The organism is Taibaiella helva (genome assembly GCF_003545695.1).
GTDB classification, from domain to species: Bacteria; Bacteroidota; Bacteroidia; order Chitinophagales; family Chitinophagaceae; genus Taibaiella; species Taibaiella helva.
This window is the reverse complement of sequence record NZ_QUZZ01000019.1, coordinates 1-56,680: the sequence shown is the minus strand read 5'-3', so window position 1 is coordinate 56,680 and position 56,680 is coordinate 1. Positions and strand designations below refer to the sequence as shown.

Sequence of the window (56,680 nt, the reverse complement as noted above, 5' to 3'; positions counted from 1 at the left end):
GGGAAATAAATCAGGCGCAATCCTCTGTTAAGCTGTTCCTCGATGGCTTAAGCGAAGGTCTGTACCATGTTTCTATTACCGGTATGAGCGGGAATACCGTTTCAGGAAAAATGATGAAAACAAAGTAAGATGGTTCATTGGTTAGTTAGAGTAAGCAGTCCTCAGCAATGGGGGCTGTTTTTATATCTCCCGGGAAACATCGGCCTGGGCTGCTGTATCAATCCTGTACTCAAATGCGGTACGACGCTGACTCAGCGCTTATGTCACTGTCGATGGCCTGAACGGCGGTGAATCAATAAGGATGTATGACGCAACCGGCCGGATGATCAAAGAGATAAAGGCAGTGCAGGCGTCTGTTACGATTGACCCGGAGGGATTGAACAACGGCGCCTACCATATTCACATTAGCGGAGCCAATGGTACGGTCATTTCCCGGAAGGTAGCGAAAGTGAACTAAGGCCAACGTTCATACAGGGTTTAATGGCTGAAAGCTGCAATGGCTTCAGCAAGATCAAAACGGGAGTGAGGAGGAGGTCGTCTCTAACAGGAGGCGACCTCTTTCTTTTGCTTTTCAGCACACAGGAAGGCTTGCAGGGAAAACAGGAATATTGCTCATAGCAGGTTACAGGCAGGTTCCGGAAACGATAAGTAATCCGGCCATAAGGTGGGCATCCAGACGCTCGTTATTTCATGTGTATATCATCTTCCGGAAAACTCTTTTTACATGAAAGGAGCAATGCGGGCCTGTTCATTGCCATGTGGGACTTTCCGCTTCCTGGTTTTAAGAAATGCCGTCGGGTATGTGCCCCCCGCTCGCTATATTTGTATTACAGCTCCAATCCCCGGCCATGAATAAGGTTCTTCTTCCCGTCCTTTTACTTTTATGGTTAATAGCACCTGCCCATAGCCGGCAGGTGCAAGACAGTCTGCGGCAGTTGCTGAGCACTAACAAAACGGATACAGGTCGCACCTCCCTGCTCATTCAGCTGGCGGAAGCCAGCTTCCGGGCAGGCGCCGCAGATAGCGCTATGTATTATGCACAGGCAGCCCTGGCGGTCAGTCGACGCAGCAGTAACCGCCTGTACCTGGCCAAAGCCTTCGGAATGCAGGGTATTTTACAGGTACGCTCCAATCACCTGGATGATGCCATCCGGCATTTCGAGGAAGCGCTGCAAGCATTGGAAAAGGATACCAGCACCCCTGCCCGCCAGATGAGAGCCAAAGCGTCTGGCAACCTGTCTGTCGCGCTGGGCAGGAAGGGATTGGCCGACCGTGAGCTGGCGATCCTGATCTCGCTGGTCCCCGAATTCGAAGCCTTGCACGATACCGCCTCGCTGGCCGTATGCCTGCACAACATTTCCTTTAAGCTGATTAACATTGGTCGCTATGAGCAGGGCTACCAGTACCTGCGGCGCAATATTGCCATGGCGGAACGGGGTGGTGAAAAAGAAAACACCGCCGGATCTTACACCGATATGGCATCCTTGTTGTACAAGATGGACAGTATTGCAGCCATGCCCGCCTACCTTCATAAGGCGCGAAAGCTGCTCGATCAGCTTCCCGGGTCACGGCAATGGGGTATTTACTATATCTATTCCGCTATGTATGCCAGCGCCAACGGGCAGTACAGCACAGCAGACTCTTTGCTGGAACGGGCACGCATCGTTATTGATAAGTTTAAAGACCGGCCCAACCTGTTCAACTATTATACCGCATTAATGGATCATCATAGCGCCCGGCGCCGGTGGAAAGACGCGCTGGCGGCCGCTGCCACCCTACGGCGCATGGGAGAGGAGGATAAGCTGCCGTACTATCAGCTCAATGCGCTGAAAGATATGGCCGGGCTGGAAGAAAAGCTGGGTCACCCTTTGCAGGCATTGGCCCTGTACAAGCAATACCAGCCCTTGAAGGACAGCCTGGGGTTGCAGGAAATGAATCTGCGGGTCAATGACCTGGAAATACGGTACCGTACGCTGGAGCAGGAAAAGAAGATCCTGGCCCTTCAGGCAGCCGGGGAAGCCCGGGAAAAAATACTCCAGCAGGCCCGCAACAAACAGCTACTGCTGGGCAGCTTGACGGGCTTGGTTTTACTCGGCGTTCTTTTCTCTGTGCTCTATTACCGTAACAAAAGAAAAATCATACGACAGGAGCTGGAACAGGTAAAGCAGCAGCAGCGCCTCACCTCCTACACTGCTATGCTGGAAGGCCAGGAACAGGAAAGGCTTCGTCTGGCACGCGATCTGCACGACGGCCTGGGCGGTACCCTTGCCGCATTGAAGCTCCAGCTCGACGAGGTCGCCAGGCACCCTTCGGCAGCAGCAGCGGCCGCTTCCGCACAACGGCTCGAAACGGCTATTTCCGATCTGCGGCATATCTCCCGGAATATGATGCCGGAAGTATTGCTGCGATATGGCCTCACAGAAGCGCTGAAAGACTTCACCGGTACCATCAGCCGCTCCGGCCTGCAGGTGCTGTTTCATCATAATGGCCTGGAAGCGATTACCAGCAACACAACGCAGCTGATGATCTACCGGATCGTCCAGGAGCTGGCAACCAATGTGATGCGACATGCCCGGGCCACGGAAATGCTGGTACAGGCTACATTGCAGGAAAACCTTCTGCTGATAACCATAGAAGACAATGGCACAGGCTTCGATGCTACCGCCGGACATGCAGGCGCCGGACTTAAGAATGTAACGGCCCGCGTGGAATATTTAAATGGTACCATTGAGATCACCGCCCGGAAAAACGGCGGCACGGTGATCAACATCGAATGCAGGTTAGCATAACCAGGCGCTCCTGGCTTTATATGCTCAACGGAAGATCAGGCTGGCCTGTGCACTTTATATCCTGAGTAAATTATTATCGTTTATGGGTACTTCATACCTGGTTACAATACAGCATCACCGGGTGGTAGCTGACAGCCTGGCCCAGGCTTTATTCCCTTAGATGATCGCTGTTCAGCTTTAACAATTATAAATTATAAAAAGCAGGAATCTTCTATTTACCCATAGTCGCCGTAAGTGCGGGATTGCCGGTATTATCGGTGCTGTGCTGACCCTTGCAGCTATTGGCTTTGCTGTGTTTAACTGTCTTTGACGCGTGTTCAATACAGGCGCCGCCGGTAATCCAACGAAAGCCGGCGGCGTATTTTGCTGCCGGGGTGCTTGGCTGTTTATTGAGATTACGTTTAGGAAATCCTAATTACGGGTTTTACGTACAGGGGGTTAATACAAAAAAGTAAATTTGAAGCTAACCATTAACCAACACAACTATGAACAGCCTGGCGAAAAGGATCTTATTTGATCCAATGGCCGGTAAGGTTGCCACCTTATTGGGAATTGAACTTGAAGAATATCTTCAGCTTCATCATTCAGAAATAACTCCTGTAAAAGACACATCCGGTGAGATCGTAAAATATTTTATGGTGATCAGAGCGCTCAATCCTGCCGACATCCTACGCAAATTAAAGCTGAACAGATTTGGCATGGTCTATTTTTCACCGGATGCATTTGATCCCGGTGAAAGCGCAAAAGCCTCCAATTAGGGAGCTTGTAGCCGATTCCGATTGGACAAGCAATGTATTAAGCATTGACGCCGGGGATGCGAAGCCAGTTATTTAGTAAGCGGGAAGGGAAAGAAGGCTGCCCTATCCTATCTCGGTTTATACGGCTACAATGTGCAGCGCCTTAAGCAGATACTTTGCCGGCTGACAGGATTTCGGCCGGGCAAAAGCAAATGCGCCCCGGAAAGGGAAAGATAAATGCGGGATACACAAAACATATTTCAAGCAGGAGTGTTATTAAACAAAGGGCGCTATATGGGTGATCTTGCAGTAATATAACAAGAAACGCTAACCGGATAACAAATGAACCATTTTGCAACACTGATAAACGGCAGCAAACCTGTGCTCGTAGATTTTTTTGCGACCTGGTGCGGCCCATGCAAAATGATGTCGCCCATATTGGAACAGGTAAAAAAAACCTTAGGAGACAGCATATCCATTATCAAAGTAGATGTAGACCGCAATACGGCTGCGGCAGCACAGTTCCAGGTGCAGGGAGTGCCCACGCTCATTCTTTTTAAGGAAGGCAAGATACTCTGGCGCCAGTCAGGTGTCGTGCAGGCCAGTCAGCTTATTGCAACGCTCAATCATTTGAATCTGTCCTAGGGATATCAACGGGATATGTCAATGTACCGGGATAGCATCGCAGGAACTTCTTTACCCACACCAAAAGAATGAAAAGGATAACGGCATTGCGTTGATCGTAAAAAGGCTGGCCATTAGGTCAGCCTTTACAGATCCACCTGTTTCAAATTAAATACCTTTGTTGTTATAATCTTCATCTTATGAAAATAGCATTGGCATCGCCTCTCCCTCCTGTATCCGTTGCGGATGGCTTATTACAGGCAGCGCAACTGGTGGAAAAAGCTGCAAAACAGCAGGCGGAAATTATCTGTTTCCCTGAATCGTATATACCGGGCTATCCCGGGATGGGGTTGCCTGGCGATCGGTCGCCGGAAAGAATGCAGCAGGCATTGGAACAGGTAAAGGGAATCGCCGCCAAAAATGCTATTGCCATTATTATGCCTATGGATTGGTACGAAGGGGCTTCCGTTTTAAACGTGGCCTTTGTTATTTCCGCAACCGGCGAGGTGCTTGGTTACCAGGCCAAGAACCAGCTGGACCCTACGGAAGATACTTTCTGGACTCCCGGTACAGAGCGCAATATTTTTGAAGTGAATGGCGTAAAGTTCGGTATCACCATTTGCCACGAAGGATTCCGTTACCCCGAATCAGTGCGGTGGGCCGCCCGGCACGGCGCACAAATCGTGTTTCATCCGCACTGTACCGGCAGCGATACTACCGGCGTATTGCTTACAGAATGGGGAGATAAAAATAACCCGTACTACGAGAAAGCGATGATGATGCGCGCGCTGGAAAATACGATCTACTTTGCCAGCGCCAATTACGCATTTAAATATCCTGATTCCGCCAGTTCTATCATAGCCCCTGATGGCGCATGCATTGCGCATGGGGAATATGGTAAGCCCGGTGTAACGCTGGCGGAGATCGATCCTGCACTGGCTACGGGACTGCTGGCTAAAAGGTACCGTTCAGCATTGATGTAAAATCGTATTATTCCGGGAACCGGTAGTCTGCCGTGTATGTTAGCTTTGAGGTCGTCCTTTTATTTATGTTCTCATCTCTTTAATATAGGATGCCGCTTATAATCAGCGACAATGCTATTAGGGATACAGATTATTGAAATAGATTTTTTTTAATCTCTTTTATGGACGCCTCTGCACCGATTTCCTGGCGCCTGTCGTATATAGCCTGCGCACTTTTACCGGCAAAATAACGCAGCTGGTCTTTTCCGTCAGTTGATGCCTCAAAAATTACCCGGGCAATGTCTTCAGGCGCAGAGGCGGGTTTAATCATGCCAACCATTTTCTTTTCGGTCGCCTCGTAAAACGGCAAAGCAGTTACAGCGGCATTGTGACTGAATAGCTCTGTATGGGTGCTGCTTGGAGCTACGGTCTTCACGCCAACATTGAACATCGAAAGCTCGATCGACAGACACTCACTCCAACCTTCGACCGCCCATTTGGTACCGTTGTAAATACTTGTAAACGGGAAGCCGGTATGGCCGCCAATAGAGGTCACGTTCACAAACAAACCCTTTTGAGATTTACGAAAAAAGGGAATGAATGCCTGGGTAACTCTTACAGTACCTAAAAAATTGGTTTCTACCTGCCGAACAATGTTTTCATTAGTAAATTCCTCCAAAGCGCCCAACAGGCCATAGCCTGCATTATTGACCACAACGCCAACGTCAAAAGTTGACATAACGTTTGCTACCGTATCCTTTATTTGTGCCAGATCGGTCACGTCAAGCGGAAGAATGGTAACATTTTCCAATTTCCTCAGTTCGGTTTCCTTTTCAGGTGTACGCATGGTTGCTATTACATGCCAGCCTTTAGCCTGAAATAACTTCGCGGTTGCTTTCCCGATGCCTGTTGACGTACCGGTGATAAAAACTGTTTTCATACCAAATATCTTTTGTTGAAAGCAAAATTAACCGGAACAAAGTATATCTTTGATACCTGTATCCTAAAGTATACCTGGTGCGATAATGAAAGACAAAAGAAACATTAAAGAGAACGAGCGTTTCCGTGTCAAGATCAGGGCGATCCAGGACACAATGTTCGTGCTGGGCGGCAAGTGGAGGTTGCCTGTTATTTTATCGATCTATAGTGGTAACAAGCGTTTTAATGATATTGCAGCCTCCATCCCAGAAATGACAAACAGGGTACTATCAAAAGAACTCAAGCACCTGGAAGAAAACCGGTTGATCAACAGGACGATCATCCCGGATTATCCGGTGCGCATTGAGTACACAATAACTCCTTATTGCCTGAGCACACAATCAGTAGCTGAACCTATGGAAAAATGGGGCAAGAACCATATCAAAATGCTTAAGTCTCAATAGCAGGCAGCCGGGACGAGTGTAAAGCGCTGCCCTAAGGCTGGTTTTATAAGCTTACCTCTTGAATTACCATGAGTCTGTAACAGCATTGCTGAAAATCAGCTATAGCAGGCTGCCGTGAAAAAGATGTTCGCCATTAAATTGAGTCGATAAAAAAAATGAAACCAGAAGAGCCAAATATCGCCTCCAGCTGAGAAGCCTATGCGACTATGCTGGCGTATGTGTACTTATAACAAAGCGACAGCGATGTTTTACTGGCTCTATTCCAATATCACTCTGATATGCTCTCCATTTTCCAGGTTCAAAAAATATACTCCCGGAGTATCGTTTTCCAGATAAATGACCTGTTCGGGATCGGTAACACGGATCATCTGGCATAGCCGCCCTACAGCATCCGTTAATGTAGCCTTTGTCCCGAGTAGCTTATTATCGCCTATGATCAGGGTAACCTGGCCTTTTGATGGATTGGGATAGACGGTAGTTGACTGATTATCCCAACCTTTTTTCAGGTGGATGGTATTGCTGTATGTAGTTGCGCCATCGGCGTCTATCATTTGCAAACGATAGTAGTTGCTAAGCTGTGGATGCCCATCGGTAAATGCGTATTGGTTATTGCCTGTTTTACGAGCCTGGACCTCGCCTATGGCTTCAAACCTGCTGCCATCATTGCTACGTAATATTTTGAAACGGTCTGTGTTTTGCTCATCGGCCGTTTCCCAATCCAGTAAAATATTGCCGTTGCCCTGTATGCTTCCGGTAAAGCTTAACAGGTGAAGTGGTAAAGGTATATCATTATCTGCTATATTTATTGTATCTGCTGCAAATCCGGGATTAGGAATGTAAGCAAAGCCATTGCCGTCAGTACTGCCATTAAGCATAGTAAAAATAACAGTCTCAGTTGATTCAACAACCCCATTATCAACCACTGCAACCGGCACTTGAATAATATTTCGATAGGCGGGTAAATTAATTGTCCCCATTGTATAATCGGCGCCCTGCGTTGCGGTGCCGGTAACAGAATACGATAAAGTAATATTACCGGACGATCTATAATCTGAAGGAAGCTTTACTGAAAAAAGACCATTAGTAGCCGGTTCTGCAGCATCCGTTATTTTTGTTACTGTCAAAACTTTATTGGCAGTAACATTATCATTATCAGTAAGGCTTACGGTAATATCACTATTCGCGGGATCAGGAGGAAATATAAAGGCATTGCCGCCACCGTCAGTTGCCGAACCAGAAAGGATATTTATTGTAAATGTTTCCGTTTGCTCGATGATATGATCGTCAATTACAGTAAACGGTATTTGTACGCTGTTCGTATTGGCTGGTATTGTAATCTGCCCTATTGATTGGCAGTCTATACCTGCAGACGCTGTTCCGGAAAGAGAAACGGCTACTTTTACTGGCCACGCTGAGGTAGCAACGCCCGCAAGCTTTATCGTGAAGCTGCCAGAAGAAGAGGGTTCCGCTCCATTGGCGCCTGTTATTATCTGCAACGGTGTACTGGAAACAGCATTACCATCTACAATCAATACGGTTGCTGAATCACTGGCAGAATCTATAGAATAGGTTTGACTTATTGAAGTAGCCGTATTAAGCTTTATACCTACACTTTCAGGTCCTTCAATAACACCATCATTTCCCGCATCTGCATCAAGAAAAATCTCGGTAGCACCGGCAGGGATAGTCAGCATATTGGCTCCGCTAAGACCCAATAGCGTAAAATCTGTGCCAGGCGTTGCATTCGGCGGTGTGTTTGTATAGGAAAAATGAATAACAATATTTTCAGCAACTGGAACAGGATAGTTCAACGCAATTCTGAATACGCCGTTAGTTCCTCCTTCAATGGCATCGGATATCTTTTGAATGGTAATTTTTGGAGGAATGGATTGTCCTTTGACTGTAGTAAAAAAAGCAATGAAAAGACCCGCCAGCAATAATACTTTCCTGGCCAGTGGAAGCAGCTTGGATGTAAACATTCTCATTTGAAATATTGAGTTTGGTTTCGGGCAGCAATTTAAATCGCCATTTTATAGAATCAGGCAAAAGCGGGGTATAGATTATGCAAAAAGAAGGTAACACAATCTACATACCAAGTTCTATGCGTAACAATAAGGGCAGGCTACAGGGTGGCTTTAAGAAGCTGATATCGGCCTCATATTGTTATCGGCAAAGCTTTATCTTCGAAGCAAATGACTTGGCTTAATGCTACTTCAAATCATCTGCAGTTCTCAGCAATGCATTTGTGCATCTATGTTTGTATCCATGAAAAAATCGGCTATGAGGTTTAATTCATAATTACAACTGCTAAGTCAGTCGGCGCATTTATAAATTACTTTAACACACCTGTCAATTGAAACTTTCTGCTTTAAAGTGAACCATTTCTTTGTTCTACAAAATTGTTTAAAACCGACTATTATTTCCTGGAACAGCAATGCTTCACTGTTTTTCCATTCCATTCAGGACTTATATAAGGTATGCCCAGGTTCAAACCTCTCAGGATAAGCAGAAGTCCGATGCCTACAGACAGGATCACTGAAGCCGGCCTGAGTCGCCGACGCAGCTTTATACTTATTTTCTGGTGGAACAAGACTAGCAAAACCAAGGCAGGTACCGTACCCAAACCGAAGAGGAACATGGCCGTAAAGCCGCCGGCCCATCCTCCCGCCAGCAACGCTGCTGCAAGTGCAGTATAGACCAGTCCGCAGGGCAGCATTCCGTTGAGGAAGCCGAGTAGCCCGTAATCGCTTAACCGGGCTTTGTGCTGCAACCGGTTGTAGAGTATCGAGAATTGCCGGCGGAAAAGGAAATTACCACCGGGAGCTTTCAACGCGGGTATACAAACCATCAATATAATCGCCAGGCCGGCTGCTATAGAGAGTCCCTGCTGCCAGCTCATCAGCATAATGCCTTTGCCCAGCAAACCTGATAATGCCCCCAGGCATCCGTAAGCAAAGGCTTTGCCCAGGTAATAAACAACAATCCGAAGCCCTCTGATTTTTCCTTCCCGGGCAAAAGGCACGGACAGCGCCAGGGGGCCGCACATGCCCAGGCAATGAAGGCTTCCGCCAAGGCCGAGCATAAAGGATGATATGAGTATTACCACATTCATTGCTGCAGTGTCATTTCTTTATAATAGTCTTTCCCATCGGCGCTAAACGACAACCTGACTTTGTATGTCTTACCTGACAACAGGCTGCGCCTGAAGGTATAGATGCCCGCTCCACTGGCATCCAGCCGCACTTCGCGATCCAGGGATTTATCGGCCGGGCAGTAAAAACGTATGGTGCCCTTCTGCAAAGAGCGGCTCAGCACCGCAGGTAATGTTACAATAATAAGGTCTTTTTCATAACGGGCAGAAAACCGGCTGTCGTAGGTATTGGCATTATTCATAGCATCCAGCTTATGCTGGTAACTCAGCTCCTGCTCATAATAATCAGCGCTCACCAGCGGAATCTCCTGCTTTACTGACATATAAACCAGGAAGCTCATCATCAGCAGGAAAAAGCCGAAGCCTGCCAGCACTATATTTCCCGGGTGGGTCAATTTACCTGTTGCCATTGTGATCGGTATTTTATTAGTAAGTACCAATGAAAGTTACTTTCCTGGTCTGCACCACCTGGTCGCCCGACAGGATCAGTAATCTGTATTGCTCTTTGCGCCGTCGGATCTTAGGGGCGGGCACTTTAATGAAGAAAGTCTCTTCCGCTGTCTTGCCGGTATAGAGCGAATCAAGATGCCTGCCGACGTATTCGATGCGGGCGTCCTTATCATCCAGCGCGAGGCGGTAGGGTTCAGGATGCATACTCTTGTTCACGATCTTGATGCGGTACAGGTTGGAAATGGTCCCGTCGTTGTTCTCCTGTAATATTTGACCCGGTACACGAAGGACGGTAGCATCAAATTTGGCGCGGGTTATAATGAGACCGGCCAATATCACAAGCAGTGCTGCCAATACGATTCCGTAAGCCCGGGTGCGGTAATTGATCCTGGTCTTTCTTCCTTCTGCGATCGAGGCTTCGCTCGCAATACGGATCAGCTGTCTTGGCCGCCCCGTTTTATCCATCATCAGGTTACAGGCATCGATGCAGGCTGTACAATTGATGCACTCCATCTGCAGGCCATCCCGGATATCAATACCGGTAGGACATACATGCACGCACATACCACAATCGATACAGTCCCCGGTCGGGCCGTTGCCTGCCTTCTTTCGCTTGCTCCTGGGCTCTCCCCGCACATGATCGTAGGCAACGACCAGCGAGTTTTTATCCAGCAATACACTCTGCAGTCTTCCGTAAGGACAGATGACCGTACAAACAATCTCCCGTACAAAAGCATAAACGGCATAAAAGGCCGCGGTAAAACCCAAGATGGCAATAAAACCGCCGATGTGCTCAGCTACAGGCTCCGTAATGATATGGAATAATGCATCGGTGCCGATGATATAAGCCAGGAAAGTATTGGCTATAAGAAAGGATAAGGCAAAGAAAACAAGATGTTTTATTGTTTTACGTACATAAAGATCCACGCTCCATTCTTTCCTGTCGGCCACCATCTGCTTTTGCGCCGGGCCCTCGATCCAGTACTCTATCCGGCGGAATACCATTTCCATAAAAATGGTTTGCGGGCAGGCCCAGCCGCAGAAGATCCTGCCGAATACCAGGGTGAAGACAATAATGAACAGCAGCGAGGTGAGCATCCCGACGCCCAGTAAAATAAAGTCCTGCGGCAGGAATACCTTTCCAAAGAAAATAAAAGTAGCCTGGGGAAAATCGAACAGGAAAAGCGGCACCCCTTTTACCCTGACGAATGGAAGAGAAAAGAACAGCGCCAGGTAAACCAGGCTCAGCACAGTACGGTAACGGTATAATCCGCCCCGGGGCTGGAAAGCATATATCCACCTTCGTCCCCCTTTGCTATCTACCGTCGATATCTTGTCTCCATAATAATAAGGTTCGGTATCCATGTCAGTTAAGGTTTGTAGTCGCAGCAGCGCCTGCCGCGGGCGTAACGGGCACAACAGCATCATCTTTATACAGCTCACCCTGCGGTTCTTTACCTCCGGCCGGTGATGTGCCCTGAATCGATCTTACGAAGCTTGCCAATTGGGCAATCTGGACCGGTGAAAAATCTTCCTTCCAGGATTTCATGCCTTTTTCCGGCCATCCATACTTAATGCTGTAAAAAATATTTTTCAGACCGCCCTTATGCAACCAGTAATCGTCGGTAAGATTGGGGCCTACACCCCCTTGCCCCTTATCGCCATGACAAGCCAGGCAGTTCCTGACAAACAAGGACTGCCCCTCTGCTATAGCTGAAGCGCCCATCATGACCACATTATTCTCATCCACATTATTGGCAGCATTTTTCAGGTATTCCGCTTTTTGTATTGCGGCTTCTTTATTGGCTACAGCCAGCTCCTGCAGCTGGTCAGGTAAGGCCTCGCTGACGAACATACGGTACAGGTACACGGCACTGAACAGGATCGTACCATAGAAAGCATAGCGCCACCAGGCCGGTATTTTATTATCCAGCTCTCGGATACCGTCATAATCATGATGCAGATCAAGGATATGCTCTTCCTCTACCGGAACAGTCTGATTCAGCTTCTGGAACAGCCGTTTGAAACGCAGCTTCTTCACTGTTCTGACCTCCTGCTCCCGGGTATTGAGAAACTGCAAAAGCATTTTTGCCAATACAAGGATCACTGCAAATTCAAGGCTCACGATGATCAGCAAAACTGTAATGTCAACCGGCAATGAGCTACCCGGCACTTTCACTGCTTCTTTTGCCTCCTGGGCATGGGCTGGTAATACAATACCCGATAACAGGATGAGCACCAACAGAGCAGTCGTCGTTGCAGAAGGAGGACGTTGTCGCTCCTTTTCTTTACGTTCCCAGTAGAGCTTTGCGGCGCTGCTTACTGCATTGCCCAGTATAGCAATGACACACAACATTAATACCAGCATGCCGGCGAGGGTATAACGTACCATATCATATCCGTCTCCTACCGGAACGGAACTCGCAGCAGCATTTTTTTCTCCGGCTACGCTTATTAGCGGCATGCCTGTAGCCAACAGGCTGAACAATAAGACCGGCATAGCTTTCAAAGAGGTGTTCTCAAAAAACATCATAGCATTAAAAGTTATTTTATGGGAATATTGGCATGTTCCTGCATCTTTTTCCGGTTGGTGCCGAAGGTGTATAGCACAACCCCCGCAAATACCGCAGCAAAAAGGATTAGTGAGAAGACCGGGTATATACTGACATTATGAATGTCTTTTAAATAGTTGGTGAATTTCATAAGACTATTTTTGTGTTATTTTATCTTTCTTTATGTCGACGCCCAATCGCTGGAGATATGCGATCACAGCTATGATCTCCTTCCGGCTGTCGGCATGTATTTTGTCTTTTTGCAGATTTACCGCGATCTCTTCCGCCTGCCTGCGCAAGGCGCTGTTGGCCACCCGGTCATATCCTTTCGGATAGGGCACGCCTAATCGTTGCATCGCCCTGATCTTGGCCGGTGTATTGCTGGTATCGAGGTCTTTATCCAGGAGCCAGGGATATGGAGGCATAATACTTCCGCTACTGATCTCCTCCGGATCGTTCATATGCCGGTAGTGCCAGCTGTCGGGATATTTTCCACCTACACGTTGCAGGTCAGGACCGGTACGCTTGCTACCCCACTGAAAAGGGTGATCGTAGACAAATTCTCCGGCCTTGGAATATTCACCGTAACGAGCTTCTTCATCCCGGAAAGGGCGTACCATCTGGGAGTGGCAGGTATAGCAGCCTTCCCTTACATAGATATCACGGCCCTGTAGCTCCAGCGGCGTATAAGGTCTTACAGCAGCAATTGTCGGCACGTTATTATCGATCAGGAAAGTAGGCATCATCTCTACCAGTCCGCCTATAGCGACAACGATAAGGCTAAAGATCAGCAGCCGTACGGGCTTACGTTCGATAACGCTGTGCCAGTGCATGCCGGCTTTAGGTAATGGCTGATCCTTGAGGGCCATGGCCTCTGCCGGCTCATTGGCAACAAAGGTCCCGGCCTTCATCGTCTTGCGGAGATTGTACACGGCCAGCAATACACCGCCCAGATAAAGAGTACCGCCGAGCGCCCGCATGAAATACATCGGCACAATATGTGTAACCGTTTCCAGGAATTGATATTGCAGTTGCCCGCTTTCCGTGAACTTCTTCCACATCAGGCTTTGCGAAAAGCCGGCCCAGTATAGCGGAATGGCATAGAGCAGGATACCTATGGTCCCGATCAGGAAGTGGGTATTGGCCAATTTTCGGGAATAGAGTGTGGTGTTCCACATACGCGGGATAAGCCAGTACAGCATACCGAAGATCAGGAAGCCGTTGAATCCCAGCGCACCTACATGCACATGCGCAATGGTCCAGTCGGTATAATGACTGATGGCGTTGACATTTTTAAGCGATAACATAGGACCCTCGAAAGTTGCCATGCCATATGCCGTAAGCGCAACAACAAACATTTTCAGGATAGGATCTTCCCGCACTTTATCCCAGGCGCCTCTCAAAGTAAAGAGGCCGTTAAGCATTCCGCCCCAGCTGGGCAGGATCAGCATGACGCTGAAGACCGTACCCAGGGCCTGGGCCCAGCCCGGCAATGCGGTATACAATAAATGGTGCGGCCCGGCCCATATGTAGATAAAGATCAGTGCCCAGAAGTGAATAATGCTCCAGCGGTAGGAATAAATAGGCCTCTCTGCGGCTTTGGGCACGAAATAATACATCAGTCCCAGGAACGGAGTTGTAAGAAAGAAGGCTACTGCGTTATGTCCGTACCACCATTGCACCAGCGCATCCTGGACACCTGCATACAGGCTGTAGCTCTTCAGCCAGGTATAAGGCAATTCGAAAGAGTTGACGATATGCAGCATGGCTACCGTTACCCAGGTCCCGATGAAAAACCAGATCGCTACATAAAGATGGCGTTCTCTGCGTTTCAGTATCGTACCGAACATATTGACACCGAAAACAAGCCATATAATGGTGATCAGTATATCGAGCGGCCATTCGAGCTCGGCATATTCCTTACCTGTGGTATATCCTAGAGCAAGAGTGACGGCCCCGAATACGATGATCAGCTGCCAGCCCCAGAAGTGGATACGGCTCAGCAGATCGCTGTACATGCGCGTTTTCAATACCCGTTGAAGTATATAGTAAGCTCCTCCGAAAACGGCATTGCCTACAAAAGCAAAGATCACGGCATTGGTATGAATGGGGCGCAGCCGGCCGAAAGAGGTGTAGGGAATGCCCAAATTCAATGCCGGGTAAGCCAGCTGAAAGGCGATAAGCACCCCTACCAGCATACCCACTATGCCCCAGAAAAGCGTGGCTATGCCAAACATCCTGACACTCTTGTTGTCATAATAGAATTTTTCCAATACTACCATTTTATTTTTTGGATTTGAAAGGTTTGGACAGATCATCGAAGAAGATGCGATGTGCAGGCGAGTAGTCGTCGTCAAACTGACCCGACCTGACGCTCCATATATAGGCTCCGAGGAAAATCAGTCCTACCAGGAGGCTTACAGATAACAGAAAGACGGTTACGATCATTACGGTGGCTTTTGATATCACAAAATTGCATTGGCAGGGCCGCATGGGAAATGCCGCTGCTTAAGCTAAAAGATGATCTTCGTCAGCTTTCAGCATGCCGGAATATTTAGCGAACCGTCTTCCCGTTATCCACCGGGTACCCGCATAAGCGATCAGCATAATACCCAGGGAAGAGGATGGCATCAGAATAGCTGCCAGCAAGGAGGACAGGTGGCCGCTTACCGCATAGCCGATACCTATGATGTTGAACACTATGGAATAGGCAAATCCATAGAGAATAAGCTTCTGCGAGGCTTTTGCCATCTTCAGGAATGCAGGCAGATCACTGAGCCTGCTTCCTTCAAGTATAGCATCGCAGGCCGGTGAAAAAGAAAAAGAATGCTGCACTACGGATACACCGACATTACTTTGCTTCAGGGCCCCTGCATCATTGAGCCCGTCACCGATCATCATTGCCTTCTTCCCGCTTGCCTGCAGGGACTGTATGTGCTCCAGCTTTTGCTGTGGTGTTTGCCGGAATAAAAGCTGTGTATCTTCCGGGAACAGGGAACGCATCTGCGCCTTGCTGCTGCTATTGTCGCCGCTGACCATGGATAGGCTATAGCCTGCCAGGCGCCGGAGCAGCTCCGGCACGCCCTGCTTAAGATGATGTTCAAAAAGAAAATGTGCTTTTACAATCCCATCCACCGCTACATATACTTCGGTTTGCTCCTGTCCCCTTCCGCTGTCCTCTCCATATACAAATGATCTGCTCCCGATCCTGAAATAGCGGTCATCCAGCCAGGCCTCCATACCCTTACCGGGTATTTCTTTTATATGCTCCGGTATAAGAGCGCCTGTATACCGGTAATGGGCTGTAATGATCCTTGCCAGCGGGTGGATCGACTGAGACATTACAGATAGGAACGATTCCTTTTCTGCCACGTCCAGCAACATCCTGGATACCAGAAGCGCGCTGTCCTCCGCTTCTGTTATGGTTCCTGTTTTATCAAAAGCTATATGGTCCGCCTTTGCCATATCCCCGATCACTTGGGCGTTACGGAGGAAAAGGCCGTGAGCAGCAAAAAACGCCACCATGTGGCCGTTGGTAAAGGTTGTGGTGAGCAAGAGCGCACAGGGACAGGCGACGATCAACACCGCAGTAAGCGCGTTCCAGGATCGTTCCGGTATGTGCCACTGCCAGTAGGCAAAAGCGGCCAGGGCGATAAGAATCACCGCCAGTGAAAAATATTTGCTGATAACGGTGGTCATTGTTTCTTTATCGGATTGCTGCCGATCAAATGCCTTATTATTCCAGAGCCGGGTAAAGCTGTTCTGCCGGAAATCCCTGAGCGCAACTATTTCCACCGCATTCCCAATTATTCTGCCACCAGCATAGACCAGGTCGCCGGCCGACAGGTACTCCGGCTGGCTTTCACCGGTAATAAAGCTGTAATCGACAGAAGCTTTACCTTTTGATACCATACCGTCTGCAGGTATGATCTCCTGGTGCCGGAGCAGCAATACATCCTTTTCCTGTATATCCTGTATTTTAATGGTCTCCTCCATTGCCTCTTTTATCCTGCTTACTGCCACCGGGAAATAAGACTTGTAATCCCTGTTAAATTTCAAAGTACTATAGGTACGGTTCTGAAGGGTTCGTCCGAGCAGCATGAAGAAAACAATGCCGCTCATACTGTCGAGATAACCGGCCCCGGTCCCGCCCGCAATCTCATAGACGCTGCGCAGGAAGGTGATGGAAATGGCCAGGGCAATGGGCGCATCGATATTGATATATCTCTGCCTGAAGCTTAAGAAAGCGTTCCTGAAGAACTCCCCGGCCCCATAAAAAACAACAGGCAGCGATAACCCGAGACTGACCAGGCGAAAGAAAGTTACCAGTGCAACGCTTTCATTCCTGTGTAGTCCAAGATATTCAGGAAAGCTGATCAGCATAATATTGGCAAAGCAGAAGCCGGTAATGCCCAGCTTATAGGCTGCATTTCTGGAAGAATATCCTTTCCTTTCCTGTGGCTCCACCTGGCCGGGAGTTATATGCGGCTCATAGCCTATACGGGTCAGCAGCTCTGCCAGCTGCCGCAGGGAAAGCTCATCCGGCTTAAAGGTTACGGACAGCTCTTTGTCCGAAAAAAGTACACGGGAAGAAATAATCCCGGGGTGTAGCTGCGCCAGGTGCTCCAGGAGCCAAAGACAGGAGCTGCAATGGATCTGGGGCAGGTAAAAGGTGACCTGCGCCTGTTTCCCATTGGAAAATTCAAGAAGCCCGGCCGTTATGGACGCATCGTCGAGAAATCGGAATTTTTCAGGTTGGACGGTTTTCATTGTCGCACCGGGCCGTTCATTCAGACAATAGTAATCATTCAGCTCATGTTCATTAAGCAGCAGGTACACACTGCGACATCCGTTACAGCAAAAGGATTTAGCTCCGATGTCCCGCTTGTGGCTATCGCAGATTTCACCGCAATGATAACAGCGTGCCTGTTGCTCCGTTCTACTGTTGCTCATATACTTTACAGCTGCTTTTGCAGCTTTTGAACCTGCTGAATAAATATTTTTCCTTTGCCTTCTGCAATTGAATAAAGTCCGTTTCCATTTCCTTTATCCTGATCATAAGATGCAAAACATGTTCCTGCTTATAAGCCGACAACAGCTCTTTCAACTGCTGAATAGCTGAAAGTGCAATAGTATAGTTCAGCTTCGTCAACTTGAACAATTTGCAATCTGTCGTTTTGCTTTCCTGCTCCAGGATCTTCAATACAGGAAATACCAATACCTCTTCTTTTTGCAGAATGCACTCGAACTCCTGCTTTACTTTTTGCATCAATGTCATCCCGGTTTCGGCGCCGGCAATCCTGGTTTCCTCCAGCATTTTCGTCAGAAAACGGAATTTGGTCAACATACAGGGATAATAGACATCGCTTAATTGGTCCATGAAACGGTCCACTGTGAAAGATTGTAATTGCTCCATATCGCTGTATAGTTTCTGGGGGGCCATAAGTTTGACGTTTATGTAAAATGAGTCGTTCAGCTGATCCATGATGGATTGTAGCTGCTCGGTATTCCTGTATAATTGCGGGCTAGCCATCGGCTTTATTTTATGTAAAATTGCTTCAGCCATCCGAGGTAAAAAATGAGCTACGCGAAGCAGAAAGCTGATAAAGATCATTCCCGGATCGTGTATATTTCTCTTACAGGCCGGGCCGGCATCCCGTGCTATGGCCGCAGATCAGCAAGGAGCCTGATCCGGATCATTGCATTGGGAAAAAGGGGACAATACTTTTGGCAAAAAATGTAGATATGAAAAAGATACTGGTCGCATTTGACGGAGCGCATTTTCCCAGCTCCACCCTGGATTTTGCCCTTGAAATGAACAGCGAGGAGCCCATCGTCTTAACAGGCATATTCCTGCCTTCTACCGATTATGCCGAAGCAATGAGTTACTATTATTATGGCAATGCGATTGCTTCGCTTTATCGCGAAGAATATGAAGAAGACGCTGCAACTATAGCAACAAACATTGCCCTTTTCGAAAATTTCTGCAAGGAGCATCATATCCGTTACAAGGTGCATAAGGACATTCAAAAGGAAGTGGTTAAGGAACTATTTAAAGAAACGCGCTATGCAGACCTGTTTATTCTGAGCAGCGCACATTTTTATGAGAACCTGGGTGAAATGATACAGGAAGACTATCTTGATAAAACCCTCCATAAAGCAGAGTGTCCTGTCATCCTGCTTCCCGGTTCTTTTAGCAGGCCAGACAGTATTATTCTTGCCTACGACGGAAGCACCTCGTCTATGCATGCCATTAAGCAATTCATCTACCTGTTCCCGCAATGGACCGATCTCAATACCCTGGTTGTATATGCAGACGACGGCAAAGGCGAAATCCCCTTCTATCCGCTGATCAGGGAATATTGCGCACAACATTTCAGCAAGCTGGCTTATTATAAGCTCAGCCTTGATCCCAAAAAATACTTCACTACTTGGATCAGTGAAAAGGGCCCCGCACTATTGATAAGCGGCGCTTACGGACGCTCCGCCTTCTCTGAACTCTTTCATAAGAGCTTTCTCAGAGATGTGGTAAGCGCCCAGCAGGTACCTGTGTTTATTGCCCATCTTTAAATCCTCATGATATGCAAAAGATATTACTGGCTTTAAGTCCGTCCAATATGAACCGGGAGGTGATCGACTTCTCCTGCTACCTCAGCAAACTGGCCCATACCCGTATAACCGGTGTGTTCCTGGGAGCACCGCATACCGCCGAAACCGTAAAAAGATCCTTGCAGATGGAACATCAAAGGTCCGTTGCCCATCTGGCGCCCGACAACAACTCCCTGCTGGCCTATGCTATGGTCCATTTCAAGGAGGCCTGCATATGCCGTGACACAGATTACCTGCTGCACGGGGACCGGTGCGTTACTGCCGAGGAGCTTGTAGAAGAAAGCCGGTTTTCGGATCTCATGATCCTGCCCCCGGGGCTTTCCTATAATCAGGATATCGAAACAGCTCCGTCGGCCCTGGCGAGAGCGATACTGACCCGCGCCGAATGTCCTGTCATATTGGCTCCGGAGGCTTTCGACGGCATTCATGAAGTCGTATATACCTACAATGGCAACAGCGCATCCGTTTATGCCATCAAGCAGTTTACCTATCTGTTCCCGGAATTCACGAAAAGTAATATTACCATACTGGCAGTCAATAGCGGTCATACCGGATTCCCTGACGAACCTGCATTGATGGAGTGGATAGAGAGCCACTATACCAGGGTAACTTATAAATCTTTATCAGGAGATCCTGTCGACCAGCTTATCCTCTACCTGCTATCGCGCCGGAATGCCTTGGTGGTCATGGGCGCTTATGGCCGCAGCGCTTTCTCCCGGTTAATCAGGAAAAGTACCGCAGATCCGCTTTCCGGCACACTGCTTCACCCCATCTTTATTGCCCATTGAATGCTTCTTACTGACCGGCTACAGCAAATATGAAAACGGTTGGCGGCATCAGTAACTGATCCTGGCGGCTGTTTCGGTTTTATTCCTGTCGGGGAATGAAGACCTGATTAAGGCTAACCAGCCTGTTCCTGCAATACCGGTATAGAAATGACCACCCCGTTAAGTGGCGCTACAGGCATTATGATCTTAATACCGTATTTGCGGCAGAAAGCAACCACTTTATCCTGCTGAACATTGGCCGGCAGCACAAAGCAGGCCAGCAATACATCCTTTTCGGAAGATGCACTGCGGCTCTGGTAAACATAGAGCAGCCCTTCGGAGATAGACAAGAAATGATCATGCTGCTCCGATCCGGGTATCCATACCCGTAATTCATACCGGTCCTTCAACTCTTTTAAGGTTGCAGTTACCGCTCCGGACTTGAGGGGAGCCGGGCAGGCTGCAGGATTGGCCTTATTGCAAATACGGTAAGGTTTTCTGAATGTCATGGCCCTTCTGTTTGTAGTTATCTAATTGAAGTCCTGCAGATCAAAATCCGCAGGCTTTTCGCTTTCCAGGGGTATGCTGTGGACGCGGCCTTCCTCATTCTGCTGCTGCAATGTCCAATGATCGGTATCGGTCGTTTGTAGCCACAATCCGCCCGATTGCCGCATGACCTGGACACATAAGCTGAATTGATGTAAGAAGTCGGCCTCGACCTGGGCTACGGTCCTTTCAGGATCTATATTGATCTTTCCGCCGGTATGAAACATGGTTACCTCGGAGAGAGGCAGTTCAGAACTGATCCTGTCCGCTTTGCCCGATGATTCCCCTTCCCTGTGGCTGGTCTTATAGAACTGGAGCTTCAGATAAGGATACCACTTTCTGAATTCCCGTTGAATATTGCTGACCAGGTCATCTTCGATAATATAAATTTCCATCGTGCTATAAGAATTAATACTCGAAATTATAGCAGCACGGTATTTCAGTCAATGACATCAATCAGCAAAAGCATTCATCGTCATCAACTGCAGCGAGCGATGGTCTCCTGATCTTTATCGAAAATTTGTACTCATGCTTAAAGGCCGGAACAGGAAAGGCAGCAGCAGTGAAAGAATATTTCTTGAAGGGCCGCGGTCGCGCATTTTGGAGCTTTGGTTTTCGGTGAAAGTCTTATGGCAGTTTATCCGGGGATTCAGGGTATTACATTTCGTAGGACCATGTGTGGCTATATTCGGGTCTGCGCGCGTAAAGGAAGATTCCGAATATTACAAAGATGCCCGTAAAATGGGAAGAGGATTGGCGGGATTGGGCTTTACCGTGATCACCGGAGGCGGCCCGGGTATTATGGAAGCCGCTAACCGGGGCGCGATGGAAGCCGGGGGATACTCGGTAGGTTGTAATATTCGATTGCCAAAGGAGCAGCATCCCAATCCTTACATGAACAAATGGTTCGTTTGCCATTATTTTTTCGTCAGGAAAGTGCTTATGTTCAAATATTCAAACGCCTTCGTCATCATGCCCGGCGGGATTGGCACCCTGGATGAATTTTTTGAAGCGCTTACCCTTATACAAACGCATAAGATAATCGATTTCCCCGTCATTATCTTCGGAAAAGAGTATTGGGAGCCCTTAATGCCTTTGTTCCACCAATTGCTTGCCGAACATATGATCGGGGCGGAGGATATGAAATATGTATTGTTCACAGATTCGATCGAAGAAGCCCTGGATCATATTAAACATTTGGCCCTTGAAAAATATGCCGAAGGAAGGAAAAAAGCATTTCATAAACTTGCGCTCCTGGGTGAATAGCCATAACCTGCCGAATTATGGTATATTTGTGACACCCAATATACACTTCATGAACAGAGATACCGGCATTGGATTTGATGCCCTATTTATCAATGCCTCGATGGGCATTCTGGTAGCAGATGAGCAGGGGAAAATTGTGCTGGTCAATCCTTTCCTTTTGGAACAATTCGGTTATGCGGAAGGGGAGCTGCTGCATCAGCGTATTGAAAAGCTGATCCCTCAGCGGTTCCACAACCGGCATGTAAAGCATGTGGAGCATTATAACGAACATCCCAAAAGCCGTCCTATGGGGCTGGGCATGGATCTCTACGCAGCACGCAAAGACGGCACGGAATTCCCTGTAGAAGTAAGCCTGGGTAACTATGAGACGGAACAGGGCAAATATGTTATTGCTTTTCTGAGCGATATTTCCAAGCGCAAGGAAGCCGAACAAGCCTTACAGAAGCTTAACGAGGAGCTTGAACATAAGATCGACGAACGAACGTTGACGCTCACCAGCACTGTAAAACAACTGGCTGCGCTTATTGCGGAAACGGAAGCCAAGGATGTTGAGCTGAACCGCATCAATACCTTTCTCAATAATATATGGGATCATGCCGAAGCGATCATATTCGTAACGGATAGCGATGGCGTGATTAAAATGTTCAATCCCGCAGCCGAGAAAATGCTGGGCTATACAGCATCTGAACTGATCAGTGTAAAGACCCCTTCGGTCTTTTTTGCCAATGAAGAAATCACACTTGATTACCTTATTGAAAAAGCGGGCAACAGTCAATCCAACGAGCATGAGCTAACTTATATAGACAGCAGGCAAAACCGGTTTCCCGTATCGCAGACTTTTACGGCCATGCGCAACACACAGGGCGATATAGAAGGCTACCTGGGCATAGCTATGGATGTATCCAAACGGAAAAAAGCAGAGACCGATCTACGGATCGCGCTTGAAAAGGAGAAAGAGCTGAGCGAGCTTAAATCCAGGTTTGTCTCTATGGCTTCACATGAATTCCGTACACCACTCAGCACCGTACTTTCTTCGGCCTACCTGGTATCTCAGTATAAAGAAAAAGAGGACCATCCCAAAAGAGAAAAGCATGTGCAACGTATCGTCTCGTCTGTGAACATGCTTACCGATATCCTGAACGATTTCCTTTCGGTAGGTAAGATCGAAGAAGGAAAGATACAGGTCCGCACTACTACTTTCGATATCAGGCAGCACCTGGAGCAGATCATCAGCGAGCTGGCGGGTTTATTTAAAAAAGGACAGCATATACATTACAGGCACACAGGCCAGAGTCTGGTCGCACTTGACTCTTCCCTGATGAAGCATATTGTTATGAATTTACTGTCCAATGCCATTAAGTTCTCCCCCGAAAGCGCAAGGATTGAGCTACAAAGCAGATTGGACCATCGCTCCCTGGCATTGACCATAACCGATAAAGGTATCGGCATCTCCGAAGGAGACCAGCAGCACCTGTTCCAACGTTTCTTTCGCGGAACGAACGCGACCAATATACAGGGCACCGGCCTGGGCTTACATATCGTAAGCAAATACACCGAATTGATGAACGGTACCATTACCTGCAAAAGCCTGCTGGAGCAAGGCACTACGTTTGAACTCCATTTTCCCGTTACGAATTATGAAGAAGAAAATATTACTCATTGAGGACAATACCGACATAAAAGAGAATATGGCGGAGATCCTGGATCTTGCAGGCTATGAAGTACATACTGCCGAAAACGGCAAGGAAGGCGTATCTGCGGCCTCCCGAGAAAAACCGGACCTCATTATATGCGACATCATGATGCCCGTGCTGGATGGCTACGGGGTGTTGCATATGATCCAGAAGAATCCCGAACTGCAGGGTATTCCCTTTATTTTCCTGACGGCAAAATCTGAAAGAAGCGAGATCAGGAAGGGAATGGAAATGGGTGCAGACGATTATATCACCAAGCCTTTCGATGGTACGGAGCTGCTGAATGCAATAGAGATACGGCTAAAAAAAGCAGAGCAGCTCAGGCAGCCCCTACCGCAAAACTTGCAAGGGATCAACGAGCTCATCGGCATCAACTCCGGCAAAGATCATCTGGATGAGCTAAAAGAAGGCAGAAATATCAATCGCTATAAGAAGAAGCAGGTAATTTATTCAGAAGGCAATCACCCCTCCCGTCTGTTCTATATTCAAAAGGGCAAGGTAAAGACCTACAAGCGGAATGAGGACGGGAAAGAGCTTATCATCGGTTTATATAACGAGGGTGATTTTCTAGGGTATATTCCGCTGATGGAAGGTAAGACCTATCGCGAAACGGCGGAGGCGCTGGAAGATACGGATCTTGCGATCATTCCCCGCGCCGAATTCGAGGAGCTGCTGGGCAGTAATCCGGTTGTGATGAAAAAATTTATCGGGATACTGGCGCGTAATATCGATGACAAAGAAGATCAGTTGCTGGCTATTGCCTATAATTCTTTACGAAAAAAAGTAGCCGACACCCTGGTGCTGCTATACAGAAAATACAATACGCAGAACGATCCGGAATTCCAGATCGATCTTTCACGCGAAAACCTGGCATCGATAGCCGGTGTGGCCAAAGAGTCCCTGATACGGATGCTGAGCGAGCTGAAAGATGAGAAACTGATAAGCCTGGAAGGAAGCAGGATACGGATCCTTAATTTTAAGAAGCTGGAGCAGATGTTCAACTAACCGGTTTTACGTTTTATAAGAAAGTCGGCAAATGACAGCTTCATTTGATGAAACTCGTGGATCAGGTGTTCCATATCTTTTTCCAGCAATTGATACTGCCGTTCATCGGCGGGAACTATTTCCCGCCCGGCGATTTGGGCTAGCACGATATTTATTTCATGGCGGAGCAGGTCCAGCACCTGGTCCTTTTCCACAAAACGCTGCTGGAACCGATCTGCCTGCTCTACAAAATCAAGGCTGACCTCCCGGCTGATCGCTTCCGAAAGCTGATCCTTAAGGCGGATATTCTCTGCTCGCAGATCATTTAAAGCGTTTAGCCATTTCCTGCCCTCTTTTATATAATACGAGCTGTTCAACTTATATTCCTTTTGCATATCTCTTCATTCTTCAAAAGTAAAGCAAGACAACTATGAGATTAATAATAAGAATGATTCCATCTGATGATCGAGATCATTGCCTGTTTCCTTTGCGCCGGGTAAGTCGCCTTACTTCAAATTATATACATCATCATAATAAGTTACATTACCCCCCGGATCATCGGCAACAGCCCTGATATAGACAACAAATACAGGTACCGGAGCAGACAGCTGCAAGGTTTGCGGTTGCTCCTGTTTCAGGCAGGTTTCAAGAAATTCATGATCAAGCTTCCGGCCGAGCAGCTGATCCGCCAGTTCCATAGGTTTTTCCAAACGGATACACCCATGGCTGAAATAGCGTTTCTTTGCTGCAAACGACAATTTGTTGTTGGTATCATGCAGGTAGACGCCATAGGGGCTATCCAGGTTGAATTTGATCACACCCAGCGCATTGTCGCAGCCCGTAGCCTGCCGGAACCGGTAAGGAAAATTATTCCTGTTATACAGCTGCCAGTTTATTTTATTGCGATCTACTATATGTCCCTTCCTGTCCAATACCTGCATGTTCATAAAATCCAGCACACCCGGCAGTTTCTTGCAAAGCGGCAGGAATTCATTTACCGCTATGCTGTGGGGTACATTCCAGTAAGGATACAAGATCACTTCATCGCAATAAGCGGAGAACCGGGGTGTAGGCGTAGAAGGCCTGCCGGCAACCACTTTCATGCTCAGCATAAGACTATCATGCTCATAATAACGTAGTATTCCGGAGGCAATATTTATTTCAACACATTTTGGATAATGCGGATGATGAATGCGCCGGTAATGATTCAGAGCCGTTTTCAGCAAGCAGATAGTATCCTGCTGCCCCTTGTCCAGCGCTTCGCTCAGAGCGTTTTTTAACAGCAGGTATTCCTGATCTCCGGGCTCCAGGCTTTTTACAGCAGAATTCATTGCTGCACTGTCGGTGCACCTGGCCAACAGGTCCAGTATCTGCCTCTGGTCTCTGCTTTGCTCTTTTTTTAAAAGCGCATCATCACTGATGCCATCGGCATATGCTCCATGCAACAGGTCTTCCAGGTAGTTGATAAAGGCCCTGGTATAGCGTCGATCGGCCTCTGCAGCCTGATCTGTTCTCTGATCGTGCTGCTGTTCGTAAGCCTGCAGGATATTCAACGAGTATTTATCCGGTTCTAAACCCTGGCTTCCGCACCGGCTTAGCAAACCCAGCAAATTGTACCTGAGTATACGGCCGGAGCTGTCGGCATACCACAGCAGCTTGTTGCTGCGCGACGTGTAAAAGGTCGCAACCATGTCCGGATCGCCTGCCGTCGTTAATCCTCTGGCTCCGCCGGTTAGCACACAGCCTATGCAGGCCGCGGTCATCATGAGGTGCTTCATCCTGCCCGGCCATACCTTTACCCCCTGCGCTATATCGGCTAAAAGATCCATCTTTATTTTTTACACAAAATTGCTCCGGGCGGGGGTAAAAGGCAATGATTCCCGTCATGCGCTTATGTAATGATCATCAGAAAGCGTTTTCTTGCGCCGCAGCCATTTTAAACACTCCAGCCAGGCCACCGAACATAAGCCCAGCAATATGCTGCCGCAGAGTTCAGATAAAGGCAGCAATGTCAGTCCGAAGAAATTTCTTACCGGTAGAAGCCATATCACCAGCACAACCAATGTAATGGTAAGACCGATGATAAAGGGGATCATCCGGTTCTTGTAGCGCAAGGTGGCCCAAACCGGGTAATAGAAGCTCCTGTTGATTAATGTAAGCATTATGTTGGCAGAAACGAGGGTGATAAAGACAAGTGTACGGACTGCTGCTATATCGTATCCGCGGAAAACACCATACCAATAGGATGCCAATACGGCAAGAGCGATGACCAGTCCCTGTACTATACTTAAAGCCAGTTCGCTGAAGTTGAAAAGGTCGGCACTGTATGGCCGCGGCTTTTGCTGCATTGCATTAGGCTCCATGGGTTCATTTTCATAAATGACAGAACAGGTAGGCCCCATAATCAGCTCCAGGAAGATCACATGAACCGGGGACAGTATATTGGGGTATCGCCAGTTGAATAACAAGGGAACAAGTACGGTAAGGATAATGGGTATATGTATAGATATGATATAGCGTATCGCTTTTTTCAGATTGGTATAAATTCTGCGTCCCATCGCAATAGCCTCCACCATTCCGGTAAGATCATCGTCCAGCAGCACGAGCGCAGCTGCCTGCCTGGCGATCTCCGTTCCCTTTTTACCCATTGCAATACCAATATGCGCGGCTTTGAGCGCCGGCCCGTCGTTAATACCGTCGCCGGTCATAGCCACAATGGCTCCGGTCCGCTTCAGAGCATTAATCACGCGTAGCTTGGCTTCGGGAAACATCCGGGTAAATATCATTTTATCCGACACACACCGTTCCAGGTCATGGTCATTCATCTTCATCAGCTCGGCTCCGCCAATGCTTCTGTCATAGCCCTGCAATCCTATAGAGCGGGCAATGGAACGGGTAGTTATCTCATTATCGCCTGTTATGATCTTTACCTCGATTCCAGCTTTGTAGAAATCTTTTAATACCGCATCAATATTTTCTTTCGGAGGATCGCTAAAGGCGACCAATCCCATGAAGGAGAAAGGAAGGTCTTGCTGCTGTTGAGGAAATTCATTACCGGGATATATCGCAGACCCTACACCCAGGACCCTGTAGCCCTGCTGAGCGAGCCGATCTATAGCTGCATACGCCCGCTCCTTGTTACCTTCATCCAAGCCACATACATCGATCAGTGCTTCAGGCGCTCCTTTCGCTGCAATAATGCGATGACCGGAACTATCCCCGAAAACATGGGTCATCATAGGAGGCTTTCCGCTAAGCGGATATTCGTGGATCATGGTATAGACAGCACGCTCATCTTCGGCAAACAGCCGGGCATAGGCCTCGTGCAAGGCAATATCCATAGGATCGAAGGGCAGTGGCTCGCTGGCCCACATTGCCATCCGTATCAGCTCGCATTCCGCTTCATTCAGCGGTGCTCCGGGGTCCTGTATCTGGGCCGATCCGGCTTCATATATTGCAGCCAGCGTCATTTTATTCCGGGTTATCGTCCCGGTTTTATCCGTACAGATAACCGTAGCGCTGCCCAGTGTTTCGACAGTCTTTATTTGCTTCACGACAATCCTTTTCCGCATCAGCCGCATTGCTGCCAAAGCCATAAAAGAAGTAAAGGCTACAGGTATTTCTTCCGGAAGTATACTCATGGCCAGGGTAAGCGATTTTAGCAGACTGTCCAGGAACTCCGCATTTCGCCAATAATTAATGCCCCATATCGCGAGAAAAACAACACCTCCGACAACCGCCATTTTCCTGACAAAATTCCGCATGCGGGTTTCCAAAGGGCTCCGCTCGTTGCCGATCCGTTCCAGGCTTTTACCAATAGTACCCAGCCGCGTGCGGTTACCCGTTGCCGTAATTCTTACCAATGCCTGTCCACTGGTCACCATTGTTCCCCGGTATACAAAATGATCTTCCAATACTGTATTTTTAAATACAGGAAGCGATTCTCCCGTGAGCATGGATTCATTCACCGAGAAATCGTTGGCATGGATAATAACGCCATCGGCAGGAACGATCGAACCTTCTTCCATAATAATGATATCTCCTACTACGAGTTCGTCGCTGCCGACAGCTCTCTCCGATCCGCTGCGGATCACCTTACATAAAGGTTGTGACAGCTTTTTCAATGCGTTTAATGCATTACGGCTTCTGCGTTCCTGGTACCAGGAAATCGTCGCAACCAGCAGGATCGCGGCAAGCAGGAAAAAACTATCGGCCAGTGCCCCGTTGATGGCATAAATCAGCGCAGCAGCCAGCAGCAGAATAATCATGGGCTCACCTATAATGCTCCGCAGAAAAATGATAAGGCGATGCTCCTTCTTATAGGAGAGCTCATTGCTTCCATATTGTACTCTTGCAGCTTCAACCATCTGATCGGTCAATCCTTCTGCTTCCGGAATTGTAGGTAAAAACATAGAATGATCAATTTTGCAAGGATAAAAATATGCAGTATCCCGATAAAAACTATGCCTGTCTTACGGGGACAGGCACAGCGCTCGACGACATAACAGGGATCAGGCAATCTCTATATCGTCAATTACTTCAGCCACCCCCGGAGAAGACCATGCAGCCCGCTCTATAAGGCCTTTTTCGTGCCATGAACCGGCTTTCCCGCTTAGTGTCACTTTATGGCCTGCTGTGGAAATGGCGATTTTATCGGATTCCACATCCGCATTTCTTTCCAATGCCTTTTTGATCGCATCCTTAACCAATACCTTATCAGCCGCCGGCTTCACATGGATCAGGTTAGATATACCTTTGATACCGCGGAGTGGATTAACGGCATCATAAGCAGCCGTTTTCTGGTACTGCCATTCCACCTCGCCTTCAAGCGTAACCCAACAATTCTCCACTTTGGTTTGGATCTTATCGTCGGGAACAAGCGCGTTCCAGCGAAACACATCGACAATGGCAGTTCCGATCTCCGTATCGTTACTATTGTCTTCCGGCCACAGATCAACATTGATATCGATGGCTACCGCCCTGACATCCTTTACCCTTTTGGCAGCCAGCTCAGCCTGTCGCTTCTTCATATAACTGCTTACATTTCCTGAAAGCGTTACCACCCCACTGTTCACAGCAACGCCAATTTCGGCGGCATTCAGCATCGGCTCCCATTGCAGCTCGGCCATTACGTCTTCCTGGATTTTTTTATCTGATTTCATAAAAACGTTATTTTGTTGTGACTTGTTTGAAGAATAATCATCTTACTTCACTTTTACTTTTCTTCCGGCAGCGGGTTTTGCTGCTTCATTTTTGGGCAGCTTCAAAGTAAGGATACCATTATCGTAGGTGGCATCGATCCCATCGGCGCGAACATCAGCCGGTAGCGTAAAGGAACGGGAAAAGCTGGAATAGCTGTATTCCTTATGCCTGTATTTCTTTTTATTCTCATCATGCTCCCTCTCCGAAGTCGCGCTAATGGTTAGCACGTTGTCTTCTACTTCGATATCGAAGTCTTCCTTTTCCAGGCCGGGAGCAGCTACGGTTACTTTATATTGATCTTTATTGTCGGACATGTTCAGCGCAGGTACGGTCATCCGGCTAAGTAAAAAATTCCTGCGGAACCATTCGTTCCACGAAGCAAAAAAATCGTCAGTCGTTTCGGGCAATATCTCCCGTAGGTTGATTAATGAGTGCTTTGACATAACGTTCTCCTTTGTTTAATAGTTAACAGAAAATTGGAATAAAGCAGAATGGGTATCAATCCATCCGTTACAAAAATAACAGAGCCGGCATGCGGGGCGCAATGATCTGGATCAGTATTGATCATGATGCAAGCAGATAAACCGACCGGCCCCGACGCAATTTTTTTTCGCGCGCAGGCGCAGGCTGACTGGCATTGGCCCATATTATGATCGTCATCATTTTTCACAGGCTGAAACAGGTCTTACTTTGCTGCGGTTACTTAATTCAAAAACGAATCGTTATGAACCAATTGGAAAGTAAAGTGGCCGTTATTACCGGCGCCGGCTCCGGGATCGGCGCTGCTACGGCCCTGCTCTTTGCTGCGCAGGGAGCAAAAGTCATTGTATCAGATATTAATGAGCAGGCATGTCAGGACGTGACAAAACAGATACTTCTGGCCGGCGGACAGGCCTATGCAGTAAAAACGGACGTCAGCGATCCCCTTCAATGTGAAGCGCTGGTTGCTGAGGCCTTAAAGCAATATAATAAGCTTGACATTGCGGTCAATAATGCGGGGATCGGCGGAGAAAGCAATGCCACCGGCGATATGAGCATAGAGGGCTGGAACAAAGTAATTGCCATTAACCTGAGCAGCATTTTTTATTGCATGAAATACGAGATCGCCGCAATGCTGTCCCAAGGCGGCTGCATCGTCAATATGGCCTCTATACTGGGGCAGGTGGGCTTTGCCAATGCTGCCGGCTATGTTGCCGCAAAACACGGTGTGATCGGGCTTACCCAAACAGCAGCCATCGAATATGCTGCCAGGAACATACGGATCAACGCCGTAGGGCCAGGCTTTATCGAGACACCTTTATTGACTGCCGCGGGGATGGATGACACAATGAAGCGCCAGATAGCTACGCTGCATCCTATAGGCAGGCTGGGTCGACCGGAAGAAGTAGCAGAGCTGATATTATGGCTCAGTACAGCAAAAGCATCTTTCGTCAATGGAGCCTACTACCCGGTTGACGGCGCCTATCTAAGTCGTTAGTAACTAATATTTAGCAAATACATTGATTTATTATGAACATCAGAACAAATATCCGTCACTGGCATAGCGCTCATAGTGACTGTCTACGTACCCTGAAATTCTATAAAGAAGAGATCGGTATTTTGACCGAACGCCTGGCGGAAATCGCTCAAAAAAATACAGTGTACGAAGTGACCGTACAGGTGGAACATTTTCAGAATGCATTCATTCTACACCGCAATAATATAGACGAATTGAGCCATGCAATCAGGCAAAACATCAGCCGGGTCGCTGGAGAAATCGCCAGCCATACAGGATTTGCAGCTACCGGGTTGCTGGCACAGCTGGAAAAGGAAAAGAAGATCTTCCACGAGGAGGAAAGGGAGATCAACCTGCTTCGGCACGCTTTCAACCTGTTCTGCGCGGAATGGATGTGAACTATGTTATCAGGGAAAATACATTTTAATGCCTGCAGACCATGAGACATCAGCCTAAAGAAACGATGATCACCAAAGCCTCCGGCGAACGGCTTGCTTTTTCCGCGAAGAAGCTGAAAGATTCCCTACTGCGTTCTGGCGCCCCTCCTGGTATAATAGATGATATTATTATACAGATCACTTCCCGGCTTTATGATGGTATACCTACGGCAAAGATCTACAGCATGGCCTTTCAATTGCTAAAACAACAGAAAAAAGGACCCGCTGCGAAATATAAGCTTAAGAATGCGCTTATGGAACTAGGGCCTACCGGGTTCCCATTTGAGCAGTTCATAGCGCGTATCTTCAGGAAGATGGGCTTTGCAACGTCCACAGGAAAGGTACTGGAAGGAAAATGCGTCCGGCATGAGGTCGATGTGGTGGCACAGAAAGATCACGAGCAATACCTGGTAGAGTGCAAATTTCATCAGCAAAGGGGGATCTATTGTGATGTAAAGATCCCTTTATATATCAGTGCCCGCTTTAACGACATTGAGCAGGTCCTTTCCGGGAAAGTAAAGAATAAGACCCTGACCTTCCAGGGCTGGGTAGTTACCAATACGCATTTCACCAAGGATGCAATCGCATTCGGAATGTGCGCCGGTCTGAATTTGCTGGGCTGGGATTTCCCTGTTCGGGATAACCTGAAAGAGCTGATCGATCGGTATGGCCTTCATCCCCTTACCTGTCTCACTACACTTACCCAACAGGAAAAGCAGGAGTTCCTCCAACGCAATATGGTGCTATGTTCCGAACTGATGGAACATGAGGCTATACTGGAAAATAAGTTCTCAGCCGAAAGAGTGGAAAAAATAAAAGCGGAATGTGCCCATCTTGCTTCATAGTGTAAGTCATTTTAACAGGCAGCGCTTACGTTGGACACGCAAGCGCTGCCTACTTACTCTAGGTGTGCTATTCTTGCCCAGTATCATCAAAAAAGTCATCGCTCCAGGCAGGCGTTATACCCGTCAAGCATAAAAAGGCTATTTCAATACGGTGTACAGCTTACCGAAGCGCTGGTAGTAAGCCTGCTCCAAAGCTTCACGGTGATCGGGGTGAGCAATGCTGATCAGCAGGCGGGCCCGCTGCTCCATGTTACGACCGTACAGATTGACGACGCCATATTCCGTAGCCACATAATGTACATGTCCACGCGTGGTTACCACACCGGCACCCTGCCGCAGAAAGGGTGTTATACGGGATACGCCTTTCTTCGTTGTGGAAGGCATAGCAATAATGGGTTTCCCGCCTGCGGACAGGGAAGCGCCGCGCATAAAATCCATCTGGCCGCCGATGCCCGAATATTGATAAGTGCCGATGGAATCGGCACAGATCTGCCCTGTAAAATCTACCTCTATAGCGCTATTGATCGCTACTACTTTAGGATTTCTGCGGATAATGTCGCTGTCATTCACGAAAGCCACATCCATACAACTCACGTAGGGATTATTGTCTGCGAAATCGTATACTTTCTTTGTACCCAGGATAAAGCTGCTTACGATCTTACCCGGACGTATTACTTTATGCTCATTGGTAATGACACCTTTTTCTACCAGCGGTATCAGTCCGTCCGAAAACATCTCCGTATGCACGCCCAGGCCCTTATGCGTCGTAAGCTGCTTCAGTACGGCATCCGGCACGCTGCCGATACCCATCTGGAGTGTGGCGCCGTCTTCAATCAAACCGGCAACATGTCTGCCGATCTTTTCCGCCCGCTCATCCGCACCGGCACTGTAATCCACCTCCGGCAAGGGACTGTCGGCCCATACCATTGCTGTAAATTCCGAATAATGAATGATCCCGTCGCCCAGTACCCTTGGCATACGTGGATTCACCTGCGCGATCACTACCGGCGCATTGCGTACGGCGCTCAGTGCCGCGTCTACCGAGGTCCCCAGCGTGCAATATCCATGCTGATCGGGCGGCGATACATGTACGATCGCTACATCGAGCGGCAAGATACCTTCCCGGAACAGGCCAGGTATCTCACTCAGGAATACCGGCACGTAATTGCCATGACTACCGTTCGCCCATTCACGTACATTGCCTGAAACAAACAGGGAATTGAGGTAAAAGCTGTCAAGCACTTCAGGCCGGTTCCACGCAAGATCGCCATAGGTGCTGATACAGGTCAGCTCTACCTCTTTAAGCTCGCCTGCCCTGGCAAGCAGCTTGTTCAGCAGCACCCGGGGTGTGGCAGCGCTGCCATGAATAAATACCCTGTCCCCGCTTTTTACGAGCTGTATCGCTTCGTCCGCGTTCTGATAATGAATATCCATTTACTGTATTTGAATTAATGTGAAAACTATTGCATGCCTGGTGTCTTTCTCAATGCACTATCATGACGGGCACCTCCGGATGCAGCACCATTTTCCTGGTCACACTTTTATGAAAGATGCTTTCAACGAAATTGCGCTCCTTAGGGAGCAACATCAACAAATCTATACTGTTTTTGCTCACGAAATCTTCCAGCCCCTGCTTTATGTCGTTGTTGGTCGTGATCCTGATCTCGGGATGAAGCCAGGCAAGATTGTTTTGCATAAACTTTGTTTCCGTCAATACCTGGGGATACATCTTTTCTTTGGGTTTGCTTACGTACAGGATCTCCAATTTCGCCGGGAAATACTCGAATATATCCTTTATACCCTGGAAGGGAACTGTCTCCGATACATTCCGCATATCGCAGGCCAGGCCTATTTTCCGTATCTCTTTGAAGCGATAACCCGGAGGAACGACAATAAGGGGACGGGCAAGGTGTTTTGCCGCTGCAAGGCTGAAGCTACCCAGGAAAAATGCCTCTGTAGCGCCTGCACCGCTTGTTCCCATAACCATCGCGAAGATCTTCTTTTGCCTGTTAAAATTCTCGAGCTCTCCCAGGAAACTATTCACAGTCGTCCGGAAAGTAATGCAGAGCTTGTCATTGCTATAGCTTTCAAGCTTCTCTTTAAGCTCTTTCAGCGACCTGTTGGCCTCGCCCATAGCTATTTCGATACTATCTATCGGCAAAGGCACTTCTGCCACCGTAAGCGGCATTGCTATAACATGTAGCAAGGTAATTTCAGCATGGGTATGCATGGCGAGCTCTGCTGCATAATAGGCTGCATTGATGGAAGCTGCGGAAAAATCGGTAGGGACAATTATGGTTTTCATAGCATGAATCGAAAGTGTTTTTACATTTCCGGATCAAAATTAGAGCGGCGCCTGAGACTATAAACTGATCCGGAGCATCGCCAGGCATGATCTTGATTCTGAGATACGAGTAAATAATACCGACCGTTTCTGTAATAACGATCATATATAGTTCTGATCCCGCTCATTTCAGCACATGGATAACTATCCGGATCTTTGCTGCACAAAACGGCGCTATGCTTATCCGAAACAGGCATTGGTCCATTCCTTTTCTACGGGCGGATTTTCAGCCACCACTTATGTTTACAATCGATACTCCATATGAAGACATTATTTTACAAAGCCCGCCTGATCGTTATTGCCGGCACACTGACAACAGGGCTTGCCCGTTGCGGGCATGGTCATCAGCGGGAAGAAAGCGTAATACATAAAGAAAGAATAGAAAAAAGCAAGGAAACAGCCGATATAAGCGAAGCCGTCAAAGCTACCGATGAGGCTGGCTGGGATTCTGCTGCTGCCTACCGGCAGTTCGGCGATACGGCCAATACGTATCTTAACCGGAATACCCGGGCCCTGGAAAAATTTGAAGAGAAGGTAAGCCCGAAGGGAAAGAAGGTCCCTTTGCCGTATCGCAAACGGATCAAGAAGCTGAAAGAACGTAATGAAGCTTTGAGACAAAGACTTGCACATCCCCCGGCAACAGGAGGACAGGCCGCCTGGGAAGATTATACCCGTTTATACAATTACGATATGCAGCGCCTCGGACAGGATATCCGCAGGCTGACAGGATACCAGCCGGAAGAAAAAAAACCGCAACCAGGGAAGGGCAGATAAAATGCCCAGATAATAAAACACCTTACATTCGGCGAGCCAACAAAGCATTTCGTTACCTGGTAACAATCAGTTTTGGTTAAACCTCCCAACCAATCCGTCAGATGAAAGCCTGGCGACAACAACCTTCCTGTCGAAAGTCTCAGTCACCTATATCATTTTTCTGATTGAGCAGGATCATTGGATATACCTGGCGTCAACGACTACTTTTATGGTATGTTCGAGGTCGTTTTACTCATCGCCGAAAACCTGGTTACATGCGACATTCTTTATCCGTTGTCTGGCAGCAGATACTAGCATGGATTATTACCATAGCAATTGCCGCAGTGTTGTCAAAAATCTGCGTATCGGCTACCCGAAAGGTAATAGCCACAATACTATGGCTTCTGTATGATCTCCTGATTAAAAATGATCTCCATCACTTGCGGTAACAACAGGCATTGTGCGGGAGTCAGATGGGGAACGACTGCTAATAGTATTTCAACCCAATATTTAAGTTTGACCTAACCCAAAAAACTGACATGTCTTTAATCTTTGAATTTTTCTCGTTCATATTTACTCTTTTAAAGAAATTGGGATTGTTCAAAGAAGATCAATCCGCTCCGCCATTCCGAAATAATGCTACAGAAAGTAAGCGACAGAATACAGAAATTGGGTAGTGCGCCAGATATATTGATCAGAACTGAAACATCAGCAAAATCAACAAACTCTTTAAAAATAGGAGAAAAGCAGGTAGTATTCATACTGCCTGCTTTTCTTTTACTCGTGGTACAATTCGCACGCCTTTGGCCTTAAACATTAATCTATGCTCATTGAACTTTTTCAATACAAATATAGAAGCTATTCAATAGTCTGAAATTATATAATGTTTTTTATAGACTTTTATTGGCGTCCATATGTGTTCGACACCCATTGGGCGCCAATTAAATTGTTTGACCGAAACTGCCCTTACCAAACCCTCTTAATATGAAAAGATATTTCGTTTACAATCTTACTCTGTTTGGCAATAGACCTGGTAACAATCCCCGCGAATTCGTCGATTGAGCTGGTCGAAAAAATTTACTTGCCGCATTAGCCGATATTGTTTTGAGCGACTATCCGGATATAGGAAACAAGAACTACCGGTCCTCGGGCCTGTCGCACTTTTCTCACGGAAGGTGAAGTACAGCGCTAAAGTGGTGCTTCGACAAGCGCAACAACCGAAGTTGAAATCAATAGCAAATTTGTTTCTTATAGCCGGATAGCCATTGTTTTAATAGGTCAGGCTTCCTGTATATGCCTTCAGTACGGTATGTGCCGGTTCCTTTTGTTGCCTCATTACCCTGGAAACAGTATCAGAGGTAAGCTTTCTGCCAAGGATTGATCATCCCGTCCTGAACCAAACTTTTATGATATAAATACCAATTAATCATCCTTCATTTTAACCACAAAAATGTAAACAACTATGGAAAGTAAATCTACGGTTTATTTTAGGTGGTCGGGGCGGTATTTGCTTATAGCTTCGGTATTGCTGCTCTTTTGTACCAGAGCAATTGCTCAGCCGGCCTTACACGAGCCATTTGGCGCTGCTACCGGCACTGCCTTGGTGGGTACAACAGGTTTAAGCTGGACGAGTATCGCCAGCGGTTCTCCCCTTACCACATCAACCGGCAATCTATCTTACGCAGGTGCGCCTGGCAACGGTATCGGCAATAAAGTGAGCCTCGCTGCCCCGGGGCAAGATGCTTATAAAAGTTTCACAACTATATCGGTGGCCACCGCTGGTACAAGTGTATATGCAGCTGCTGTTGTCAATGTAGCATCTTCTCAACTGTTGGGCGACTACTTCTTTGCTTTGGGTGCTACCACTACTCCAAGTGCGAGAGTGTATGTAAAAAAAGACCCGGTTACGTCCGACTTTTATTTCGGTGTAGCCAGAGGGGTGGGAACGCCCGTGTATGAAACCACACCCCGTGCCAATGGTGTGACCTATTTCATTGTACTTAAATACACCAGTGTTGCCGGCGCTACCAACGATATCGTTGACCTGTACGTCAATCCATCGCCAATCGTTACAGAGCCAACGCCTGCTGTGTCTTACAGTGCAACCAATGGTGCGGAAGCCACCAGCTTTAGTTCTGTGCAACTTTACCAGGGTACAGCAGCAACGTCTCCGGTACTTGACATAGACGCCATCACAGTAGGTGCTTCATGGGCTGCTGTTGCTACTGCGCAATACGATTTTGGCGATTTGCCTGTTGGTTTCGAGGCAGATAAGGACAGTACGATGAATTTACCGGCAACGGCGTACGCTTCATCGACCTGGCGTATCGGTACTACGTTTGATGCCGAGCTTTCTAACAATTATGTAGCTGACAATGCTGATAATAACGGTACGCTTGGCGATGGATTAAACGACGACGCTTTTACGGTATTGCCCATCGTGTACCGTGGTGCCGCAGGTTTATCCATGTCTGTACCCGTTACCGGAGGTAGTGGTACTAAATATGTATACGGATGGCTTGATTTGAATGGCGACAATCAATTCCAGGTGGGTGAAGCTGCAACCGCTACTACAACAACAGTTGGTACATCTGCAGTAACTCTCACCTGGACAGCCGCTCAATTAGGAACGATTCCGATAGCTGCCACGAAAATATATTTGCGGCTACGCTTGTCAAGTATATCATTGATTGACTTTACTACAGCTGCCACCGGTGGCGCAAATATAGACGAACGTAGTATTGGTAACGGGGCTACAGCGACAACCAACGCAGCTAATGCGAGCGCGGTCCCGCTTGGCGAAATTGAAGATTACAGACTGGATGTGCAACCCGGAACAGATTATGGCGACCTGCCCATTAGTTACGAAAAGCAGTTTGACGGCACTACAGATCGCCCTGCTGTTCATCAACAGCAGCAGGGGTCCAGCCTTGGGGCCTTGTGGGATGGAGAAACTGCGCCGGCAACGGTAGCAGCGGCAAGCGACAACAACGACCCCAACGGAGACGACGCTAATAATTTATCCGATGAAGATGCATTTGTAACCTTACCTGTGGTTTATAAAAATGGCGCCTTTACAGTTGCAGTGAATGTTACCAATGCCAGCGGTACCAAATATTTATACGGCTGGCTTGATTTGAATGGTGATGGTAAGTTCGCTGCAGCTGAGCTTTCTGTTGCTGGTCCGGTTTCCATTACAACCGTCGGCGCCAGTATTCAAAGGCTTACCTGGCCTGCAGCTTCTGTCAATACAATTACCGGCGCCAAGGTTTATATGCGCTTGAGATTGTCAGGCTCTTTACTAAACGATTATACATCTGCGGGCAGCGGTCCGCTTGTTGATGAGCGCAGTATAGGTAACGGAGCTGTCTCAACCGCCAATGCTGCCAATAATGCAACCATGCCTATAGGCGAGGTGGAGGATTATCAATTAGCCGTCGTTGATGGAAGCTATGATTTTGGCGATGCGCCGCTTACATTCGACAACAATAGCGATGGTGTACATTTAGCAGCGAGAAATATTCCAACAGATGTACTGAAGATCGGCGGTCTCCCGGATGCGGAAGCTTCAGCGGGTTCCGTTCCATTTTTGTATAGCAACAATGGTGCTGATGGTGATGGCGGTGATGAAAATGGTATATCCAGCCCTCTTCCGGCAATAAACGTAGGTGCGGCATATAGCGTTAGTGTAAGAGTTACCAACCACATCGGGAGCACGCGTACGCTGTATGGCTGGCTTGATTTAAATAACGATGGTGTTTTTCAGCAATCGGAGCGCGCTACTACCCTGCCGACAATAGCCACGGGTACAAATAATGGTCTTGTAACACTTACATGGACTGCCGCGCAAATGGGTGCTGTGGGCGCATCAAAAATATATATGCGTTTACGCCTGAGCAGCAATACCAATACCACTAACGGCAGTACGGCAACCCAGGTGGACAGGCTGGCCATCGGAGACGGTAATAATACACTTACATACGGCACAGAGGTGTTTTTGGGTGAAGTGGAAGATTACCAGGTTACGGTTAATCCTTCTTACGATTATGGTGATGCGCCCAATACTTATGAAATAAATGCAGCCCTTACACCCGTCCCGGCAAGACATCAGACCATAACATCGGGCGCTGCAGAATTGTATTTAGGTCATGCTGCCGACATAGCTACCGACTACGATAACGGGCCAGCTTCTGTGGGCACCGGGTTTGATAATAACAGCAGCAACGGCGATGGCGCCGATGAAAATGGACTTACTGCGACTGAATACGGGAGGCTGCTTGAAGTGGGCAGCTCATACACCTTGAACGTAAAGGTGCGTAAGGGTACGGGAGTTACCGGTACAACTACACTTTACGGTTGGATTGACTTCAACGACAATGGTCGCTTTGAAGCCAGCGAAGTGGCAACGGCCACCGTAACCGGTTCAGGCGATTTAACGCTTCCTTTGGTATGGCCGATGGCAAATGCTGCCAATACAAAAACATACGTTCGTCTGCGGCTCACCAATACAGCTATGGCCGACCTTACTTCAACCACTAGTGGTCCTCGTTTAGATGAGCGTAGTATAGGTCATGGCAATTCCGCCGGTACTTACACCGGTACAGTACCCACAGGCGAGGTAGAAGATTATCAAATAAATACCAATTTCGCAGGAACGCCTGATAACATGGCAGACTGTCCTCTTTATGGCCGCATGCAATCTGCATTCCACGCATCAATAGCGGCAGGGCCCGATGGTATTTATAAGATATGGGGAGAAGGCGCGGGGCTTGGATCTGCTTACGGCAGCGATAACATACTTACCCCGACAGCTATAAATAAAGCATTGTATCCGGCCATAACAGGAACAATTCTAAAAGCAACGCTCGCATCCAACAGTATCGGGAATACAAGCCAGGTAATCGTATTATCTACTGACGGGCTTTATGCCGCAGGGGCAGAGGGTCGGATCGTTCCGACAGCCCTTACTTCAAATGCTACTTGCCAGAAGATACTTCCCGCCAACGGCGCAGCGACTACAGGGCTTCCAGCGGGCGTTAACCCGGCAGACGTCGGGTATATGATGGCTACACCGGGCGCGCTCATTATCCGGACCATTTCCGGATCGCTCTACGTTCTGGGTAGCAGCAGCAACCTCTATGGAGATCGTACCACCGCTACTACCACTGCCGATGCTTTGTGGCATCAGGTATCCCTGTATACCGGCGTGCCGCTTACCAATATTAAGCATGTTGCCATTTCAAATGGCAATGGATTTGCAGTAGATGCTGCTGATAATTTTTACACCTGGGGGCCATCTCAATACCTGGGTAACGGTACTGCCCTCAATGCGGTGTCTACCGTGGCTCCGGTGGTACCTGCCAATTCCAACACGGCAGCAGGTACCTTTTATCGTGCAAGGCCTATGGCTAAGCCTGCGGGCTGGGTCGCCACCAAAATGATTGCGATGACGGGAAGCACCCCGGGCTATTATGCTTTGAGTACCGATGGATACCTTTATGCGTTGGGAGACAACAGTAGCGGACAACTGGGGATAGGATCGACGACCAGCAGCACAAACTGGGTTAGGGTCAAGGTCAACAGCACCACCGATCTCAGCGATGTTGTTTCTATTGCTGCCAATGACCAGGATGCTTATGTATACCCGGCAGTGGCGGCAATTACAAGCACCGGTAATATGTACACCTGGGGCAGCAATGATGGAAGTATGATTGGACAAACAGGGACTGTGGTTTCCTATGCTACCATACCACCGGATTTCGCAACATCCGGAAAGCGTTCGAATTTTGTTGAGGTAGGCGGTCATACTACTGTTTATGTCTCCGATGGCAGTTCAAAATACTGTTATGCAGGACACAGGATAAATGGAAGCGAAGGTGACGGCACCACCGAAAACCAATATGAGTATATTTTCAACTGTAGTTCTACCGGGGATGCCAAAGTTGCCTGCGCTCAGTTACTGGATGCCGGCGATGCTCCGGGAGAATTTGAAAGCGGTTTCGGTGACAATCGTGCGGTGCATAGTTTCTACTACTCACGAGACGTATACCTTGGTACTACATTGCCTACTGACGAATATGCTACCCTTAAAAATGTGAATACCAATGCGGATAATGAAGGCAGCAACGGCGACGGGTCAGAGGAAGATGGTATTATTAAAGGCGCTTACAACGGCGAAGGCACTTACAGCATCACCATCAGCGCATTTAATAATAGCGGCCTTACCGGTACTATTTATGGTTGGGTTGACTGGAACAATAATCACATTTTCGAACCTACCGAAATAGCGACCACCACTATTCCTGCAAGCGCTGCCCAGCAGACAGGCATTACGCTGACCTGGGCAAATGCAGGGCAGGTACAGTGTAATACTGTAGCAAATATTGTTCGCAGTTACATGAGGATCCGGCTAACAACTGAAGTAAAAGCGGACAACCCTATTACAACTGTTGACGAAAGAGCCCTTAGCGCAGCACGTGACGGTGAAATTGAGGATTATTTTGTTGATTGGAATACTTCTGAATACAGAGACTTTGGTAATATTCAAAATACGGCATCCATTTTCTGGCCAACAGCTTATGCAACTATTCTTACCTCTGGTGATAGGGTTTGGCTTGGTAATAATACCGACAACCCTACGGCAGAGTGTGAAACAAACGTCAGCGATGCCAATACACACGGCTTAACGCTTTCCGCTGCGCCGTTAACGCCTGCTGTGGCAGGAGCCGGCACATCCGGAGATCCGTTCAAGATCGTGCCTGGTGGCAATTATGACTTGAATGTTACCGTTAATGGTAACGGACCTGCCGGTACCAATGTATATTGGGCGGCCTGGGTTGATGTAAATGGAAATGGCCGCTTCAATGACGGTGTGGATCGTTTTGTAACCGGGGTTACACCGCACAGTGGTCCTGCTACAGCCGTGGCAAGCATCAGTATTCCGGGAACCGTATCTGTAAATACTACGGGTAAAATACGGGTGGTTGCTACTGCTTCTGTTACCACATTTACAAAAAATGATAATGGCGACGTAAAATTGTTCAACGGAGAGGTTGAAGACTATTACATTAATGTAAATGCGCCAAACGCTATATTTATCACAGGTAATTTATGGGGTGATGCAAATGGCGATGGTATCAGAGACGCTACAGAGAACAACTCTGACGGAGGTGGCGGAGTATATGTGAATCTTGTAGATGCCGCTAATAATGTTGTAGTCTCTGTGCCGGTAAATCCTGATGGCACTTATAGCCTGCCGGCTCCGCCAAATGCGGAAGGATATATGCTGATCGTAACAACTAATCCTGCCAGCGTTACACCAGAGCCACCAACGGGTCTCTTCACTGGTGAAAATGTTGGCGCCGGCAATATAGCGGTGCAGGGTACAGAACTAGGCGTAATTGAACTTACAACAGGCATTACTGATATAACGGAACAAAATTTTGGTTTAAATGCACCGCCGACAGCAAATGATGTTTCCGGTTCATTCGCCAATCCCGGAGGAATAGCGGCCATACAGGTGCCGACACTAAATGGTGCTGACCCTGAGCAAGGGCTGCTTGATGGTGCTGCTACTTCATTGAATCATGTTATTATCAGCACCTTGCCGGCATCAGGCAACCTCTATTATAACGGTGTATTACTTACTGCTGCTAACATAGCTACCGTCGGAAATATAACCAACTATGATCCTGCCCTGCTTACCTTCGATCCACCTGCCGGCGGCGGCACATACACCTTTACTTACAAAGAGGTAGATGCTGCCGGCAAGGAAAGTGAAGCGGCAACGGTAACCATGGAATTTCCTGTACTTAACATAGGAGGCACTGCATTTAACGACGTTAACGGTATGACGGACGGTACGGTAAATGGCCTTACCGAAGTGCCATCAGGTCTTCAGGCAGTGCTGATCGATGAAGTTACCGGCCTGGTAGTCGCTGTTGTTCCTGTAAATCCGTTAACAGGGGAATACCTGTTTTCTAACCTGGACGGTGGTAATTATTCGCTGATGCTTACGACCACAGCTGCCACTGTGGGTGCATTGCCTCCTGCAGTCACACTTCCTGGTGGATGGTTATCTACGGGTGAGCATAATGGAACAGGGCCCGGCAGTGATGCGCTTGCAGATGGTAAATTGCTTTTAGGCAATGTAACCGAGACCGTTACTGCTGCTAACTTTGGTATAGAACAGCCTCCTGCGGCAGTAGACAATACTTTAGCATCCCAAGGTAATCCTGGTGGTATCAACACCATAGATATCACTAATCATTTCCTGTTCACCGACCCTTCGGCGGGTACCTTATCTGCTGTAAATATTACTAGCTTCCCAAGCGATGTTACCAGCATTGCGGTAGGTACCCTTACCTATTATGCCGATGCAGCATCAATACCGGCAATATGTCCTACAGCAACCTGTGCTTCATTCCCGGCTACGGGCGGAGTTTCTGTGCCAACCGACGCTACAGGCGTGCCGTTACAGCCGATCCGTATCGACCCGGTTGATGGTAATGTTACGCCTTCTGTTTCATTCACTGTAACGGACAATGCAGGAAAAACAAGCAGCAATACGGCAACGCTGGCAGTACCGCTCGCTGTAATCTCCGTTTCCGGTACTGTTTGGGACGATGCCAACGGTGATGGTGCTACTGCCGGAGAGCAGAATGTAAGTGGCAATAATACACCTGCAGGAGGTAGTATTCCTGCCGGAACATTGCTGTACGTCACATTGGTTGATCCGCTTGGCATGGTGCTGCAATCGATACCAGTAAATGCAGACGGCACTTACAACCTGGAAAATGTACCTGCAAATACTACAGGCATGATGATCCAGGTCTCTACTACGCAAAGTACTGTGGGCAATGCGCCTGAGACTATTACTTATCCTGCGGCATGGGTGCCAACAGCTAATGCAGTAGGCGCTGGTAACAGTGCGGCACAAACGCCGGATGCAGGTACTTCTATCAATCTTGACGCCGGCAGCATTGCTATCAGCAATCAAAGTTTCGGGATAGAACGTATACCGCAGACAGATACCAAAACAACGACCATTAGCCCTCCTGCTGCCGGAAGCTTCCTGGCGCTCGATGGTATCGGTGCTAACCCGCCGGTGTTTTCCGGTAACGATGCAGAGGATATGTCGGTAAGCGGTTCGCTGAGTACCAAATCAGTGGCTATAACAAGCTTGCCGACGAACGGTACACTCTGGTATAATGGCGCTGTTATTGAATTTGGTGCTGATGGGATCAACCCGCCCTCACTGACAAATCCATTTAATATCCCTGTATTCAATCCATCGCTGCTACAAGTTGAATTTACAGGCAGTGGGTATACGTCCCTGGAATTTGGTTACGCCTACATCGACGCAGCCGGAGTAATGGATCAAACACCCGCCATCTATAATTTGAATTGGAGTACACCGCTGCCTGTGACAATGGAATACTTTACAGGTAAACTAGTTGGCTGTGAAGCAAGACTCTCCTGGCGTATCCCTTCACTGGCAACCGTTGCAAGATTTGAAATATTGCGTAGCGAAGATGGCCAGGCATTTTCCGTGATACAAAAAGTTGCTGTTGATATCATTAAGACCGACTACACTGTAAACGTTCCGCACAGCAATACAGCTATGTATCAATTAAGAGTGGTTTATACGGATGGCCTTGCAGACTATTCAGCCATCTTAATGATTTCCGGCGGATGTAACGCCGGAGGTGTTAGTTTGCTACCCAACCCTGCAACGGATATGATTACGGTAATTGGCACAGATGAAGCTGCAGCTGTAACCATCATAGATGCATCCGGCAAAAAAGTAGTGAAGGAAACAGTGCTTGTAAATCACAAAATTGATGTAAGCCAGCTGACACCGGGTGCTTATCATCTTTTGGTGAAAGACAACAACAAAGTTCTTCGAACACTTAAATTCATTAAGCTATAATGTTTATAAGATTCTAGTTTGCTTATCTCAGAGAAAGCGAGGTTGCCATCAGCAACCTCGCTTATTTCGTTTTACCTATCTTATACCTGTTTATTTTAATCAGGAACTTTTACAATCCGGAAAGGATTAAAAAGTATTTACTATGCGTAGCTTTTGGCGTTATGTGAACAATACCTGCAAAAAAAGGCTCTGGACCGTTTTCCTGTAATTGGACGATGTACTCAGTCCTTGCAAAAATGGGCTGTTATAAGTGACAGCCGTTTTTCCACATATCCAAGCACCGGGAGAAACGCGAATAGATGTTAATTCGAAATCATGGGCATCTGCGCTATTGCTGACTTATCCGTGAGTCCTTTTCAGTGTTGTGCAAATATGAATTGATATATAATTGAATACAAGGAATGTTCTAATTTTGTCTTGAGTGGCTAGAGTAGTTTGAGCGCAATAAGAATATGGGGTCCACTGGCTATGAAATCACAGACTATCTAATGACTTAAACAATCGAAGTTCCCATAGGAATTAATCGATTGTACTCCAGATTTCTGACACCTAAGGCTTAGACTGGCTTACAACAGCAGACAAAGGCACTCCATTCAATAAATTTATACGCCTATTCAGGGCGCTGTTTAAATCATCTATAGAATAAAATAACAGCAACAATTTAAATTAAAGTAATTTGACATTCCAAGTCCGACGTCAAATACTTCGCGGCTCTGCGCTCTTTCGGTTCCCAAGATAATTCTTCAATTTCTCTGCCTTTCAATTTAACTGCAAATGGCAACATTCATGCTATCTCCCTGCAGTGCAATGTTGCTCATAAGTGATGCCGCAGTAAGATACTGCACATTTGATCCCTATATAGATAGTCAAAAGTATAAGGATGCTATCGATGATTTTGACAAGCATAACCTCAGATTTTAAAATAGCCGGCGATGTCGCCGGCTATTTGTGTAAGTTTATCTGGTGGTATAGCCGCCATTAGCAAAAATGGTCTGACCGGTGATCCACCAGCCTTCTGTTACTAGAAATTCCACCAGTGGAGCGATGTCTTTGATATCTGTTAAGCCACCCAACGCAGCCGCAGATTTATGGTAGGCCACCGCCTCGTCACTTTCTTGCCCGTAAAAGAAAGGGGTATCCATAGGGCCCGGTGCTACAGCGGTAACGGATATACCCCGTGAGCCATATTCCTTTGACGCAGCACGAGTATAATGTTCAACCGGTGCCTTCTGGCCTGCGTAAGTGGAGTATAAACCCGTATATGCCGCAAGCAGGGAGGTAACAATAGTGCATATCTTCCCATGATCATTTAGCTTTTTCCCCGCTTCCTGTATAAAAAAGTACGCCACTTTGGAATTGATGTCTGCCATGCTATCATATTCTGCCTCCGTGGTGTCTGTAAAAGGCTTCTTCAATACTTTACCGACCGTATTAATGGCAATGTCAATTCCCCCGAACTTTTCCCCGGCTTCATCAAAAAGCCGGACAATGTTCGCTACTTTAGTCAGATCGCCCTGGAACAGGATGCCTTCGGCGCCGGCCGCCTGTACATCGGCAAGGGTTGCTTCTGCTGCAGCTCTGGAACTTTCACTATTATAATGGATGGCGATTTTTGCTGCGCCCTTCTTTACGAAATTCCTTGCCAGCAATCCACCGAGGTTTTTGCCGCCTCCTGCAATGAGCACTGTTTTGTTGCTCAGGTCATTTTTAGACATATCAATTGATTTTTATGAGTGAACGATAAACTCAAAATTGGTTTAAATGAAAAGCGGGCTGTCCTTTTTATAATGCCCGCTTTTTTATTGCGATAAGAGGAAACAGAAGAAGGCTTACTTCCTAAAGTATAGCAGCATGGTCGCGATGGTATCTTGGAGCATTTCAATGTCGGGAATGTTTCTAATGTAAACCAGCTTGCTGGTTATATAGTAACAATTGTTTCTTCCGCTGTACTTTCCGTTAGTGCCCATGTGTCTGTGATATACTGCGACTTTTAGCCATGGCGGGATCTCATATATGTCTAAGGCCTGATGATTCACAGCATTGAGGTCGGGCATGGTCTCATCAGTGATCAGCAGGCCTTCGCTGCTTGCCCGGACGGCACTGTTGAACTCACTGTAGTTTTTGGCCTTTCTAATATTTAGTGGCCTCGCTATATTGCCAAGTATATGGGTTATGCCGTGCTGCATGAATGGAGAGCTGCTGGCAATTACTACGTTTATTGCTGACATTCTTTTATTCAGTTGTATAAATTCCGCCGCCTGCATAACGAATACCAGGAAGGTCAGAATCGATTTTATTGCAGAGTAAATCTTTATGGATCAAAATACAGCCTTTGAGATGGCCCATTTCATTTAACCATAACCGCCTTTTGCCGAAAGCAAGCAGTTTTAAAAAAGTTGATTTATATAGTGTATATAGTGCGGCTCTTTAGCTAGTAGTACAAAAATGATGCCCTTTTATGCGAATCTTTGCTGTACCAGAAATACTTGAGGATGCGGATTGTACTTTCCGGGAATGCCAGGGAATATCGTACAGCTATCAGGAGAAAGATAGAAGCTGCCTGTGGCGTTTGGTACACAGAGCTGCATGTATAGTGTGTGGTTATACACCGCACCGAAAAAAAATACGGCCACCGGTAGGAATACCGGTAGGCCGTTCTTAACCAAAGCAGAATTGTTAGAATCCAGCTATTTTCACTATTTTCCTGGAGACAGTTTCCCCTGTTGCCGAAACAATATGTACCTGGTACACACCTGCGGCCATAGCGGTGCAATCGATCTTCAGTGTATGATCCCCAACAGCTATCGTCTTCACTTTTCTTCCGGTAGCATCATAGACGCTGATGGTCTCATTGCCGGCAAGGCCGCCGATCGTTAGGTAATTTTTTACGGGGTTGGGATAAATATCGATAGACGATCCCTTGTTGATCCTTACCTGGCGGATCTGGCTATAGGTATACTTACCATCGAGATCTGTCTGCTTTAAACGATAGTAATTCATACCGTCGAAAGGCGTTTCATCGTAGCTCTGGTAGCTCAGCTCTTCGCGGCTATTGCCATCAGGCGCTTTCGATTGGACAAAACCTATGGTATTCCAGCGTTGTCCGTCCGCGCTGCGTTCGATGCCGAAGCCTTTATTCTTTTGCTCGCTTGCGGTGCGCCATGCCAGCGCTACTCTGTTCCCGGAACGATAAGCATCGAAAGAAACCAATGTTACCGGCAGCACCGTGCCCACCGGCTGTGTGGAAGACAGGTACACGAAGCTGGAGAAGTGAGCGACATTGCTGAACTCGACATAAGCAACGCCATCTTCAACACCGCTTGCTGTTGGTGTCAGCTGGGAAGCCATACCCGTATTGAATACGCCATCGGTATTGATGTCGGTGATGAGGGTTGCGGCATCGCCTTCGTACTTGAACCAGCCATTGGTCTGGGCATTGGTCACTGCCGTACCCGCCAGCTCGGAAGGATCATAATATACCCTCACTTTCACACCGGTATAGGTACCCGCTGTGGTATCCGTAACCGTGGCTATCCTCGGCATGACTTTAGTGCTTTGTCCTGCGTTGCTGTAGGTAGCGCCATTAGGGGTGATGGTTGCGCTCAGCTTGCCCAGCTGTATATCGGTCATGCCGCTTATAGCAAGGTATTTATTGGTCGAAGCGGCCTGGCGCGCATATTTCCAGGTATTGGTAGCGCAGGTGGTAAAGGTAGGAGCAACGGTGGTTGCGCCGGGCAATACGACTACACCGGGAGCCAGGTTACTGACCTTGGCAAAGGTGAAATAGCTGGTGCCCTGCGGGAAATTGTTCAAGGCTTCATAGTTGCTGCCGTTCGTGGTCAGCGGAGCTACCACCAGGCCAGTGGTAAAGGCCGCATCGGAAGCATAGATAATTGCATAGTTGGCGCAGGCATCTTCGCCCGTGATCGTTGTGCTGCCTACGGAGGCAACGGGGAACTGGAGCTTGACTGTTTGCGCTACATTCGTATTGCGCACTTTCCAGACACGGTTCATGCGACGGTTGTTGCTGTTGCCGTTATAAGCGAAAGTGGTATAAGTCGAGGCCGTGTTGGTCATAGCCTGCGTGTTACCGTTATCGCCCCAAAGCATGAACTGGCCTTCCTGGAGCGTTGCCGTATTCGCATTATTGGTGGCATAGATATTGCCGAGACCAATAGCTACCTGGCCATTGGCATTATTGGTAACCTGGCTGCGGCTTTGTTTCTGATGCAGGTCAGATACTGTATCGCGCGCTATACCGGCAACATTATTATAGTAAGCTTTGTCCGCTATGTTATCCCAGACCACTACAGAATCGGAGCTGAGATAGCTCCTGCTGGTGTCGAGTGTAATACCGTATTTGATAGCAAGGTAGGCGTCTACCTTGTTTCTCTCGGCAGGGGTAAGATTATTGGCACCATAAATAATCGTCTCTCCTAAGCTACCATTAATGCTGTAATTATCCGATCCGTTGCCTGAGAAAACCGTAGAACCAAAAACGAATCCACCATCAATCATGCCGTAAGGCCCTGAAATCGAAGAAGTGCCTTTCGGGGCGCCATTCGAGCCTTTGGCAACTGTATTATTGGTGAAGGTGTGGTACATAATACCGGGGCTGTTCGCCGGAAAATTAATAGTGCCGGGATTGGCTAAATATGCGAGGCCCGAGGTGGAATTGTATCGCTCCAGCCGGCCATCAAAATTGATCCCAATTCCATCCCAGTAATGGATATTGCCCGCAGGCAGTGATTTATTGGCTAATACACTAAAAATACGGGCGTTTGCTCCTCCTGCGGTGACACCTTCTTTGGTTAATGTGAAGATATCGTAGGCAGTATCGGTAACGGCTTGTGTCAACAGGTTGCCTAAAGACTGATCACCATTCGTAAAGCTGATTCCCGGGTTAAAATTGAAATACGTGGCAGAACCACTGCGGTAATAAGGATAGGGATTAGTGCCCATCTGGCTTACCACCGTACCTGCGGCATAATCTTTCCAGGAAGTGGCATTGGTGCTGTCACCGGTATTTACGGCATCTTTATCTGCCCTATACCAATGGGACAACCCGGAAAAAACACCTCCGGGAGCATGGTCTACCCTGGAAGCGAATGTGAAATACTGTCCGTCGCCCAATACCACATCAGCATAATTGTAGGTCTTTCCGTTAATCGTTTGCGTATCGACGGTCATATCCGTTACCACATCCGAAGCGTCGAATACTTCATCGGCGCTCTGCACCAGGGACAGGCGGTTGATGCCTGCAGGCCATGCTACCCTTACCGTACCCACGCTGCCGGTATTGCGTACCTTCCAGGTGGCTTTGAATACCATATTAACGCCCTGGGATGCCAGAGCGGCGGCATACACTGCAGGCGATTTGGCCTGGCCGTTATCGCCCCATACCAGGTACTGCGCATTGGCCAGCTGCACGGAATTGCTGTCATTGCTGTTGCTCAGACCGGTAGTGCTGATCAATACCTGGTCGCCGGTGTTTACGGAATTACTCTGGCGCTGGTCCAGGCCGCCGTTGGCATCTTCACGGCCTATGCCTGCAATATTGTTGCTGTACACGCTATCGGCAACACGGTCGTAAATAGTGGCCCCGGATGCCGCCACATAGCTATGGGCCAGCGTGGTACCGTATTTCAGGGCCAGGTAAGTTTCTACTTTCCTGATATCGTTATAACCCAGCGAGTCCTTGTACCATATGACTTCCTGGATATCTCCGGGGAATGCGCCCCAGTTGAAAGCAGAATAGCCAATTTTCAAATAGGGGCCGGCAACACTACTTACTTTATTTATTTGTGATCTGTTATAAGCGCCATTTAGTCCCATCAAAAGCGTATCGGTACCACTGGCGGTAGCGCCACCGGCTGCAGGACGCCACATATAAACGGCAGACATGTTAATGGGGACATCATTGCCTGAAGCTGCGGCGTTATTACTGAACCGATAGAAGCGCTGCTGTGCCCCGGAAATCCCAAAACTCGGTTCTGCAGCATAGGATTTATCATTGTCAATTCCCGTGATCACTCCTGAGCCTCCGGTGGCCAGAGTATCGCGTGCCACACCGAAAACGGTCAGCGGCATATAAGAGAAGCTATTGGAATTATAATTTCCAAAGACAGGATTTACTTCAAGATCCGTATTGGATACGGTGCTGTCCAGGTAATTGTAATAGCTGGTCGATGAATAAGCAGTGGTCCAGCGGTGGAAGTTGTGCGCCTGGTCTCCGCTCCTCACCGTTGCTCCGTTCTCGCTGGTCAGGTCCAGGGCATTGAGGGAGGCATCCTTCCATTTTGAAGCGCTGGCGTTATCGGGACGATACCATACTGCGGGCAGGCTGGCAATACCGCCCGGAGACAGCACAGAAGCTGCAAACGTAAAGTACTGGCCATTGGCCAGGGTAACATCTGCATAGTTGTAGGTTACGTCGTTGATCGTTTGGGTATTTGCCGACATATTGGTTACGGCATTGCCGCTTACAAAAGTGGGGTCGCTGCTCTGCACCAGCTTTAAGCTGTTCAGCCCTGCAGGCCAGGCAATGCGCACTGTGCCTACTGCTGCGGTATTCTGCACCTTCCATATGGATGCAAAGCGATAGTTGGCGCCCGGAATATTGGTAATGGGAACAGAAAGTGTTTTAGGTTGGCCGTTATCGCCCCATACCAGATATTGTCCCTCGCTTAATGCACTGATATTGGCAGTATTGGTTGAGGCGAGGCCGGTAGTGCCGACAAGCACCTGTTTACCTGCATTCTGGCTTATGGATTGCTTCTGGTCGAGCCCCGAACGGTAGTCGTAGGCTAACCCGGCAATATTGTTGGCATAGCCATTGTTACGGTTCGCATTCCATACTGTATCTCCCGTGCTGCTCAGATAGCTAGCCACCGCCGTACCGTCTCCGGTCATCAACGTAATGCCATATTTAATGCTGAAATAAGAATTGATCCTTAATTTTTCCTCAGATGTCAGGTCACGGTCATAACTGAGGATCTCTGAGATATTGCCGCCAGAAGGATTGTTATTGCCGCCATCCGCATTAATGTAAAGATGATTGCCAATGCCGACTGAAGCGGAGGAATTACCGGCCAGCGTAGCTGTGGCCCCGTTCATACTCAATGTGGTTGTGTCGGGATTGCTGGTCCATTGGCTACGATAATAGGCATTAATAGTGGGGATATTATTGAAGCGTTTCAGTGTATTGGGGAATACCGGAGCTTGTTGATAGCTACCATCCCACCAGAAGTAAAGCTGAGTGGCACTTTGGCTTGCAAACCAGGGAATATCCGGGCTGCTTCCGAAATTGATGTTATTACCAAAAGAGACCATAGTCCTTTGCTGGGTAACGTCGGGCTGGCTCTGCAGTATAAAAGTCGATAAGGCCCTTTGTGCATAGCTGGGGAATACATTGGCCAGCAGCAATCCACCGTTTGCATTAGTAAAGCTGTCTACTATCGCAGGATTGAAATTGTGGATGTTATTTTCGAAATACGGATAATCATAGGTAACGCTCGTCGACTGGCTTAATTGGCCAGCAATGCCGCCCGAGTAGCCATAGTTCCGCCATCCGCTCACTCTTCCGCTCACCAAAGTGGTATCCGTTCCAGCGTCTGCTCTCAGCCATACGGCAGGTAAGGCTACACCGCCTGGGGTCTGTACAAAGGCAGCGAACGTAAAGTACTGGCCATTGGCCAGCGTAATATCTGCATAATTATAGACCACACCGTTGATCGTTTGCGTATTGCCGGTCATGTCGGTTATGGTATTTCCCAAATTGAATGCAGGGTCGCTGCTTTGTATAAGCTTGAAGCTGGCCCATGAAGAGGAAGGCCAGGCCACACGGACCATGCCCACAGTGCCGGTATTCTGAACTTTCCAGACCGATGCAAAACGATAGTTCGTTCCCGGAATATTGCCGACGGCAACGGAAGGTATTTTAGCCAGGCCATTGTCCCCCCATACCAGCGCCTGTCCGTCGGTTAGCGTGCCAGTATTGGCTGCGTTGGTATTGGCCAGACCCGGAACGCCGATCAGCACCTGCTTTCCGGTATTGGTGCTCCAGGATTGCTTCTGTAACAAGCCCGAATTGTCATCTCTGGCAATGCCGGCAATGTTGTTCTGGTACCCGGCATTGACAGCGGCGCTCCATACCGGTGTGCCAGCTGAGTTAAGATAATCTTTGGTTCCTTTTGCAAAGGTAGTACCGTATTTTATGGCCAGGTAAGATTCTACCTGGTCCATCTGGGTACTGCTCAGATTGTCTTCAAATACCATCAGCTCATTCAGCTGTCCATTGAACGAGCCCAAGTTGTTGTCACCGCCAACTCTAAGCTCCTTATAGGCATCGGCAGTATTAACGTTATAAACCTGGTTGTCGGTATATGTTGTCCTCATCCCGTTATAGGAAGCAGTAGCCGAAACATAAGCGGGTGTTCCTCCTGCATTGTTCTGCCATGCACCACCGGAAGTGAAATACGTCTTGGGCAGCATGGAATCCGGCGCAAGTCCTTGATATCCCGGTCCGCCGTTGCTGAAAAATAATGTTTTCCAATAGGAGTTTACGGGGTACATATGCAAGCCGGGGAAGTCCATAGTCTCATCGAAACCGAAAAACCCGGCATTCTGGCTGACGTTTGTATAACCCGCCGCATATAATGTCCCTGTGGCCCTGTCGATCACATTCACACCCGCTCCTGGAGTAAACTGCATCCATTGACTACCTGAGAAAGTAACGGTAGGATTAAAATTAGCTTGTGTCTTGACATTGGAAAATACCGGGCGATCTCCTGCGGTTGCCTGCAGAAGGTTAAAGCCGCTGCCTGTGTAGGCATTCCACTGCTGAACAGTTGTGCTATCTGTCGCTGCTGTTGTACCAGCATCTGAAAATACGGTGTTCGACGCATCGGCTTTATACCAGGCTGCTACCGGAACGCCACCGGGACTTTGCGCATAGGCAACGGAGCCGCCCAGCAGGGCCGTAGATAGAAGCAGCGCTGTAAGCAACGGCCCCGGGGGCTGCCGCCTTTCTGCAATCCGGCCCAAAAGAAATGTAGGATAGATCTTGTACATGTATTTTGGTTTTTGTGAAAAATGGAAGAGAGCAATATGACATGGTGTCCTGTACCGCTGTATAGCTTAGACTTGCTGAGCCCGATGAAGATCCGGGCGATTCGCGCCTTGGGTCTGTATACTCAGTTATCCCAGCCGGTATCCTGAACCGGAGCATGCAGCATCGGGTAGTTCAGTCTGATAGCGGTATGCAAAGCCGCTCTGTAAATAGCTGGAGTGTAGTGTTTGTTTGGCCATCGTGTGTAGGTATTGGTCTGGTGTATTGCGCCCGCTTTGGCTTCGCTGTGCAATGCGGGTATCTGCGTCATGTGCAAAAGTGCAACATGGTTGAGAGAAAATTTCAAACCATTGCATAATCTGATTCTTTTAATAGTAAAAGTTCAACTCTTAAAACGACTATTGATGGTTTGTAAGGGGCGCTGGTAACCAATGTTAGCGATTGGAAAGATGCCCGCAGAAAATTTTCAGGCTTGTAATTGAACAAGTGCAACGCAGAAATTCAAGTACTACGATTCCGCATGGTGTATGTATATTGACGCATGCTTCTGTACAAATTATTCACGTCTTTTGCCTCGGGCGACCAGGTCAATGAAGAGAACGTAATCTATAGTATTTCGGAAGCAGATAGGCTTGTCGCTATGGGGGTTGATATGCCTTTGGTCCTGACTAGGAAGGGCTGGCACAAGCTATCAAGTCCTCCCAGTAAAGATTTCCTGAAGGATGTGGTACACGGCTGACTATTCCGCTCCGCAATTGATCCCTGTGCGTAATATTTAAACTGACAATAAAACGATATGAGCTTGTACAAATCGGTATTGGTGATCGACGATCATAAGATGGTTGCTAACGGCATAAAACTGGTTATAGGTAATCTATTTGATAATTTTTATATGGCGCATGATGGTATGAGCGGCGTCAGCAAAGCCCTGCAATTTTTTCCTCAGCTGATCATTGTCGATTACTCACTGCCGGACACTACGGGAGATCTTTTGGTGCGGGAGCTGAAATACAAGCTGCCCTATACAAGAGTGCTGGCGTATACTTTTACCTATTCTTCCAATGTTATTGTAAAGCTGGTGCAGTCCGGTGTTAATGGCTATGTGATCAAAAAGGAGGACGACGAAGAATTTATTAAAGCGGTACACGCCGTTATGGAAGGCCGCGAGTATTTCTGCCAGGAGGCCCGCATACACATCGTCAATAAATTTGCCAATGCAGAAGATGATCTTGCTGCTACGCACCTCATCGCCAATTTTAAGTTCTCCGGCAAGGAGATTGAAATGATCCGTTTACTTTGCAAGCAGATGACTACCCGGGAGATCGGGGCCAGCCTTCACCTTACCGAACGTACGGTAGAGCAATACCGCAGCAATATGTCGCGCCGGATAGGTGCAAGGAACCTGGCCGGTATCATCAAGTTTGCATTGCAGAATGGTATCGTACAATTGGATGATCTATAAACGGGCGCAGGTAGCTAGAACGGAATGCGACAGTATTCTCAAACGGCAATCAATTGAATTTAAGTCACTGCTCAGATACTTGTTGTCCCTGTTTGCTAAACATGCTTCAATTTGTAATCCTTTAAAAAGTAGACTATTGAAATAGGCCGCTTTTTTTGACCCAAGAAAACTGTTATCTGTCGTAAGCGGTGCAAGAACTACGCTTCAAATTAAAATGCTGCAAAATAAACTCTGCAGAAATAACTCCATCACGCGAAATAGCTCTCCTGAATTTGTTACCTCTGCATGCTAGCCAAGAATTAAATATTCGAACGGGCAGTATTGATAACGCAGAAAAATAACTATTCAACTTCTTGAGGTCCATCATTCGGGTTTCTCTATACGACACGAAGTACATATAAAACAGTTCTATTTTTGATCTGTTCCATTGAAGGGGGCGCAATTGACCTAGATACGCAATTGAACTAGATAAATATTCCCTTACTAACCAATAAATACCCAAATAACAATGAACGCAAAATTTACTTTAAAGGCGGTATTGCTTACTGCTGCTGCTGTGCTCCTGGGCGCAGGCATAGCCCTGGCGCAGGATTGCACCGCCAATGCCGGTGGTAATGCTGTTGTATGC

The 56,680-nt window shown here is 47.9% G+C and carries 40 protein-coding genes; 17 read left to right on the top strand and 23 right to left on the bottom strand.

Annotation, left to right across the window (positions count from 1 at the left end; all coding sequences use genetic code 11):
- Positions 1–277 precede the first annotated feature (277 nt).
- The 5 genes from DZC79_RS20585 to DZC79_RS20565 all read left to right on the top strand — a co-directional run bounded on the left by DZC79_RS20585 (position 278) and on the right by DZC79_RS20565 (position 5,133).
- Positions 278–457, top strand: a complete 180-nt coding sequence (locus DZC79_RS20585) for a T9SS type A sorting domain-containing protein (RefSeq protein ID WP_262607370.1) — start codon at positions 278–280, stop codon at positions 455–457.
- Positions 458–914: 457 nt separating this feature from the next.
- The gene (locus DZC79_RS20580) at positions 915–2,789 is read left to right on the top strand and encodes a sensor histidine kinase (protein WP_157977317.1); all 1,875 of its coding nucleotides are present in this window, start codon (positions 915–917) and stop codon (positions 2,787–2,789) included.
- Between the two features lie 485 nt (positions 2,790–3,274).
- Positions 3,275–3,547 carry a hypothetical protein gene (locus DZC79_RS20575; protein ID WP_118953510.1) on the top strand — a complete coding sequence of 91 codons (273 nt, stop codon included), beginning with the start codon at positions 3,275–3,277 and terminating at the stop codon, positions 3,545–3,547.
- A 321-nt stretch (positions 3,548–3,868) separates the two neighbouring features.
- A complete protein-coding gene (gene trxA, locus DZC79_RS20570) occupies positions 3,869–4,171 on the top strand; it encodes a thioredoxin (RefSeq protein ID WP_118953509.1) in 303 nt (100 codons plus the stop codon).
- Between the two features lie 179 nt (positions 4,172–4,350).
- A complete protein-coding gene (locus tag DZC79_RS20565) occupies positions 4,351–5,133 on the top strand; it encodes a carbon-nitrogen hydrolase family protein (protein WP_118953508.1) in 783 nt (260 codons plus the stop codon).
- Positions 5,134–5,263: 130 nt separating this feature from the next.
- On the opposite strand, the gene DZC79_RS20560 is transcribed toward DZC79_RS20565, so the two are convergent.
- Positions 5,264–6,052, bottom strand: coding sequence for an SDR family oxidoreductase (locus DZC79_RS20560; RefSeq protein WP_118953507.1), 789 nt, complete (start codon positions 6,050–6,052; stop codon positions 5,264–5,266).
- A gap of 85 nt (positions 6,053–6,137) precedes the next feature.
- Between DZC79_RS20560 and DZC79_RS20555 the strand changes: the two genes are divergently transcribed.
- Positions 6,138–6,494 carry a winged helix-turn-helix transcriptional regulator gene (locus DZC79_RS20555; RefSeq protein ID WP_118953506.1) on the top strand — a complete coding sequence of 119 codons (357 nt, stop codon included), beginning with the start codon at positions 6,138–6,140 and terminating at the stop codon, positions 6,492–6,494.
- A 257-nt stretch (positions 6,495–6,751) separates the two neighbouring features.
- Here the strand turns inward: DZC79_RS20555 and DZC79_RS20550 are convergent, their stop codons facing one another.
- From DZC79_RS20550 to DZC79_RS20505, 10 genes are all read right to left on the bottom strand, one after another.
- A complete protein-coding gene (locus tag DZC79_RS20550) occupies positions 6,752–8,473 on the bottom strand; it encodes a Calx-beta domain-containing protein (RefSeq protein ID WP_198666979.1) in 1,722 nt (573 codons plus the stop codon).
- A gap of 437 nt (positions 8,474–8,910) precedes the next feature.
- Positions 8,911–9,606: a sulfite exporter TauE/SafE family protein gene (locus tag DZC79_RS20545; RefSeq protein ID WP_118953504.1), complete on the bottom strand. Its 696-nt coding sequence runs from the start codon at positions 9,604–9,606 to the stop codon at positions 8,911–8,913.
- A complete protein-coding gene (locus DZC79_RS20540; RefSeq protein ID WP_118953503.1) occupies positions 9,603–10,055 on the bottom strand; it encodes a FixH family protein in 453 nt (150 codons plus the stop codon). Before DZC79_RS20540 ends, DZC79_RS20545 begins: the two co-directional genes overlap by 4 nt.
- 16 nt (positions 10,056–10,071) lie before the next feature.
- Entirely contained in the window at positions 10,072–11,460 is a 1,389-nt protein-coding gene (gene ccoG, locus DZC79_RS20535) for a cytochrome c oxidase accessory protein CcoG (protein WP_118953502.1), read from the bottom strand.
- Between the two features lies 1 nt (position 11,461).
- The gene (locus tag DZC79_RS20530; RefSeq protein WP_118953501.1) at positions 11,462–12,628 is read right to left on the bottom strand and encodes a cbb3-type cytochrome c oxidase N-terminal domain-containing protein; all 1,167 of its coding nucleotides are present in this window, start codon (positions 12,626–12,628) and stop codon (positions 11,462–11,464) included.
- An 11-nt stretch (positions 12,629–12,639) separates the two neighbouring features.
- On the bottom strand, positions 12,640–12,798 hold the full coding sequence (locus DZC79_RS20525) for a cbb3-type cytochrome c oxidase subunit 3 (RefSeq protein ID WP_118953500.1): 159 nt from the start codon (positions 12,796–12,798) through the stop codon (positions 12,640–12,642).
- 4 nt (positions 12,799–12,802) lie between these two features.
- Entirely contained in the window at positions 12,803–14,929 is a 2,127-nt protein-coding gene (gene ccoN / locus DZC79_RS20520) for a cytochrome-c oxidase, cbb3-type subunit I (RefSeq protein ID WP_118953499.1), read from the bottom strand.
- Position 14,930: 1 nt separating this feature from the next.
- Positions 14,931–15,095, bottom strand: a complete 165-nt coding sequence (gene ccoS / locus DZC79_RS20515) for a cbb3-type cytochrome oxidase assembly protein CcoS (protein ID WP_118953498.1) — start codon at positions 15,093–15,095, stop codon at positions 14,931–14,933.
- 60 nt (positions 15,096–15,155) lie between these two features.
- Positions 15,156–17,600 carry a heavy metal translocating P-type ATPase gene (locus tag DZC79_RS20510; RefSeq protein WP_118953497.1) on the bottom strand — a complete coding sequence of 815 codons (2,445 nt, stop codon included), beginning with the start codon at positions 17,598–17,600 and terminating at the stop codon, positions 15,156–15,158.
- On the bottom strand, positions 17,587–18,090 hold the full coding sequence (locus DZC79_RS20505) for a hypothetical protein (RefSeq protein ID WP_157977316.1): 504 nt from the start codon (positions 18,088–18,090) through the stop codon (positions 17,587–17,589). The genes DZC79_RS20510 and DZC79_RS20505 overlap by 14 nt, the downstream gene beginning before the upstream one ends.
- A gap of 302 nt (positions 18,091–18,392) precedes the next feature.
- On the opposite strand from DZC79_RS20505, the gene DZC79_RS20500 reads away from it, so the two are divergent.
- Together DZC79_RS20500 and DZC79_RS20495 are read left to right on the top strand one after the other, a co-directional pair.
- Positions 18,393–19,217, top strand: coding sequence for a universal stress protein (locus tag DZC79_RS20500; protein ID WP_157977315.1), 825 nt, complete (start codon positions 18,393–18,395; stop codon positions 19,215–19,217).
- Between the two features lie 11 nt (positions 19,218–19,228).
- Positions 19,229–20,044 (top strand): universal stress protein, encoded by an 816-nt coding sequence (locus tag DZC79_RS20495; protein ID WP_157977314.1) that lies wholly within the window; start codon positions 19,229–19,231, stop codon positions 20,042–20,044.
- Positions 20,045–20,157: 113 nt separating this feature from the next.
- Here DZC79_RS20495 and DZC79_RS20490 read toward each other — a convergent pair whose 3' ends face one another.
- A complete protein-coding gene (locus DZC79_RS20490) occupies positions 20,158–20,532 on the bottom strand; it encodes a hypothetical protein (RefSeq protein ID WP_118953493.1) in 375 nt (124 codons plus the stop codon).
- 21 nt (positions 20,533–20,553) lie between these two features.
- Complete coding sequence (locus tag DZC79_RS20485; protein ID WP_118953492.1) at positions 20,554–20,964, bottom strand: hypothetical protein; 411 nt, start codon at positions 20,962–20,964, stop codon at positions 20,554–20,556.
- 133 nt (positions 20,965–21,097) lie between these two features.
- On the opposite strand from DZC79_RS20485, the gene DZC79_RS20480 reads away from it, so the two are divergent.
- From DZC79_RS20480 to DZC79_RS20470, 3 genes are read left to right on the top strand one after another with little or no spacing between them, the layout of a single operon-like run.
- Complete coding sequence (locus DZC79_RS20480) at positions 21,098–21,835, top strand: LOG family protein (RefSeq protein WP_118953491.1); 738 nt, start codon at positions 21,098–21,100, stop codon at positions 21,833–21,835.
- 49 nt (positions 21,836–21,884) lie between these two features.
- Positions 21,885–23,498 carry a sensor histidine kinase gene (locus DZC79_RS20475; RefSeq protein WP_157977313.1) on the top strand — a complete coding sequence of 538 codons (1,614 nt, stop codon included), beginning with the start codon at positions 21,885–21,887 and terminating at the stop codon, positions 23,496–23,498.
- Positions 23,473–24,534 (top strand): response regulator, encoded by a 1,062-nt coding sequence (locus DZC79_RS20470; protein WP_118953489.1) that lies wholly within the window; start codon positions 23,473–23,475, stop codon positions 24,532–24,534. Before DZC79_RS20475 ends, DZC79_RS20470 begins: the two co-directional genes overlap by 26 nt.
- On the opposite strand, the gene DZC79_RS20465 is transcribed toward DZC79_RS20470, so the two are convergent.
- The 5 genes from DZC79_RS20465 to DZC79_RS20445 form a co-directional block, all read right to left on the bottom strand.
- Complete coding sequence (locus DZC79_RS20465) at positions 24,531–24,908, bottom strand: hypothetical protein (protein WP_118953488.1); 378 nt, start codon at positions 24,906–24,908, stop codon at positions 24,531–24,533. The two genes, DZC79_RS20470 and DZC79_RS20465, sit on opposite strands and share 4 nt — an antisense overlap.
- A 111-nt stretch (positions 24,909–25,019) precedes the next feature.
- Positions 25,020–26,342, bottom strand: a complete 1,323-nt coding sequence (locus tag DZC79_RS20460; RefSeq protein ID WP_118953487.1) for a L,D-transpeptidase family protein — start codon at positions 26,340–26,342, stop codon at positions 25,020–25,022.
- Between the two features lie 54 nt (positions 26,343–26,396).
- Positions 26,397–28,925, bottom strand: a complete 2,529-nt coding sequence (locus DZC79_RS20455; protein WP_118953486.1) for a cation-translocating P-type ATPase — start codon at positions 28,923–28,925, stop codon at positions 26,397–26,399.
- A 99-nt stretch (positions 28,926–29,024) separates the two neighbouring features.
- Entirely contained in the window at positions 29,025–29,675 is a 651-nt protein-coding gene (locus tag DZC79_RS20450; RefSeq protein WP_118953485.1) for a BON domain-containing protein, read from the bottom strand.
- Positions 29,676–29,717: 42 nt separating this feature from the next.
- Positions 29,718–30,158 carry an Hsp20/alpha crystallin family protein gene (locus DZC79_RS20445; RefSeq protein WP_118953484.1) on the bottom strand — a complete coding sequence of 147 codons (441 nt, stop codon included), beginning with the start codon at positions 30,156–30,158 and terminating at the stop codon, positions 29,718–29,720.
- Positions 30,159–30,439: 281 nt separating this feature from the next.
- On the opposite strand from DZC79_RS20445, the gene DZC79_RS20440 reads away from it, so the two are divergent.
- Genes DZC79_RS20440 through DZC79_RS20430 form a run of 3 tightly spaced genes read left to right on the top strand, consistent with a single transcriptional unit; the run spans position 30,440 to position 32,492 of the window.
- Positions 30,440–31,192, top strand: coding sequence for an SDR family NAD(P)-dependent oxidoreductase (locus DZC79_RS20440; RefSeq protein ID WP_118953483.1), 753 nt, complete (start codon positions 30,440–30,442; stop codon positions 31,190–31,192).
- A gap of 32 nt (positions 31,193–31,224) precedes the next feature.
- The gene (locus DZC79_RS20435; RefSeq protein ID WP_118953482.1) at positions 31,225–31,608 is read left to right on the top strand and encodes a hypothetical protein; all 384 of its coding nucleotides are present in this window, start codon (positions 31,225–31,227) and stop codon (positions 31,606–31,608) included.
- A 41-nt stretch (positions 31,609–31,649) separates the two neighbouring features.
- Positions 31,650–32,492 (top strand): restriction endonuclease, encoded by an 843-nt coding sequence (locus DZC79_RS20430; RefSeq protein WP_118953481.1) that lies wholly within the window; start codon positions 31,650–31,652, stop codon positions 32,490–32,492.
- 138 nt (positions 32,493–32,630) lie between these two features.
- On the opposite strand, the gene DZC79_RS20425 is transcribed toward DZC79_RS20430, so the two are convergent.
- Both DZC79_RS20425 and DZC79_RS20420 read right to left on the bottom strand, forming a co-directional pair.
- Positions 32,631–33,926, bottom strand: coding sequence for an acetyl-CoA hydrolase/transferase family protein (locus tag DZC79_RS20425; protein WP_118953480.1), 1,296 nt, complete (start codon positions 33,924–33,926; stop codon positions 32,631–32,633).
- A 49-nt stretch (positions 33,927–33,975) separates the two neighbouring features.
- Positions 33,976–34,797 carry a universal stress protein gene (locus DZC79_RS20420; protein ID WP_118953479.1) on the bottom strand — a complete coding sequence of 274 codons (822 nt, stop codon included), beginning with the start codon at positions 34,795–34,797 and terminating at the stop codon, positions 33,976–33,978.
- A gap of 300 nt (positions 34,798–35,097) precedes the next feature.
- Between DZC79_RS20420 and DZC79_RS20415 the strand changes: the two genes are divergently transcribed.
- Entirely contained in the window at positions 35,098–35,610 is a 513-nt protein-coding gene (locus tag DZC79_RS20415) for a hypothetical protein (protein ID WP_118953478.1), read from the top strand.
- Between the two features lie 1,441 nt (positions 35,611–37,051).
- Positions 37,052–45,520 (top strand): GEVED domain-containing protein, encoded by an 8,469-nt coding sequence (locus DZC79_RS20410; protein ID WP_157977312.1) that lies wholly within the window; start codon positions 37,052–37,054, stop codon positions 45,518–45,520.
- Between the two features lie 956 nt (positions 45,521–46,476).
- Here the strand turns inward: DZC79_RS20410 and DZC79_RS20405 are convergent.
- The 3 genes from DZC79_RS20405 to DZC79_RS20395 form a co-directional block, all read right to left on the bottom strand.
- Positions 46,477–47,235, bottom strand: coding sequence for an SDR family oxidoreductase (locus tag DZC79_RS20405; RefSeq protein WP_118953476.1), 759 nt, complete (start codon positions 47,233–47,235; stop codon positions 46,477–46,479).
- Between the two features lie 114 nt (positions 47,236–47,349).
- A complete protein-coding gene (locus DZC79_RS20400) occupies positions 47,350–47,748 on the bottom strand; it encodes a hypothetical protein (protein WP_157977311.1) in 399 nt (132 codons plus the stop codon).
- A 448-nt stretch (positions 47,749–48,196) separates the two neighbouring features.
- Positions 48,197–54,592 (bottom strand): T9SS type A sorting domain-containing protein, encoded by a 6,396-nt coding sequence (locus tag DZC79_RS20395; protein ID WP_118953474.1) that lies wholly within the window; start codon positions 54,590–54,592, stop codon positions 48,197–48,199.
- Between the two features lie 794 nt (positions 54,593–55,386).
- Here DZC79_RS20395 and DZC79_RS20380 point away from each other — a divergent pair.
- Complete coding sequence (locus tag DZC79_RS20380) at positions 55,387–56,052, top strand: response regulator (RefSeq protein ID WP_118953471.1); 666 nt, start codon at positions 55,387–55,389, stop codon at positions 56,050–56,052.
- Positions 56,053–56,680 lie beyond the last annotated feature (628 nt).

Coding starts and splice junctions, on each gene's coding strand:
- DZC79_RS20470 (WP_118953489.1), top strand. CDS start 23,473: ATGAAGAAGAAAATATTACTCATTGAGGACAATACCGACATAAAAGAG.
- DZC79_RS20380 (WP_118953471.1), top strand. CDS start 55,387: ATGAGCTTGTACAAATCGGTATTGGTGATCGACGATCATAAGATGGTT.
- DZC79_RS20555 (WP_118953506.1), top strand. CDS start 6,138: ATGAAAGACAAAAGAAACATTAAAGAGAACGAGCGTTTCCGTGTCAAG.
- DZC79_RS20540 (WP_118953503.1), bottom strand. CDS start 10,055: ATGGCAACAGGTAAATTGACCCACCCGGGAAATATAGTGCTGGCAGGC.
- ccoN (WP_118953499.1), bottom strand. CDS start 14,929: ATGGTAGTATTGGAAAAATTCTATTATGACAACAAGAGTGTCAGGATG.
- DZC79_RS20475 (WP_157977313.1), top strand. CDS start 21,885: ATGAACAGAGATACCGGCATTGGATTTGATGCCCTATTTATCAATGCC.
- DZC79_RS20460 (WP_118953487.1), bottom strand. CDS start 26,342: ATGGATCTTTTAGCCGATATAGCGCAGGGGGTAAAGGTATGGCCGGGC.
- DZC79_RS20560 (WP_118953507.1), bottom strand. CDS start 6,052: ATGAAAACAGTTTTTATCACCGGTACGTCAACAGGCATCGGGAAAGCA.
- DZC79_RS20465 (WP_118953488.1), bottom strand. CDS start 24,908: ATGCAAAAGGAATATAAGTTGAACAGCTCGTATTATATAAAAGAGGGC.
- DZC79_RS20400 (WP_157977311.1), bottom strand. CDS start 47,748: ATGTCAGCAATAAACGTAGTAATTGCCAGCAGCTCTCCATTCATGCAG.
- DZC79_RS20425 (WP_118953480.1), bottom strand. CDS start 33,926: ATGGATATTCATTATCAGAACGCGGACGAAGCGATACAGCTCGTAAAA.
- DZC79_RS20525 (WP_118953500.1), bottom strand. CDS start 12,798: ATGAAATTCACCAACTATTTAAAAGACATTCATAATGTCAGTATATAC.
- ccoS (WP_118953498.1), bottom strand. CDS start 15,095: ATGATCGTAACCGTCTTTCTGTTATCTGTAAGCCTCCTGGTAGGACTG.
- DZC79_RS20575 (WP_118953510.1), top strand. CDS start 3,275: ATGAACAGCCTGGCGAAAAGGATCTTATTTGATCCAATGGCCGGTAAG.
- ccoG (WP_118953502.1), bottom strand. CDS start 11,460: ATGGATACCGAACCTTATTATTATGGAGACAAGATATCGACGGTAGAT.
- DZC79_RS20490 (WP_118953493.1), bottom strand. CDS start 20,532: ATGACATTCAGAAAACCTTACCGTATTTGCAATAAGGCCAATCCTGCA.
- DZC79_RS20395 (WP_118953474.1), bottom strand. CDS start 54,592: ATGTACAAGATCTATCCTACATTTCTTTTGGGCCGGATTGCAGAAAGG.
- DZC79_RS20430 (WP_118953481.1), top strand. CDS start 31,650: ATGAGACATCAGCCTAAAGAAACGATGATCACCAAAGCCTCCGGCGAA.
- DZC79_RS20550 (WP_198666979.1), bottom strand. CDS start 8,473: ATGTTTACATCCAAGCTGCTTCCACTGGCCAGGAAAGTATTATTGCTG.
- trxA (WP_118953509.1), top strand. CDS start 3,869: ATGAACCATTTTGCAACACTGATAAACGGCAGCAAACCTGTGCTCGTA.
- DZC79_RS20510 (WP_118953497.1), bottom strand. CDS start 17,600: ATGAGCAACAGTAGAACGGAGCAACAGGCACGCTGTTATCATTGCGGT.
- DZC79_RS20440 (WP_118953483.1), top strand. CDS start 30,440: ATGAACCAATTGGAAAGTAAAGTGGCCGTTATTACCGGCGCCGGCTCC.
- DZC79_RS20530 (WP_118953501.1), bottom strand. CDS start 12,628: ATGATGTTTTTTGAGAACACCTCTTTGAAAGCTATGCCGGTCTTATTG.
- DZC79_RS20435 (WP_118953482.1), top strand. CDS start 31,225: ATGAACATCAGAACAAATATCCGTCACTGGCATAGCGCTCATAGTGAC.
- DZC79_RS20485 (WP_118953492.1), bottom strand. CDS start 20,964: ATGGAAATTTATATTATCGAAGATGACCTGGTCAGCAATATTCAACGG.
- DZC79_RS20505 (WP_157977316.1), bottom strand. CDS start 18,090: ATGGCCCCCCAGAAACTATACAGCGATATGGAGCAATTACAATCTTTC.
- DZC79_RS20415 (WP_118953478.1), top strand. CDS start 35,098: ATGAAGACATTATTTTACAAAGCCCGCCTGATCGTTATTGCCGGCACA.
- DZC79_RS20405 (WP_118953476.1), bottom strand. CDS start 47,235: ATGTCTAAAAATGACCTGAGCAACAAAACAGTGCTCATTGCAGGAGGC.
- DZC79_RS20445 (WP_118953484.1), bottom strand. CDS start 30,158: ATGTCAAAGCACTCATTAATCAACCTACGGGAGATATTGCCCGAAACG.
- DZC79_RS20420 (WP_118953479.1), bottom strand. CDS start 34,797: ATGAAAACCATAATTGTCCCTACCGATTTTTCCGCAGCTTCCATCAAT.
- DZC79_RS20495 (WP_157977314.1), top strand. CDS start 19,229: ATGCAAAAGATATTACTGGCTTTAAGTCCGTCCAATATGAACCGGGAG.
- DZC79_RS20450 (WP_118953485.1), bottom strand. CDS start 29,675: ATGAAATCAGATAAAAAAATCCAGGAAGACGTAATGGCCGAGCTGCAA.
- DZC79_RS20545 (WP_118953504.1), bottom strand. CDS start 9,606: ATGAATGTGGTAATACTCATATCATCCTTTATGCTCGGCCTTGGCGGA.
- DZC79_RS20480 (WP_118953491.1), top strand. CDS start 21,098: ATGCTTAAAGGCCGGAACAGGAAAGGCAGCAGCAGTGAAAGAATATTT.
- DZC79_RS20565 (WP_118953508.1), top strand. CDS start 4,351: ATGAAAATAGCATTGGCATCGCCTCTCCCTCCTGTATCCGTTGCGGAT.
- DZC79_RS20500 (WP_157977315.1), top strand. CDS start 18,393: ATGAAAAAGATACTGGTCGCATTTGACGGAGCGCATTTTCCCAGCTCC.
- DZC79_RS20455 (WP_118953486.1), bottom strand. CDS start 28,925: ATGTTTTTACCTACAATTCCGGAAGCAGAAGGATTGACCGATCAGATG.
- DZC79_RS20410 (WP_157977312.1), top strand. CDS start 37,052: ATGGAAAGTAAATCTACGGTTTATTTTAGGTGGTCGGGGCGGTATTTG.